The organism is Glaciecola punicea (assembly GCF_001756615.1).
GTDB lineage: Bacteria > Pseudomonadota > Gammaproteobacteria > Enterobacterales > Alteromonadaceae > Glaciecola > Glaciecola punicea.
Window position 1 is genome coordinate 57073 of sequence record NZ_LZXY01000004.1, and the last position, 57671, is coordinate 114743.

At 41.9% G+C, this 57671-nt stretch carries 54 protein-coding genes and 1 pseudogene (2 of these 55 only partly in view); 20 read left to right on the plus strand and 35 right to left on the minus strand.

Translation table 11 applies throughout. The features are described from left to right. Positions 1-323, plus strand: partial view of an inosine/xanthosine triphosphatase gene (gene yjjX, locus BAE46_RS06300; RefSeq protein WP_006004447.1) — the 3' portion only. Its footprint begins 226 nt before the window's first position; the window shows 323 of its 549 coding nt (coding positions 227-549); its start codon lies off the left edge, out of view; it ends in the stop codon at positions 321-323. Positions 324-342: 19 nt separating this feature from the next. Here the strand turns inward: yjjX and BAE46_RS06305 are convergent, their stop codons facing one another. From BAE46_RS06305 to gspC, 12 genes are all read right to left on the minus strand, one after another. Beyond that, a complete protein-coding gene (locus BAE46_RS06305; protein ID WP_070112016.1) occupies positions 343-1107 on the minus strand; it encodes a type II secretion system protein N in 765 nt (254 codons plus the stop codon). A gap of 1 nt (position 1108) precedes the next feature. Then, positions 1109-1585, minus strand: coding sequence for a type II secretion system protein M (locus BAE46_RS06310; protein WP_070112018.1), 477 nt, complete (start codon positions 1583-1585; stop codon positions 1109-1111). Between the two features lie 2 nt (positions 1586-1587). Further along, complete coding sequence (gspL, locus tag BAE46_RS06315; RefSeq protein WP_070112020.1) at positions 1588-2769, minus strand: type II secretion system protein GspL; 1182 nt, start codon at positions 2767-2769, stop codon at positions 1588-1590. Further along, positions 2770-3861 (minus strand): type II secretion system minor pseudopilin GspK, encoded by a 1092-nt coding sequence (gene gspK / locus BAE46_RS06320; RefSeq protein WP_070112021.1) that lies wholly within the window; start codon positions 3859-3861, stop codon positions 2770-2772. Continuing rightward, the gene (gspJ, locus tag BAE46_RS06325) at positions 3858-4520 is read right to left on the minus strand and encodes a type II secretion system minor pseudopilin GspJ (protein WP_083256815.1); all 663 of its coding nucleotides are present in this window, start codon (positions 4518-4520) and stop codon (positions 3858-3860) included. The genes gspK and gspJ overlap by 4 nt, the downstream gene beginning before the upstream one ends. Further along, on the minus strand, positions 4520-4927 hold the full coding sequence (gspI, locus tag BAE46_RS06330) for a type II secretion system minor pseudopilin GspI (RefSeq protein ID WP_238528943.1): 408 nt from the start codon (positions 4925-4927) through the stop codon (positions 4520-4522). The genes gspJ and gspI overlap by 1 nt, the downstream gene beginning before the upstream one ends. Next, positions 4917-5552 (minus strand): type II secretion system minor pseudopilin GspH, encoded by a 636-nt coding sequence (gspH, locus tag BAE46_RS06335; protein WP_070112022.1) that lies wholly within the window; start codon positions 5550-5552, stop codon positions 4917-4919. The genes gspI and gspH overlap by 11 nt, the downstream gene beginning before the upstream one ends. A 123-nt stretch (positions 5553-5675) precedes the next feature. After that, entirely contained in the window at positions 5676-6125 is a 450-nt protein-coding gene (gene gspG, locus BAE46_RS06340; protein ID WP_006004459.1) for a type II secretion system major pseudopilin GspG, read from the minus strand. Positions 6126-6128: 3 nt separating this feature from the next. Further along, positions 6129-7349, minus strand: coding sequence for a type II secretion system inner membrane protein GspF (gene gspF, locus BAE46_RS06345; RefSeq protein WP_006004460.1), 1221 nt, complete (start codon positions 7347-7349; stop codon positions 6129-6131). Beyond that, positions 7349-8836, minus strand: a complete 1488-nt coding sequence (gene gspE, locus BAE46_RS06350) for a type II secretion system ATPase GspE (protein WP_081483907.1) — start codon at positions 8834-8836, stop codon at positions 7349-7351. Before gspE ends, gspF begins: the two co-directional genes overlap by 1 nt. A gap of 89 nt (positions 8837-8925) precedes the next feature. Continuing rightward, the gene (gene gspD, locus BAE46_RS06355) at positions 8926-10980 is read right to left on the minus strand and encodes a type II secretion system secretin GspD (protein ID WP_006004462.1); all 2055 of its coding nucleotides are present in this window, start codon (positions 10978-10980) and stop codon (positions 8926-8928) included. 12 nt (positions 10981-10992) lie between these two features. Then, a complete protein-coding gene (gene gspC / locus BAE46_RS06360; RefSeq protein ID WP_070112023.1) occupies positions 10993-11949 on the minus strand; it encodes a type II secretion system protein GspC in 957 nt (318 codons plus the stop codon). Between the two features lie 351 nt (positions 11950-12300). On the opposite strand from gspC, the gene hslR reads away from it, so the two are divergent. Both hslR and hslO read left to right on the plus strand, forming a co-directional pair. Continuing rightward, a complete protein-coding gene (gene hslR, locus BAE46_RS06365) occupies positions 12301-12726 on the plus strand; it encodes a ribosome-associated heat shock protein Hsp15 (RefSeq protein WP_006004464.1) in 426 nt (141 codons plus the stop codon). Between the two features lie 11 nt (positions 12727-12737). After that, complete coding sequence (gene hslO / locus BAE46_RS06370; RefSeq protein WP_070112025.1) at positions 12738-13619, plus strand: Hsp33 family molecular chaperone HslO; 882 nt, start codon at positions 12738-12740, stop codon at positions 13617-13619. Between the two features lie 16 nt (positions 13620-13635). On the opposite strand, the gene envZ is transcribed toward hslO, so the two are convergent. From envZ to BAE46_RS06385, 3 genes are all read right to left on the minus strand, one after another. Continuing rightward, positions 13636-14931: a two-component system sensor histidine kinase EnvZ gene (gene envZ / locus BAE46_RS06375; RefSeq protein WP_040520461.1), complete on the minus strand. Its 1296-nt coding sequence runs from the start codon at positions 14929-14931 to the stop codon at positions 13636-13638. A 10-nt stretch (positions 14932-14941) separates the two neighbouring features. Continuing rightward, the gene (gene ompR, locus BAE46_RS06380; protein WP_006004467.1) at positions 14942-15667 is read right to left on the minus strand and encodes an osmolarity response regulator transcription factor OmpR; all 726 of its coding nucleotides are present in this window, start codon (positions 15665-15667) and stop codon (positions 14942-14944) included. 93 nt (positions 15668-15760) lie between these two features. Beyond that, complete coding sequence (locus BAE46_RS06385) at positions 15761-16666, minus strand: phosphoribulokinase (protein WP_006004468.1); 906 nt, start codon at positions 16664-16666, stop codon at positions 15761-15763. Positions 16667-16887: 221 nt separating this feature from the next. Between BAE46_RS06385 and BAE46_RS06390 the strand changes: the two genes are divergently transcribed. Beyond that, positions 16888-17910 (plus strand): transposase, encoded by a 1023-nt coding sequence (locus tag BAE46_RS06390; protein ID WP_141567233.1) that lies wholly within the window; start codon positions 16888-16890, stop codon positions 17908-17910. Here the strand turns inward: BAE46_RS06390 and purD are convergent. The 13 genes from purD to BAE46_RS06450 form a co-directional block, all read right to left on the minus strand. Beyond that, positions 17849-19132, minus strand: coding sequence for a phosphoribosylamine--glycine ligase (gene purD / locus BAE46_RS06395; RefSeq protein WP_070112029.1), 1284 nt, complete (start codon positions 19130-19132; stop codon positions 17849-17851). The genes BAE46_RS06390 and purD overlap by 62 nt on opposite strands. An 89-nt stretch (positions 19133-19221) precedes the next feature. Next, the gene (gene purH, locus BAE46_RS06400; protein ID WP_070112031.1) at positions 19222-20823 is read right to left on the minus strand and encodes a bifunctional phosphoribosylaminoimidazolecarboxamide formyltransferase/IMP cyclohydrolase; all 1602 of its coding nucleotides are present in this window, start codon (positions 20821-20823) and stop codon (positions 19222-19224) included. 162 nt (positions 20824-20985) lie between these two features. Further along, positions 20986-21279 carry a DNA-binding transcriptional regulator Fis gene (gene fis / locus BAE46_RS06405; protein WP_006004472.1) on the minus strand — a complete coding sequence of 98 codons (294 nt, stop codon included), beginning with the start codon at positions 21277-21279 and terminating at the stop codon, positions 20986-20988. A 34-nt stretch (positions 21280-21313) separates the two neighbouring features. Then, entirely contained in the window at positions 21314-22312 is a 999-nt protein-coding gene (dusB, locus tag BAE46_RS06410; RefSeq protein WP_006004473.1) for a tRNA dihydrouridine synthase DusB, read from the minus strand. Positions 22313-22449: 137 nt separating this feature from the next. Further along, entirely contained in the window at positions 22450-23334 is an 885-nt protein-coding gene (gene prmA / locus BAE46_RS06415) for a 50S ribosomal protein L11 methyltransferase (RefSeq protein ID WP_006004474.1), read from the minus strand. Between the two features lie 17 nt (positions 23335-23351). Further along, positions 23352-24860 carry a S10 family peptidase gene (locus BAE46_RS06420; RefSeq protein ID WP_070112033.1) on the minus strand — a complete coding sequence of 503 codons (1509 nt, stop codon included), beginning with the start codon at positions 24858-24860 and terminating at the stop codon, positions 23352-23354. Between the two features lie 17 nt (positions 24861-24877). Next, on the minus strand, positions 24878-25063 hold the full coding sequence (locus BAE46_RS06425) for a DUF6435 family protein (RefSeq protein WP_006004477.1): 186 nt from the start codon (positions 25061-25063) through the stop codon (positions 24878-24880). A gap of 9 nt (positions 25064-25072) precedes the next feature. Then, positions 25073-25450, minus strand: a complete 378-nt coding sequence (locus BAE46_RS06430) for a hypothetical protein (protein WP_006004479.1) — start codon at positions 25448-25450, stop codon at positions 25073-25075. A 265-nt stretch (positions 25451-25715) separates the two neighbouring features. After that, positions 25716-27062 (minus strand): acetyl-CoA carboxylase biotin carboxylase subunit, encoded by a 1347-nt coding sequence (accC, locus tag BAE46_RS06435; protein WP_006004480.1) that lies wholly within the window; start codon positions 27060-27062, stop codon positions 25716-25718. Positions 27063-27073: 11 nt separating this feature from the next. Continuing rightward, the gene (gene accB / locus BAE46_RS06440) at positions 27074-27514 is read right to left on the minus strand and encodes an acetyl-CoA carboxylase biotin carboxyl carrier protein (protein WP_006004482.1); all 441 of its coding nucleotides are present in this window, start codon (positions 27512-27514) and stop codon (positions 27074-27076) included. A 30-nt stretch (positions 27515-27544) separates the two neighbouring features. Next, positions 27545-27982, minus strand: coding sequence for a type II 3-dehydroquinate dehydratase (gene aroQ / locus BAE46_RS06445; protein ID WP_006004483.1), 438 nt, complete (start codon positions 27980-27982; stop codon positions 27545-27547). Positions 27983-28302: 320 nt separating this feature from the next. Continuing rightward, positions 28303-28470 carry a hypothetical protein gene (locus BAE46_RS14770; protein WP_171901011.1) on the minus strand — a complete coding sequence of 56 codons (168 nt, stop codon included), beginning with the start codon at positions 28468-28470 and terminating at the stop codon, positions 28303-28305. A gap of 224 nt (positions 28471-28694) precedes the next feature. After that, complete coding sequence (locus tag BAE46_RS06450; RefSeq protein WP_070112035.1) at positions 28695-31013, minus strand: protein-disulfide reductase DsbD; 2319 nt, start codon at positions 31011-31013, stop codon at positions 28695-28697. A gap of 293 nt (positions 31014-31306) precedes the next feature. Here BAE46_RS06450 and BAE46_RS06455 point away from each other — a divergent pair, with 293 nt between their 5' ends. From BAE46_RS06455 to groL, 3 genes are all read left to right on the plus strand, one after another. Continuing rightward, a complete protein-coding gene (locus tag BAE46_RS06455) occupies positions 31307-31810 on the plus strand; it encodes an FxsA family protein (RefSeq protein ID WP_006004490.1) in 504 nt (167 codons plus the stop codon). A 192-nt stretch (positions 31811-32002) separates the two neighbouring features. Beyond that, positions 32003-32293 (plus strand): co-chaperone GroES, encoded by a 291-nt coding sequence (locus BAE46_RS06460; protein ID WP_006004492.1) that lies wholly within the window; start codon positions 32003-32005, stop codon positions 32291-32293. 85 nt (positions 32294-32378) lie between these two features. Beyond that, positions 32379-34022: a chaperonin GroEL gene (groL, locus tag BAE46_RS06465; RefSeq protein ID WP_006004494.1), complete on the plus strand. Its 1644-nt coding sequence runs from the start codon at positions 32379-32381 to the stop codon at positions 34020-34022. Positions 34023-34159: 137 nt separating this feature from the next. Here groL and BAE46_RS06470 read toward each other — a convergent pair whose 3' ends face one another. Further along, complete coding sequence (locus BAE46_RS06470; RefSeq protein ID WP_141729321.1) at positions 34160-34909, minus strand: DUF4143 domain-containing protein; 750 nt, start codon at positions 34907-34909, stop codon at positions 34160-34162. 363 nt (positions 34910-35272) lie between these two features. On the opposite strand from BAE46_RS06470, the gene BAE46_RS15090 reads away from it, so the two are divergent. The 10 genes and pseudogenes from BAE46_RS15090 to BAE46_RS06515 all read left to right on the plus strand — a co-directional run bounded on the left by BAE46_RS15090 (position 35273) and on the right by BAE46_RS06515 (position 43532). After that, positions 35273-35404, plus strand: coding sequence for a hypothetical protein (locus tag BAE46_RS15090; RefSeq protein WP_280513152.1), 132 nt, complete (start codon positions 35273-35275; stop codon positions 35402-35404). Between the two features lie 561 nt (positions 35405-35965). Beyond that, a pseudogene (locus BAE46_RS06475) lies at positions 35966-36414 on the plus strand (transposase); the annotation flags it as partial. A gap of 422 nt (positions 36415-36836) precedes the next feature. Next, positions 36837-37319: a Fe-S cluster assembly transcriptional regulator IscR gene (iscR, locus tag BAE46_RS06480; protein ID WP_006005697.1), complete on the plus strand. Its 483-nt coding sequence runs from the start codon at positions 36837-36839 to the stop codon at positions 37317-37319. A 171-nt stretch (positions 37320-37490) separates the two neighbouring features. Beyond that, complete coding sequence (gene sufB, locus BAE46_RS06485; RefSeq protein ID WP_006005694.1) at positions 37491-38927, plus strand: Fe-S cluster assembly protein SufB; 1437 nt, start codon at positions 37491-37493, stop codon at positions 38925-38927. A gap of 1 nt (position 38928) precedes the next feature. Further along, complete coding sequence (gene sufC, locus BAE46_RS06490; protein WP_006005692.1) at positions 38929-39690, plus strand: Fe-S cluster assembly ATPase SufC; 762 nt, start codon at positions 38929-38931, stop codon at positions 39688-39690. Then, on the plus strand, positions 39687-40946 hold the full coding sequence (gene sufD / locus BAE46_RS06495; RefSeq protein WP_070112039.1) for a Fe-S cluster assembly protein SufD: 1260 nt from the start codon (positions 39687-39689) through the stop codon (positions 40944-40946). The genes sufC and sufD overlap by 4 nt, the downstream gene beginning before the upstream one ends. After that, the gene (locus BAE46_RS06500; RefSeq protein ID WP_006005688.1) at positions 40943-42160 is read left to right on the plus strand and encodes an aminotransferase class V-fold PLP-dependent enzyme; all 1218 of its coding nucleotides are present in this window, start codon (positions 40943-40945) and stop codon (positions 42158-42160) included. Before sufD ends, BAE46_RS06500 begins: the two co-directional genes overlap by 4 nt. An 8-nt stretch (positions 42161-42168) precedes the next feature. After that, the gene (locus BAE46_RS06505; protein WP_006005685.1) at positions 42169-42525 is read left to right on the plus strand and encodes a HesB/IscA family protein; all 357 of its coding nucleotides are present in this window, start codon (positions 42169-42171) and stop codon (positions 42523-42525) included. Between the two features lie 26 nt (positions 42526-42551). Continuing rightward, a complete protein-coding gene (sufT, locus tag BAE46_RS06510) occupies positions 42552-43085 on the plus strand; it encodes a putative Fe-S cluster assembly protein SufT (RefSeq protein WP_070112041.1) in 534 nt (177 codons plus the stop codon). Between the two features lie 39 nt (positions 43086-43124). After that, the gene (locus BAE46_RS06515; RefSeq protein ID WP_070112043.1) at positions 43125-43532 is read left to right on the plus strand and encodes a SufE family protein; all 408 of its coding nucleotides are present in this window, start codon (positions 43125-43127) and stop codon (positions 43530-43532) included. A gap of 185 nt (positions 43533-43717) precedes the next feature. On the opposite strand, the gene BAE46_RS06525 is transcribed toward BAE46_RS06515, so the two are convergent. From BAE46_RS06525 to BAE46_RS06540, 4 genes are all read right to left on the minus strand, one after another. Beyond that, the gene (locus BAE46_RS06525; RefSeq protein ID WP_006005677.1) at positions 43718-44563 is read right to left on the minus strand and encodes a hypothetical protein; all 846 of its coding nucleotides are present in this window, start codon (positions 44561-44563) and stop codon (positions 43718-43720) included. Next, positions 44563-45708, minus strand: a complete 1146-nt coding sequence (locus BAE46_RS06530; RefSeq protein WP_006005675.1) for an ester cyclase — start codon at positions 45706-45708, stop codon at positions 44563-44565. Before BAE46_RS06530 ends, BAE46_RS06525 begins: the two co-directional genes overlap by 1 nt. Before the next feature lie 65 nt (positions 45709-45773). Then, positions 45774-46727, minus strand: coding sequence for a nuclear transport factor 2 family protein (locus tag BAE46_RS06535; RefSeq protein WP_006005673.1), 954 nt, complete (start codon positions 46725-46727; stop codon positions 45774-45776). A gap of 7 nt (positions 46728-46734) precedes the next feature. Then, the gene (locus BAE46_RS06540) at positions 46735-48345 is read right to left on the minus strand and encodes a sodium:solute symporter family transporter (protein WP_006005671.1); all 1611 of its coding nucleotides are present in this window, start codon (positions 48343-48345) and stop codon (positions 46735-46737) included. 298 nt (positions 48346-48643) lie between these two features. On the opposite strand from BAE46_RS06540, the gene BAE46_RS06550 reads away from it, so the two are divergent. Then, positions 48644-49666, plus strand: coding sequence for an ester cyclase (locus tag BAE46_RS06550; RefSeq protein WP_006005668.1), 1023 nt, complete (start codon positions 48644-48646; stop codon positions 49664-49666). Between the two features lie 368 nt (positions 49667-50034). On the opposite strand, the gene BAE46_RS06555 is transcribed toward BAE46_RS06550, so the two are convergent. Beyond that, complete coding sequence (locus BAE46_RS06555; RefSeq protein WP_070112047.1) at positions 50035-52455, minus strand: TonB-dependent receptor; 2421 nt, start codon at positions 52453-52455, stop codon at positions 50035-50037. A 589-nt stretch (positions 52456-53044) separates the two neighbouring features. Here BAE46_RS06555 and BAE46_RS06565 point away from each other — a divergent pair. Together BAE46_RS06565 and BAE46_RS06570 are read left to right on the plus strand one after the other, a co-directional pair. After that, on the plus strand, positions 53045-55450 hold the full coding sequence (locus BAE46_RS06565) for a TonB-dependent receptor (RefSeq protein ID WP_070112051.1): 2406 nt from the start codon (positions 53045-53047) through the stop codon (positions 55448-55450). Between the two features lie 110 nt (positions 55451-55560). After that, entirely contained in the window at positions 55561-57411 is a 1851-nt protein-coding gene (locus BAE46_RS06570; protein WP_070112054.1) for a tetratricopeptide repeat-containing sulfotransferase family protein, read from the plus strand. A gap of 31 nt (positions 57412-57442) precedes the next feature. Here BAE46_RS06570 and BAE46_RS06575 read toward each other — a convergent pair whose 3' ends face one another. Then, positions 57443-57671, minus strand: the final stretch of a protein-coding gene (locus BAE46_RS06575) for an alpha/beta hydrolase family protein (RefSeq protein ID WP_070112056.1). It continues 1154 nt past the right edge of the window; 229 of the gene's 1383 nt are visible here — the last part of the coding sequence; the start codon falls outside the window, past its right edge; its stop codon occupies positions 57443-57445.

The window sequence follows — 57671 nt, forward strand, 5'->3', positions numbered from 1 at the left end:
ACTATTACATCGCTTTTGAAGGCGGCGTTGATGTATTCTCTGATGGCCCCAAAACATTCGCGGTAATTTGTATCTCAAACGGCAAAGATAGAGTGTTTGGACAGTCTGCAACCCTTCCTTTACCTATGCGTGTATATGAAAACCTGCAAAATGGAATTGAATTAGGGTGTGCAATGGACGAGCTTTTCAATACAGTGAATATCAAACAAAAGGGGGGCGCCATTGGCCAGCTAACAGACGGTTTAGAAACCAGAATGAGTATCTATAAATCGGCCACTATTCTTGCATTGAGCCGCTTTGTAAACGCTGATTTGTTTGAATGAGAGATATTTCTTTAAACAATTATCGCGATTTTATATCTAACGCGTAACGGCCTTGACCCAGTGACTCTCCAAAAAAACTAGCGCCTTGCCTGATGTCGTTAGGAAAGTCAGATGGGATAGAGAACGTACCAACGGCAGCGTAATTGCCATTTTGGTCAAAACTGATTTTAGCATCTAATGCTAAGCCGTTTTCGGGCGAAACGTCAAGCACGAAGGCGGGTGACTCACACGACAACAGTGCGTCAAAACTGCCTAAATCTAAAGGACTCCCTTCAATATTCACCCCAGCCTGTAACCAGCTTCCCTGTCCGTTTAGTTGCTGACAGCCTTCATTAAACTTAAAATTCGCAATATCTAGCCTGAATCTTCCTAAAGCCGTTACCGCTACAGGTAAATTTACCTGTGACAATAAAAGCTTCGCGGGTGCAAATATTCTGGCATTACTAAGATTTACCTGTGCCGGATTTAAGATGGAGAGATTGATATTCCCATCTATATAGATTTGTTCGCTGTTTCTAATTGCACCGCCTCTTATATCAAGGCTTGCTTGTAACCATAGCAAGGCCAAGGGCGATAAGTCCCATTTGATATTAGTGACGCGCAGACCTTCATAAGACAAGCTTTGGGATGTTCCTGAAAAAAGCGTTCCCGCTACCCCTGTAAACCTGAGCTGATTCTGGGTACTTTCTTGCACGTAACTGGTGACATAACGTGCGGGCATGTATACCAGTAATAGTATTAGGTAAGCAAGAAGTGCTAATATAATCCACTGCCAACGCTTCACTTTACGATTTTCCTAACTGTAAACGTCTAACCTGAACAAAACCTTGCTCGTCGACCTCTGACACATCGGACTGAAGAATAACAACGCCTCGCTTTTCAAGTACGTTAAGCCATCGTAAAAAGTCATTAAAGACGACTTGGTCTAAAGAAACAACTAACTCCTCCCCTTGGGGCTGCATTCGCGCCACAGGAATATTCGCACTTCGGGTAGTTTGATTTACCACTTGGGTTAAAGAACCGTTAAATGAGGTTTTATTCGATGACTGGCGTAAAACAATGGCGCGACCTGATTGTTCATTAACCCAAGTAAGCAGTTGCTTTTCGCTATTTAATGCAAGGCCTTGAGTTTCCAATGCGCTGGTCAAAGGAGACCAGATAGCAAAATAGAAAATGCCAATAATGGCCACCGCAGCCGCCACTATAACCAACTTCTGTTCACGCGCAGAGATGCTAACAAACCACGCTTTCAGCTTATCCATTATTAACCCCTCACTGTGATAACGCCAATTACTTCATCGCCACGATTATTAATAGCACCTTGATCTACTTCGAAGCCGAGATTTTGAGCGTGTCTTCTAAATTTCTCTAAGTCTTCGAAGTTTTGTGCTACCGATTGCATACGAATTTCAGAGCGTCTGCTGTCATACTTCAGCGTCTGCGGTTTCACGCCAGAGTTTTCAAAAGCACTGCTCAACCTAGATAACATGGCCAGCATGCTCAAATTTCCACCGCCTTGTTCCAATGCTTTTATTTCTCGGGTAAGCACAATTTTCACATTTGTGACTTTTCCTAAATCTGGGAAACCTTGCTCAATACTTGTGGTGATGGCTTGTCGTACTTGAGCGCGTTCTCGTTTTACTTCGTTAAGCTGGGCAGTTTTGAACACTAGATTGGCGCATAGCGCAACGACTGCAAGTGCTGCGGCAAACTTCCACTTTTCCCAGCTAGGGTTAGATTTGCGTCTTACCGCATATTCACCTTGGAACAAATTTAAATCGGATATTAATGCGCCTTTAAGCAGCAAATGCATAGGTAAGCTGTCAAAATTAAAGGCTGTTTGGCTTGATTCTGTGAGTCCTTCAACTTCGCTATAGCAAGTTATGCGCGTTTCTTTGGCGCTTGCTTGTTCTAAGACTAATGGCAATAACCACTGGCTTTCACCTTGTAAGCATTGACCGTCGGCTAATTTTACGATCAAGTTACCTTCTATTTCTAACAGACTAATACCGTCATTTTGGGGTAAGCAATAGGCATCGGGCAAAATATGAAGGCAAAATAAATTAGCATCTCCAAGCATCTGCATCCACTGCTTGAGTTTTTCTTTAGCAACAACTGCCACTTGTTGGGTATTTTCTATTCTAGGTCCCAGTGCAAAAAATAGCTGTTCTACATTAACGCATATTTCATCTTCCAGCATGAATGGTATTGCAGAAATTGCTTTACGAGACGCATTTTTTGGCAATTCAACTTGTCTAAAAACGATATCGCTCGAGGGCGCTAGGGCATAAACCTGCGCGTGGTTGGCCCTGTCTGCTAGCGAGCCAAGTGCACTGGCGTCATTGAGTTTCCCTGAGGCAATTATTTCTTGTTCCTGTTCGCTGTACAGTAACCAGTGAATAGGGTCACTGGTATGTGAACCTAATCGAATTATTAAATGCTGCATCTAAAATCCGCCTCCAAACTCTCTGCTAATAATGGTTATTTCGCCGCTATCTACTTTAAAAATAGTCGATAATGTAAACTGTGAGCCTTGGAACTTGGCTGTAACATTTAGTCGAAAATACTGGGTTGTCACCTTGAACCAACTCTTTTGTTGCTTGCTTAACGAGAGTGCCTGCACTTCAGACAGATTTAAGAATGCTTCATCGCTTTGGAAGCCCTCTGGTGGGCGACTTCCTATAATATCGGCGCCGATATTCGAATTCTGTCCTAAAAGGGCGCTCAACACAACCGCGTTCTCTTTGGTAATAGTATTCACATTTACCGCTAGCTTGGATTCAGGCAGTACACAAATGGCTTTGCGTAAATCTTGGAAGCCGCCCATAGCCAGTAATTGGTCAATGCCGTTAATTAATCTTATTTCTGAAGCGTGTCCTAATGGACTATTTGCGGCTAAGTAAGGGTTTACTAATGACTCATAGTCAGCGTCTTCAGCGCCATAGTTATTGGGTATGCTGTCCTTGTCTATCCAATCTATTAGGGAATCTCGAATTGTTTCAACGACTAGACTGTCGTTAATATAACTTTCTAATAAAAGTTGAAATGATTTTTGAGACGGGCTTGGACCTATTTTAGCAGTAGTTGGATTTGCTGAATTTGTCGCAGTACTTGGATTTGCTGAATTTGTCGCAGTACTTGAATTCATTGAGTTGGTTGAGTTTGCCGTATTAGCGCTCTCACTTGAATTAATTGCGTTAAGATTAAAGCACGCCTGCATGTCGATTAACTGCGCTTTTATTGATCCGCCCTCAACTGGATATTCGAAAGTTTCAGCCCAGGGCTGGCTTAAATTGGTATTTTCGGGGGTGAGCGTATTCAAGGTTATCAACGATTTTTTAGCAAACTGCTCAGCACCAAGCGCATACCAGTAGGCCTGGTTATTGGCTTTTAAATTAAGGGTTCTGGCCACGTTTAGCTGCAGTCGGCTGCTCATTTCTACCGCAATGACCGTAATAATAGCCACAATGAGTAGCACCACGATAAGTGCAACGCCCTTTTGCTTATGACAAGAAGGTGTATTTAATGCCTTTTTCATACTTTTATCTGAAACTCTCTTCGTATTATGCCAAAAGAGTCAATCGTCATAATTACCGCTATGGCGATAGGAAGCTCGGTACTGGGGATGGTCTCAGACCACTCTAGCTCAGTTTGAACGGTTGATAGGATCTCAATTTTAAAATCACTCACATTGTCTAAAAGCACCCGTATATTTGGTTCAGTGCCCAATACCGCATCAACATAGTTTGTATGAAGCCGTTCTAAACGATTTTCTTGAAGCCTGTAGGCTACGTTTTGCAAGGTGCTGCGTTTGAGCCGTAACTGAGGATTTCGCCAGCCCCCGCGCACGAAACCGATACCATAAGCATCACTTTCAAATTCAAACTCACCGCCTGTTATGATCAGATCATTTTCAAGGCCTTGAGTGCGCGGGGTGCGCGCTTGTATTTGTAAAAAGTCGCGTTCAATAATAAGCATTGCGCGCTGTAGTTGCTCAAATTTTGCTTCTCGTTGTGCTGATATTTCATTTGATCGCATGACTGTCGTTAGCAAGGAGTTTGCGCCTAATGCTAATAGCGAAAATATCGCGATGGCGATAACAATTTCTAGTAAAGTAAAACCTCTATGATTTTTATACGTAAAGTAAAAATCTGGACAGTCTAGATTGTTATTTATGGCAGTTTGAGGCGTTTTCATTATTCGGTTTGATTTGTCATGAAAGTTGTCACGGACGTAATAGGGTTCTTAAGTTCTTCATCTAAACCAACTGTAATCGTTACTTGATACAAAGCATCATCAGCTGTCTTCACTACCACTCTTTGCCAATACCAGCGTTTGCCTAACATTTCCTGTTCGCCTTTTGTTTGCTTATCTAAAGGCCATTTAATCGTTGTTTCTAAACTGCTTTTGGTAAGTTCATTGTTGGCTACCCATGTTGCAAATGTCACCCGCTCTAATACTGTAATTGCGCTCAAATTTTCATAAACCGCTTTCATAACCGCACCACCAGCCATAGCAAAAATAGCAACAGCAACCATAACCTCCACTAAAGTAAAGCCCTTTGTTTTTTTTGCGCTTTTTATAACTCTGCGCTTATACATCATCAGGCTTAATCATTTTCAAGGGAACAGTGTCGCGTCCTTCTAAAACAAACTCAAAAGGCTCTTGGTTTATCTCTTGTGACTCATACCTAATTTGCAGTTCGAAAGGGCTTATTTCGCCGCTCGATAAAATAAATACCTGGGGTGGCGGAGGTGTTCTGTCCTCTTCGTTGCCGATCACTACGCCATCATTACTGACACTTAGCTCGTCGTCGAAAATGCGATTGTTAAATAACGAGTCATCCTCCTCCCACATAAAGCCGTCTAGCGTGATTCCTAGCGTTACGCCTTGTGTGAAAAATACTTTATCGAAATGTTTTTGATTGTCTAGCGCAACCCACATTTCATCATCGTCTAATTTGACGAATTGGTAAGACTGTTCGTCGCCATCAATTCGTAATCCTAGCTCTAATTGATTAATTAGCGCATAGTCACTGGCCATATTAAAAACGACTTGCAGTCGCTTCACTTCTTTTTCAATATCCTTTTCTACATTCTCGGTAAAAACAGTGTATCTAACACTGGCTAAAATCAGTCCTATTAAAGCGAGCACAATAATAATTTCAAGCAATGTAAACCCTGCTTGCTGTGAACGCCTTGATTTGAGTTTATTTAAGTCAAAAAACATAAGTCCTTGATTTTATTTATTTATTTGTTTGTATGCTTTTATAAACGCAAAGATTAGCATCTAGACGGTCTAGATATTTAAAAAAGTTATCGTCTGGACAGTCTAGAAGATAACTTCATGTAGTTATTTTAAATATTCGTTTAGGTTCCAAGTCGCAATGTCATCCTCTGATCCTTCTAATCCATCGGGCCCAAAACTATAAATATCATATTGACCTACTTCACCTGGGTAGAGCAGTACGTAGGCATTGCCCCAAGGATCTTCGGGCAGTCGCTTAATAATCCCACCTTCGGGATAACTACGAGGAATTGGGTCGATAGTTGGAATGTTTACCAAGGCGTCAAGGCCCTGTTCAGTAGTGGGTATAGTGTTCGTTTGCAAACGATATAGTTCAAGAGAGCCCTCTAAAGCTTGAATGTCGATCGCGGCTTTTTTTATCTTAGCTGAGTCTCGCTGATTAAATATTTGCGGTGCAACAACCGCCGCCATGGTGGCGATAATAAAGATGACCACCATCACTTCAATGAGGGTAAAACCTTGTATATTACTCTTCATATTGCTTTTCACAATCATGTATTACACTCCAGCTAAATTGTTTAATTCTAATATTGGCAAGATAATCGCCATCACAATAAACAGTACTATGCCTGCCATAGAAATTATCAATACAGGTTCAAATACTTTAAGTGACATATTTATTGTGTTTTCAAACTCTCTTTCTTGATTCTCGGCTGCGCGCGCTAACATTTGAGTTAATTCGCCAGACCGTTCACCAGACGCTATCATATGCATCATCATAGGCGGAAATACTTTGGTCTGCGCTAAAGCTGCTCTAAGGCTACTGCCTTCTTTAACTCGCTCCGCGGCTATGCGCACAAGGTTTTGCAAATGTCTATTTTCAAGCACGTTTCCACCAATTATCATTGACTCCAGTAATGGAACACTGCTAGAGGTCAATATACTTAATGTTCGAGCAAATCTAGCCGTATTAGTTCCCCTAGTAAGCTTGCCAACAAACGGTAATGTTAATAAATGTTTATGCCAGCGCTCCTGAAGGAGAGAATTTCTAAGCATTTTGGCAATGGCAAATATTAATATACCCAGCGCAATAGCGGCGTAAACACCATAGTTTTGCACGCCCTCACTAATCGCAATTAACACTTTGGTCACGGTTGGCAGCTCTTGCTCCATATTGTCAAACTGTCCAATTATTTGAGGTACTACGGTGGTCAGCAGCATTATAACGACACCAAGTGCAACCACTGTCATTAGGATAGGATACACGAGCGCTTGTGTAATTTGGCTCTGTGTTTGATAACGTCTTTCGGCATAATCTGCAAGGCGAGTTAATACAGCATCTAAATGGCCTGATTTTTCGCCTGCCGCCACCATCGATCTAAATAGCTTGTCGAAAGCTTTTGGAAACTCACCCAACGCTTTAGCTAAACTATGGCCTTCAATTACTTTACTGCGAACCGCCATCATCATGTTTTTGGTGCGCGACTTCTCAGATTGTTCAGCCACCGCTAATAGTGCTTCTTCAATGGGCAGTGAAGCTTCAATAAGCGTTGAAAGCTGCCTAGTGAGAAGGGCGAGTTCTGGTGTAGATATACTAGGGCTAAAAAATGCTTTTACGCTTTTTTCACTGGCTTTTTGCTCTTCAACTTGGGCGACTTCAAGTGGAATAAAAGATTGTTCGCGCAGTTGCTGCCGTGCTTGGCGAGGGTTGTCAGCTACTAAAACACCACTCTTATTTTTGCCTGCTGCATCTAGTGCTTTATATGCGTATGCTGGCATTACTCTTCTCTGGTCACTCTTAAGACCTCTTCTAACGAAGTAACACCTTGTAATACTTTGTCGCAGCCATCTTGTCTAATAGAAGGGGTGGTAGTGCGAATATATTTTTCAATGGCTTGTTCACCGCGGCCTTCGTGCATCATTTCACGTATTGTATCATTAACTATAAGCTGTTCATGTATCCCTGTTCTGCCTCTGTAGCCTGTGTGATTGCAGCTAATACAGCCTACAGGGTTGTAAATAGTGACCTCATTTGAGGTGTTCAAAATTTCCTGTTCTCCTTTGCTTGCCATATGCGGCGCTTTACATTCCTTGCATAGGGTCCTTACCAGGCGTTGGGAAAGTACGGAAACTAAGCTGGAGGAGAGCAAAAAAGGCTCTATACCCATATCTTCCAGCCGAGTAATTGCGCCTGCGGCGGTGTTGGTGTGCAAGGTTGAAAGGACCAAATGACCGGTCAAACTTGCTTGCACAGCAATTTGCGCAGTTTCTAAATCGCGTATTTCACCGACCATTACCACATCAGGGTCTTGACGTAATATTGCCCGCAGACCACGTGCAAATGTCATGTCCACTTTAGGATTCACTTGAGTTTGCCCTATACCCTCTAAGTCAAACTCGATGGGATCTTCGACGGTAAGAATATTACGATCTTTTGAGTTAATTTCACTTAAACCAGCGTACAAGGTGGTACTTTTACCGGAACCGGTGGGCCCCGTAATTAGGATGATGCCGTGTGGTTTACGAATAAGCTCAGAGAAAAAGGTTCTATTGACAAGGGTCATCCCTAGGTCTTGCAAATTTAAGCGTGCATTGTTTTTATCAAGCAAACGTAAGACTACCCGTTCGCCATGGCTCGACGGCATGGTCGACACTCTGACGTCAACCCCGCGACCGCCAATCCTAAGGCTTATGCGGCCGTCTTGAGGGACTCGCTTTTCAGCAATGTCCATTTTCGACATAACTTTAATACGCGATACCAGCATTGAAGACATCTTGCGATTTGGTCTGAGAATTTCGCGCAGCACACCATCTACTCTAAACCTGACTACCAATTGATTCTCAAATGTTTCAATATGAATGTCAGACGCGCCTTCCTTAATGGCTTCTCCTAGCATCGCGTTTATAAGTTTAATTATAGGAGCATCATCTTCGTTATCGAGTAAATCTTCTGTATCGGGTAAGTCTTCAGCTAGTGCAAATAAATCGCTTTTGTTACCTAAGTCTTCCATTAACTGCTTTGCTTCTGATGAGTCGCGTTGAAATGAATCTGTTAGTAAGGTTTCAAAATCACCTTGAGTGGTTTTTTTTAATACAAAAGTTTGACCGCTGTAGCGACGTACCTCAGCAAATGCTGACATGGGTGTTTCAGGCGTATAGTAGAGATCGTGCGGCTCAACATCTACATCCAACAGCAAATGAAAGCGTTTAGCGAAGCTAAAGGGTAGCTTCCCAGAGCCTTGCGGGCTCATTTCGTCAATTGCCATGTCGGCTATAACTTCTTCAGCTACAGAGTCCGCTAATCCGTCTAAGCCTTTGATGTCAGTGGATTGTGTATGCGCTAACTCACTAGCCATTAATCAATATCCTGCTTGTTTTTTTCAGTCAAATATTCTTCAAACGATGGGGGCAGGATCAGTTTATCATCCCATGCGGGTAAACTAGGGCCTTCTTTAAACGGCATTAGTGGAATACCCTGAGACTGCCTATTTAGCTGCTGCGCCCGAATAAAATTGTATTTTCTATGGCTGATATCGTTCATTGTAATGCCATCGCGCACAATGGTGGGCTTTATAAATACCATGAGATTACGCTTTCGAGTACTCGTGCTGGAGGTTTTGAATAGGTGGCCAATGATTGGTATATCCCCTAGTATAGGCACCTTTGATACACTTTCCTGCACATCTTCATCTATTAAGCCGCCCAATACAATAGTGCCGCCGTCATTTACGATTACGGTGGTTTTAATTTGTCGTTTGTTGATAGAAATATCAACAGAGGTAGCGCCACTTACACTCGAAACTTCTTGTTCAATGGTCAATTGTACCGCGTCGCCTTCGTTTATTTGGGGAGTTACTTTTAGTTTAATGCCTATTTCTTGTCGTTCTACCGTTTGAAAAGGATTGGAATTATTGGAGCCTGTAGAGGTGCCAGTAATAATTGGGACTTCTTGGCCAACAATGAAGAACGCTTCTTCATTATCTAAGGTGGTTAAATGTGGTGTGGCTAGAATATTGGAGTTTGTGTCGGTGCTGACAGCCTGGACAACTGCGCCCCAGCCGTTTTCAACGATTCCAGCAATTAGGCCATTGGCGCCGCCTAATAATTGAGCAAGTGGTGTTAGGTTACCTTCGATTGTGCGAGATGTCGGAACGTCGCCAATTTCAGGCAATAGTGTGGTGCCACTCACTGTGCGATCTTCAGCCTGACGTAAGGCAACTCCCAATGAACCTACTCCAATAACACCGTTGGTAAACTGCGTGCCTCCACCTTCCTCTGAAACAAGCTGCACGCCAAGGGTTACACCATCGCCTTCAAATACTTCTACTATTATTGCTTCAACCTGAACTTGAGCTCTGCGTACATCTAACTGGCGAATGACCTCCTCTAATGACCGCATCATGTCTGGCTCTGCGGTGATGACTAAAGAGTTGCTATCTTCATGCGAGTCGATACTCACATTGCGGCTGCCGCCACGGCTCCTACGCTGCTGTTGTTGAGCGCCTTGAGCTTCTGATTGAATACTGTCACTAACGCCTTGAAGTACTGTTACTAGATCTTCTGCTTTCGAATAGTTTAGAAAAATAACGCGCGTGTTGCCGCTCGTTTCAAGCTCTTCATCCATTCTTTGGATCAAGTTGATTAAACGCTGGCGTGCTTTTGCATCGCCGCTCACTATGATGCTGTTGGTTCTGTCATCGGCCACTACTCTTGGTGTTGACTTGCCACCGGCAGCTTGGTTATTTTGGGAATTGTTAACACTGTCTATAATGCGCACCATCTCTGAGGCTGAGGCAAAGCGCAATTTAATGACTTCAACGTCTTCATCGCCGGCTCTGTCGACCCTCTCGATGATCTCTACTAATCTATTTACAACTGCTGCGCGGCCAGTGATCATCATTACGTTTGAAGGGTCGTGGGCAACAACATTGCCGCCGCCCGTTTGATCATTTAGCTGCCTTAGAATAGGCGCCAACTCTCTTACGGGTACGTTGTACACGGGAATAACGCGCGTGATCATTTCGTCGCCGTTAAACTCAGTGGCCTCAACTACCGGGATGTTGGATGACTTTGCATCTTTAGATCGTACCACTTTTAGAATGCCGTTTGGCATTTCTACAACGGCAAAATCGTAGACTTGTAATACGTTTAAGAAAAATTGGTAATACTGATCTTCACTTAATAAATCGTAGCTGCGAACGCTAATTTTGCCTCTTACGTTAGGGTCAACAATAATAGTACGCTTTAAATTTTTCCCAACAATATTAATGAATTCAGTGATCTCCGTATTCTTAAAGTTAGGTTGATATTCAGCACTGCTGACAAAAAAGCTATTGCTTAACAATGTGCCCGCTATTAGAAGGCTGAATGCTAAGTGTTTAACTTTTTTTCCTGGCTTTATAAGTATCATAAAACTGCTACCTTATTCGTTGCCCGATGCATCGGAAATATCTAGATTAAGAGAGACGTACTCATTGCCGCGCAGTACTTCTAATTGCAAAGATTCTGCTTGTTGTAATTCTGTGATTGCCTCTTTCGATTGTTGTAAATCGCTTAAATCTAAACCATTAAGTTGCACAACAATGTCACCATTTTGCAAACCTACCGAATTAAACAAAGTGGGTTGCAATCCAGGGGTCACTTTAAAGCCGATAAACACGCCGTTAACTCTGTGCGGTGACAATGAGATCATATCAGTAAAACTGGCTGGTTCTTGTGCTAATTTTTGTCGAGCATCACGCAGCGCTTGCGCCTGATTACGTATATTTTGATTTTGTGCAATTGGCTTACTGGGCGAATTCATGAATGGTTGAGTGTTTGCTGAGGTAACGAAGGTCTCATCAGCTCTCTTCTTATTGGCTTCGTCAAAGTCAATACCGTCTAGCATGAGTGTTTCACGAGTAACTCTATTTTTGATAATGACCCTGTCTACATAAATTTTGTCAAGCGTTACGTTAGTTCCTTCAATTCTATCGCCCACGCCGTAAGTACTTTGATTGTTTCTATACTCTATAATGGCAGCACTACGGTTTGGGTCGTTGGAAGAAACTACGCCAGATAATATCAAATTCAACTGAGTTTGAGGTACATCACTTACTTTATCTAGCGTAGCAACGGGTGCTGGTTTATCGGTGTTACCAAATAAATTTTGATTGATTATGTTGCTAATATTATTGGAGGCACGTGAACTGCTATCATCCGTTATCTGGGGCGCCTGTAGTTGTGCTAACTTACTTTGAGGTTCTGGTAGCATCGACCAAGTTATTTTCGCTGCAAAAGCCAGCAAATAGATGCTTAGTATCACTATCAATACTAGGATTAGTTTGCCTTCGTTGCGTTGATAAGTTTCTTTTGCGTTTACTACTGTAAAAACACTCATGGTTAATTTACTAAAGTCATCTTAAATTCGCTAATCATTAATCATAGCTAGTACGAGTTAAAGCTACAATAGCAAAGATTAAAACTCTCAAAAAAAACTCATTACTGCGCTGCAATTATCTCGGATAGTCAATTTTTTTGTGGAGAGTCACGTTTTTTGTATAGTGCCAACTATTAAGCTCTAAAAGCTAATTTTTAGACTGTCCAGAAGTTATTTTCCAGACTGTCCAGATTTTATACTTATCCATTAATTTTGCTTTAGTTTTAGCGTTTTTCTATTTTTCAGTAGAGCCTTAAGTTATAATCTAGACTGTCCAGAAAAGGGCTGTTACTCAATTTGAGGAGTTTTTGAATGGCTGGTAAGTCACAAAAAAACAAGCAAGCTAATGCGTCTGATGTTGTATTAAAGGTTCGATTAGACAAATGGTTATGGGCTGCTCGATTTTGCAAAACTAGGGCAATCGCCCGAGATTTGGTGCAAGCAGGTAAAGTTCAGTACAATGAGCAGCGCACGAAAGCCAGCCGATTGGTTGAGGTGGGCGCAAAAATTAAGATACCTTCTGGTTACGACCAGAAAATTATAACTGTCGAGAGTATTAACGATAAAAGACAAAGCGCCATTCTCGCTCAGGCACTTTACAGTGAGACTTCCCAGAGTATTATACAGCGTGAAAAAAACGCGCAGGCAAGAGAGTTAAGTGCTTTTCACAGTCCCAAACCTGATTCCCGTCCAGATAAAAAGCAGCGACGAGAAATCATAAAATTCAAGCATCAGTGAGTAGGTAGTATATGGCAGACGTTCTAGACAGATTTCTTTTTGAGAATAGATCAATACGAGGCGAAATAGTGTCGTTAGAAGAAAGTTTTCAATCTATTTTAGCATCCGCAGATTACCCAGGATTTGTGCAAACACTGATTGGTGAATTGTTGGTCACGGCAAGCTTACTTGCGGCAACCCTCAAATTTGAGGGTGAAATTGCCTTGCAGATTCAGGGGGAAGGTCCCATAAAATATATTATTGTTAATGGCACGCATGAACAGAAGCTTCGGGGTGTAGCGAGGTGGGACGAAACAATTGTCCAGCACCCCAAATCATTCTCAGAGTGCTTTAAAAAAGGTATTTTAGTCATTACCCTTACGCCTAAGGACGGTCAACGTTATCAGGGTATGGTAGCGCTTGATAAATCAAGCCTAGCGGATTGCGTAGAGGACTATTTCTTGCAGTCTGAACAACTCTTAACAAAAGTGTTTCTAACTAGTCAATTGGGCGTGAACCCCAAAGCAGCAGGACTACTTATTCAAATTGTGCCCACCTCTAGTGAGTCGAGTAACGTAGAAGAAAACCCAGATTTTGAGCATGTTGTGCATTTAGCAAACACGGTGACTAGCGAAGAAATACTTACACTTCAACACTCTCAAATGATACACAGGCTTTATCATGATGAAGTCATTAGAATTTTTGAGCCTCAAAAAGTCCAGTTTTCTTGTGATTGCTCTCGAGACAGAAGTGCAGGTGCGCTTAGAAGTATGCCTATAGACGAACTTTTAGAGATTATCGTTGAAGATGGTAACATCAAAATGGACTGTCAATTCTGCCACAGCGTATATATATTCGACGAAATTGATGTTAAGAACATACATAGCCAAAACTTGGGTTCTGGTAGGGCCTAAGAGTAGATTAAACACTTTAGTGAGAGACGGGCAGCAAGAAACTTGCGTTTAGGCCACCGTCGGGATGATTAGTAAACTGAATTTTGCCGCCATGGCTCTCGATAATTCTTTTAACAATGGCCAAGCCAAGGCCGGATCCGCTTGTTCCTCGGGCTTGATCTCCTTGAGCGAAAGGCGTAAACATTTGCTCCATCTGGGTCTGATCAATCCCCTTTCCAAAATCCCTCACGCAGCATAAGATATTTCTGTTTTTATCAACCATTGCCGTTGAAATGGTGATGGTATCGCTACCATATTTTAAAGCATTTTCGATTAGGTTTTCAATTACGCGCTTAATACCTACCGTGCGTAGTTTTGTAGCAGTGACTTTGGCCAACTTTAGTTCAATCATATGCGTTGAGATAATGGTTCTGCTATCAACTAACTCATGAATTAATTCGTTTATGTTAGCAAATACCGCCGTTTCTTGCTGGTCCTGTTTTGCATAGTCAATAAATTGATTAATAATTGCGTTCAAATCTTCTATATCGTGCTCTATGCCGTCTTTAACCCACGCTTGTTCATCTGGCAGCATTTCGCTTGCAAGCCTAATCCGGGTCAGGGGAGTTCGTAGGTCATGTGATATACCAGCTGTCATGAGGACGCGGTCGTTCTCAAGCTGTTTAATACCCCGCGACATCTTATTAAAAGCCTCTGTAACGGCTATTATTTCGCTACTACCAACGAGCGCAAGAGGGGCCGGGAAATGTCCTTTTTCAACTTGTGTGGCACCCTTTTGAAGTGCTTGCAAAGGTCGATTTAAACGCTGAACGAACAACCATCCTCCTGTAACGCTTAATGCGCCAATAACAAAAAAATACATGGTTAGCGGTGACAGTGAATTTTCATTCGGTCCGGTAAGGGGTATCGAAATCCATATGTCGCGGTCTTGCGGTGGCTTTATCCACACCATATAGTTCTTCCCTGTTTTGACCCTTATTTCGGTGTCTTTGCCGAGTTGCTGCGTGATTTGCTTTGACATAAAGTCGTAGTAAGCAGCATTGCCTAAGCCTGCGTGCATAGCTGAAATCTCATCGTGAAAACGAATTCCCGTGGTACTTGTTAGTTTTTCAATTTGCGCTGGGCTTAATGATTCGATATCAAGGATAAAAAAAGTGTTTATTTGATTTGAAATCAGCTTATTAATTTGTTTGTAACTTGGGCTGATAAAATAGTGTGTTACTGATAAATAAGAGACGAGCTGATTGATAAATAACAAGGCAGCAATGAGCAGAGCCGTTTGACCAAACGTGCTTTTTGGAAGGATGCTTATAAATTTTTGCCTAAGGCCTAGATTGACCATCAGGCACAAATACGTAACCCAGTCCCCAGACAGTCTGGATATATCGGGGATTGGTCGCATCACTTTCTACCATCCTACGAAGCCTTGATACCTGCACATCGATGCTTCGTTCAAGTGCGCTATAGTCTCGGCCTCTGGCGAGATTCATTAGTTTATCACGCGATAAGGGCTCTCTAGGGTGTGTGACTAACGATTTAAGTACAGCAAACTCTCCGCTAGTCAACGTTATTGGTTTTCCTTCTTGACGCATTTCTCGTGTTGCTAAGTTAAGTGTGAATGGACCAAATTCGACAGTTTGTTCAGATCGTGAGGGTGCACCCGGTGCTTCAGTAACTTTCCTACGCAGTACCGCTTTAGCTCGGGCTAATAATTCTCTGGGATTAAACGGCTTTGGCAAATAATCGTCTGCGCCCATTTCTAGGCCAATGATTCTATCAACTTCATCTCCTTTGGCGGTTAGCATAATGATGGGGATTGGGTTTTTTTGTTGACGAAGTCTGCGGCAAATAGACAGTCCATCTTCATTTGGTAACATTAAATCCAACACCATCAAGTGAAAATTTTCTCGTGCAAGTAGCCTATCCATTTGTTCGCCATTAGCAGCGCCTCTTACCTGATAACCTTGTTCACTTAAGTATCTTTCAAGTAATGAGCGAAGGCGCATGTCGTCATCCACGACTAAAATTTTTGGGGTTTCGCGTGTCATATAGGGCATATCCTTAAACTAATTTCTTTGAATATAGCGAATAGAAGTACGTAAGCCAATTATTCTTATGTTTCTAAGTGTGTCGAAGTCGACTTACTTATTGTCTGCTACCCAATCTACTTGATAATCAGCCCGCCGCTTTTTATCCATAAGCTCGGAAATTAAAGGGGTTAATATAAGCTCCATGGCTAAGCCCATTTTACCGCCAGGGACAACTAAGGTGTTGATGCGAGACATAAAAGAGCCATCAATCATCTTTAGCAAATAAGGGAAGTCAACCTTTGTCATGTCGCGTCTAAATCGAACAACCACAAAGCTTTCATCTTGCGACGGGATTTCTCGCGCACTGAAGGGGTTAGAAGTGTCCACGGTGGGCACTCTTTGAAAATTGATATGGGTGCGAGAAAATTGCGGAGTGATAAAATGAAAATAGTCGTCTAAGCTTCTGACTATACTGCTCATTACCGCGTCTCTTGAATGTCCACGGTCGGAGGTGTCACGAACAATTTTTTGAATCCACTCCAAATTTACGATTGGCACCATACCAACTAATAAATCGACAAATGAAGCGACATCGCAGTCGTTGGTTTTTACACCTCCATGTAAGCCCTCATAAAACAGTAAATCAGTTTTATCTGGCAGCTCTTGCCAAGGTGTAAATGTGCCTGGCATTTGGTTAAAGGGAACGGCTTCATCGAATGTATGTAAGTACTGCCGATACTGGCCTTGGCCTTCGCGCTCATATGATTTAAACAGTTGTTCGAGTAATTCAAAATCGTTAGCCTTAGGACCAAAGTAGCTTATATGCCGTCCCTGTTCCTGCGCTTTTCTTATTTCAACTTCCATCTCAGGACGCGTAAATCGATGAAAGCTATCTCCGCCTACTGAAGCCGCATTTATGTTCAAATTACGGAAAATATGCCTAATCGCATTAGTAGTCGTAGTTGTCCCTGCACCAGAGGAACCTGTTATTGCTATAATTGGATGTTTAACTGACATATTGGACTTCTTTGTTTTGTATACCCTACTTATAGGGAAGCTAAAGGTTTGCGTCAAGCCCTTTAAGCTTTATTGGTAAATTCTAGACTGTCCAAACTTGTTTTTTCTAGACTGTCCAGAAGAGTTTTTATGCTGTTACTCTGGGCGAAAAGGCACATGTTGCGGAAAAACTAGACTACTGAACAGTAACAATACATCGGGTAAACGATTAGTCTTTTTGCATGACAATTGCACGCAAATACCTAATCAATTATGCAACAACATGCTTCTATCACTGCATTACAAGATGCGTGCGCCAAGGCTTCTTATTAAATTCACTTGAAATTAACGAAGGGCATTCTAATTATAGGAATGAATGGATCCAACGTCGATTGCTGTTCTTGTCTGATGTGTTTGCCATCGACCTGCTTTCCTTTGCGATAATGGATAACCATACTCACCTTGTGTTATTCGTAAATCTTGAATTATCGCAGCAATGGAGTAACGCGGAGGTGCTACAAAGATGGTCTAAAATTGGGAAATTATCCGTATTGTGTCAGTCATATTTACAGCGTGACTGGGGCGCTAAACTAAATGACGTTGAATTGACCGTAGTAATGAATGAAATTGATGAGTATCGGCGAAAGTTGACGGATATCAGTACTTTCATGAGCAGGTTTAATTGCTATGTAGCCAAAAGAGCCAATAAAGAAGATAAAATAAAAGGGCACTTTTGGGAAGCCAGGTTCAAAAGCCAAGCCCTACTTGACGCAAATGCAGTTTTATCATGTATGCAATATGTAGATTTAAATCCAATAAGAGCAAGAAAGTCGAAATCCCTTTTTGATTCGCACTTTACTAGTATTAAGTATCGCTTAGACAAGGCGGTCAACTGCGCCCAGACGCAAATGATACCATTACGAAAAACCTGTTCTTGCATGGTTTGTAGAGGATGTTTAAATATGTCTTTACAAGATTACATTGATAGATTGGAAAGTTTGATTGCTGATGTTAGTAAACATGAAGATTTTGCTGAACTAGATGACAACTGCAAAGACGGAGAAAACTGGGCTAATCGTTCCTTGGACTTCGAAAAGGCCTTTGAAATGAGTGCTGGAGAAAGTCAGCTTGTCGATATGTTTACTAAACAAGCTAGACTACTTTCAGGTCTACGAGAAGCGCAAACTAGCGCATTATGCGAAACTATTCTCTCTCGATTGCGCGATTACCAATATCGCTCCGAAAAAAAGAACCCTTACAGCTGATCTTTCTAATTTGTTTATAAGCCTGCGTTTGCGCTTCTTTAACCGTGTCACCTAGGCTGGTAACGCATAGAATTCGTCCGCCATTTGTTGACACAATACCTCTCATAAAGACGGTGCCAGCTTGAAACACTTTCGTATCTGTAGCGCGAAAGATATAATCTAAGCCAACGATGGGAATATTTTTTTCATAGCTGTCAGGATAACCACCAGAGGCTAACACCACACCAAGCGCAGCTTGAGTTGTGAAGTTTATCTCAGCTTTATCCAAATTACCTTCGCAGGCTAGCAAACAAAGCTCAACTAAATCTGACTCTAAACGCATCATAATTGGCTGGGTCTCAGGGTCTCCGAATCGGCAGTTAAATTCAATTACTTTTGGGCGACCTTGGGCGGTAATCATCAATCCAACGTAAAGTATGCCCTTGTAGGGATTCCCCTGTTCTATCATTCCATTTATGGTTGGGTAAACTATTTTATCCATAACTTTTTGATGAATTTCTGGCGTCACCACCGGTGCGGGAGAGTAAGCGCCCATGCCACCTGTGTTAGGACCAGTATCATTATTAAATGCCCTTTTATGATCTTGGCTGGTCGCAAAAGGAAGTGCATTTTTACCATCAACCATTACGATAAAACTAGCCTCTTCACCCGTTAAAAAGTCCTCGATCACTACGCGTCTACCTGCACCGTCGAGCGAGCCGCAGTCCATCATTTGAAAAACTGTCTCGCGAGCTTCTTTTTTAGTATTCGCTATTATTACTCCTTTGCCAGCGGCTAAGCCGTCTGCTTTTATGACAATTGGCATGCGTTTAGAATTTATGTAATCTATTGCTTCATCTATGTCATCAAAGGTTCTATGTTTAGCAGTTGGGATTTTATACTTGGCTAAAAAGTCCTTACTAAATGATTTAGAGCCCTCCAACTGGGCTGCTTTTTGGCTTGGACCAAAGATCTTAAGCCCATTTTGCTCGAATAGGTCAGTTATACCCATTACAAGAGGTTTTTCTGGACCAACAATGGTAAGTGAAATTTCTTCTTTCAAGGCAAATGCTAACAAACCATCCAAATCGTCTATTGCTAAATTTATTAGCTCAACTTTTTCTTCGTCCGCTATACCCGGGTTTCCTGGAGAAACAAATATTTGGTCTACAAGAGAAGATTGGGCGACTTTGTAAGCTATTGCATGTTCTCTGCCGCCGCCGCCGATGATTAAAATTTTCATATTTATCTTTCTACCTATTACAGTTGGACGATTAAGAGTTACCCTATCCATAACTTTGCCATTGTTGTTGCTAAACAGTCTAGATGTTGCTAATGCTTAAAATGACGCATGCCGGTAAAGACCATCGCAATACCGTGTTCATTCGCCGCTGCTATCACTTCATTGTCTCGCATTGAACCACCAGGCTGTATAACAGCCTTAATTCCTGCGGCAGCGGCGGCGTCTATGCCGTCTCTAAATGGGAAAAATGCGTCAGATGCCATTACGCAGCCTTCTACCGTTAATCCCTCATCTTGCGCTTTTATGCCAGCTATCTTAGCTGAATAAACTCGGCTCATTTGACCAGCGCCAACCCCAATTGTCATAGTGTCTTTACTATAAACGATAGCGTTAGATTTTACATATTTAGCCACTTTCCAAGCAAATAATAAATCGCTTATTTGTGAATCACTTGGGGCTACGTCGGTCACCACTGTCAAATCATCAATGTCGACCATACCAAAGTCGCGTTCTTGTACAAGTAAGCCTCCATTTACTCTTTTAAAGTCAAACTCATCAGTTAACTGACCTTGCCAATCACCGCACTCTAGTAAGCGAATATTCGCTTTTTTCGCAATTACTTTACATGCGGCATCGCTTATTGATGGTGCGATGATGACTTCTACAAATTGGCTTTCAATTATGGCAGTGGCGGTTACTTCGTCCAACTCTCGATTAAACGCTATTATGCCGCCAAATGCCGAGGTTGGGTCTGTTTTAAAAGCTTTGGAATAGGCCTCTAATATACTCTCCCCTAGTGCAGCACCGCATGGATTTGCATGTTTCACAATCACACATGCCGGCTCTTCAAACTCTTTTACACATTCTAAAGCCGCATCTGTGTCTGCTATGTTGTTGAATGAAAGCTCTTTGCCTTGCAGTTGTTTTGCTGTGGCAACTGAGGATTCTTGAATATTGTGCTCTACATAAAAAGCAGCATTTTGATGGCTATTTTCACCATATCTTAAGTCTTGCTTTTTGACCATTTGTAAATTGAGTGTTCTTCCAAAAGAACTGCGTTTATGTGTGCAACTATCGTGGCAAGTATGTGCTGCATCTTCAATCATTGTACCGAGGTAGTTTGCTACCATACCATCGTATCTTGCAGTGTGCTCGAATGCTTTTACGGCTAATGAGTATCTAGTTGCATAGCTTATTCCAGAAGGGTCTAAGTTTAACTCATCCAAAATTGTTAAATAGTCATTAGGTTCTACAACAATAGTAACGTCTTTAAAATTCTTGGCCGAGGCTCTAACCATCGCTGGGCCGCCAATGTCGATATTTTCAATGGCATCTTCAAAGCTGCAATCGGGGTTTGACACTGTCTCAGCAAATGGATACAGATTAACCACAACTAAATCAATGGCTTGAATTTCATGTTTCTGCATTACGTTCGCATCTATGTCTCTTCTACCAAGAATTCCACCATGGATCTTGGGATGTAGTGTTTTAACGCGCCCATCCATTATTTCAGGGTGGCCAGTATGTTCACTAACGTCTTTAACAGTCAAGCCTTCTTGGCGCAGAAGCGATGCAGTTCCACCGGTTGATAAAATTTCAATATCCATGCTCGCAAGTGACTTAGCGAACTCAACAATCCCCGTTTTATCAGAAACACTAATTAGCGCCCTAGTAATAGTAGTATTTTGCATTGGTTACTCGATAGTATGTGTAATTTTTTAAAAGTCTGGACAGTCTGGATTTTAATAATCAACTCAGCCGAGTAAGTTCTAAAAGTAAAAAGCTGGACAGTCTAGATTTTAGTTTTCCAAAAAAAAGAGCGTTATCATACGCTCTTTTTTTAAAATACGAAGTTAGCCTAATCCGTATTGCTTTAGCTTTTTACGGAGTGTTCCTCTGTTTATACCCATAAGGTTGGCAGCACGGGTTTGATTGCCCCTAGTATACGTCATTACTTCTTCTAGAAGAGGTGCTTCTATTTCCGCTAACACCAATTCATATAAGTTGTCGATGTCTTGATTATTAAGTTCTTTTAGATACTTGTTTACAGCTTGTTTCACAGAAGAGCGCAATGGCTTTTGGGCATTTGCCTGTGATGGCGTCGTCACTGTTGTTGTAAAGGGTGAGGTAAGGTTTTGATCGAACATATATTTGAGAGCTCTCTTTGGTTATTCCATGTAACTAAGCTGCGTTGCAAGGATTGTAGTTAACTTGCTTTGACAACAATGAAAAAAATTCTTCTAGTGCCTCTATCTGGAGAACACCTTCGTCTATTTTATTGAATCTGCGACGAAATTCCTTTTCAGGATCGTACGAGTCCAGATACCATCCAACATGTTTGCGCGCTATCCGAACGCCCATATTAAGACCATATAGGTCATAGATATCGTGAACGTGCCGTATGGATATCACCGCCATCTCTTGTGGTGATGGCTTTTCTAGCTGAATTCCTTGTGATAAAAAATGCTCTATTTGCCTAAAAATCCACGGATTTCCTTGTGCAGCCCTGCCAATCATTATCCCGTCAGCACCGGTGTAATGTAAAACTTCCTTTGCTTGTAAAGCGTTTTTAATATCCCCATTGGCGATGACCGGAATGCTCACATTTGCCTTTATTGCCTTTATGGTGTCGTACTCTGCATGGCCTTTGAACATGCATGTTCTCGTTCTGCCGTGTACTGCAATAGACACAATACCTTTATCTTGCGCTATTTTAGCGATGTGTATTCCGTTTCGATTATCTACGTCCCAACCGGTTCTAATTTTCAGGGTGACCGGTACATCAACGGACTTAACCACTGCATCCAAAATGTTAGCTACTAACTCAGGTTGTTGCAATAACGCCGAACCCGCTAGTTTCTTATTTACTTTTTTTGCAGGGCAACCCATATTGATATCAATAATTTGAGCACCCCTTTCGACATTAAATTGCGCCGCTTCTGCCATCAAAGAAGGCTCACTGCCGGCAATTTGAATAGAACGAATGCCCGACTCACCCTCATGGTTCATACGATTTAGTGATTTTGCTGTTTTCCAAACCTTTGGATTTGAAGACAGCATTTCTGAAACCACTAAGCCTGCCCCCATTTCTGAGCATAAACGCCTAAAGGGTCTGTCAGTTACACCCGCCATAGGAGCCAATATTAAATTGTTTTTTAATGTGTAGGGTCCTATTCGCATACCACAACCTTTATATTGGATTCATGATCTAATGGAGCGTAGAAACGAACGCCATCCCGAGCGGGGCAGTATAGTACTTATTTTTGCTTTATTTGTGAAGGTTAATATTTAAACAAAATATTATTTTTCAGCTTGACTTACTGCTTTTTTTTCAAGGCACTAAGCCTGACCCACTCGCCTTCAAGTGTGGCAGGGTCAAAAATAAATTGGTTTTCATAGACTTGAACAACTGACTCGTATTGTTCTTGTAATATACCTGACATAACGAGCATGCCCGCATTTTTACAATAATTTGAAATTGTGTCAGATAATTCCTTAAGCGGCGCCGATAAAATATTGGCAATAACTATATCGGCTTCTAAATTGGGTTGGTTTTGTGGAAGATATAATGACAACCTGTCTTCAACGCTATTTCTTTGAGCGTTATCTTTGCTAGCTATTAAGGCTTGAGGGTCAATATCTATGCCAATAACTTCTTTAGCGCCTAATTTTAAGGCCGCAATTGCTAATATTCCAGAGCCACACCCGAAATCAACCAGCACTTTATCGACTAAATCGACGCTGTCTAGCCATTCTAAGCATAATCTTGTGGTGGGGTGTGTGCCTGTTCCAAATGCAAGTCCTGGATCGAGTTTAATGTTAACGGCGTTAATATCGGGTATGTCATGCCAACTAGGGCATATCCATAGCCGCTTACCGAACTTCATAGGATGAAAATCTTTCATCCATTCTCTTTCCCAATTTTTATCTTCAAGCTGATCTACCGCAATCTCATTAGTATCAATAAAGCGATACTGCTTAAGAATAGCGCTTATTACTGGTTTTAAATCTTCCTGTGCATCATATAAAGCGATAACTTGCGTGTCAGGCCACAGCAATATCTGACCAGGTTTGGGCTCATACATTGGAGTGTCTTTTGCATCAACAAACGTTACCGCCTGCGCATTTAATTCCGTGAAAAAGTCAGCTAAAGCCTCAGCATGATCGGCCTCAACATTGATTTTTATTTGCTGCCAAGCCATATCAGAACACCTAAAGATTAATTCGTGTAAATGGATAGAAACGCGCGCATATCGTCAGCAAGCTTCTTCAAAGAGGGGTGATGAATATACATCATGTGACCTGATTCATAATACTTCATTGTAATACGTTGTGTATCAAACCCGCTTCTATTAAATGAATATTCAGTTGCAAAGAAAGGGGTGGCTAGATCGTAATAACCATTTGCAACAAATATTCTAAAAGAAGGGTTTTGGCGCTGTGCTCTGGATAAAAAATGTCCTGTGTTCAAATATCCTTGGCTGCGAGCACTTCCTTCATATAGCCAGTCCCAGTTTGAAAATACCTCGCCTGATAGGATATTGTAACGCTGCTGTCTTAGAATATTTAAATCGCTAGCAAGATAGGTCTGCATTGCTACGGTATACGCACCGTCTATTGCGTAACTAGATGGATCGGTGTCAAAACGGGCTTCCACATTACTAGCGTCAACGCCTAAGTAGCGACTGTCTAGTCGGCCTACGCTGAGGCCCCTGTCGCGCAGAAGCTCTTTCATAAACAACATTTCATCTATTCTTAAGTTTGTTTGCTCCAGATACTTCTTACTGAGGCCCGTGTACTCGTGCAGTCTATCAACTACATTTGTAAACGCTTCCTTTGAAACATTCTGGCCAAGAATGAGCGCTGAAGCATATTCGGTCATGGCGAAGGTTCTGACTTCTTCTATAAAGGTAGGTAGATCCGCATAGTTTTCTTTATTCGGCAGTGCGTTATGATACCAAGCCGTGGCGGCATAAGTTGGCAAAAATGTGATGAAAGGTAAGTCGTTACCCGTATTGAAGTCTCCTGCTTGAAAATCGACAATACTTGAAATTAAGAATACGCCGTTAAGGTCTATACTTCCCCACCCCTCTTGGAGTTCCTTTACCATTACCGCTGCGCGCGTTGTACCATAGCTTTCGCCGGCTAGATATTTGGGTGAATTCCAGCGCTGATACTTAGTGATAAATTGGCGAACAAAATCTGACATTATTTCAGCGTCTTGGCGCACGCCCCAGAAGTCTTTACCTTCATACTCACCAAGGGCTGTTGAATAACCTGTTCCCACAGGGTCAATAAACACCATGTCAGCGATGTCGAGTAAGGTTAACGCATTTTCTTTTAGTGTGTACGGTGGCGCAGGTACCGCTTGCGCGTCGCTGGGGATTTGGACTATTTTGGGCCCAAAAACTCCAAGATGTAACCAAACGCTCGATGAGCCGGGGCCGCCATTAAAAACAAATATTAAGGGACGTTCCGATGTATTTTTAACATCGCTTCTAAAATAGGCAGTGCTAAATATAGAGGCTTTTGGTTTTCCTTTACTATCTTTTAGTGCGGTGTCGCCAGCTACTGCAATGTAGTTTAGCTTTCCATTTTTCCCACGAATACTATGTTTTGTTTCAACCAAATCAAATGGAAGTATGCCTACCTCATCTGATTTTGCTATAAGTGAAGTAGTAACCAGTGTTACAAATAAAAAGCTAATTAAAATTTTTTTTACCATCATGACGACCCGTAACCTTTTTATTTATTTGCTTCGTTTGCCTTCTTAATCGTGTCGATTTGTTTTGACAATTCCTCAGCCTGCGATGTTATTTGTGCATACAATCTCATATCACCTTTACGCTGTGCATCGACTCCTTTTTGAAGTAGTTGATCATGCTGGCGCTGTAGTTTTTTTGTGGGGTCAGACTTAAATAATCCAAACATTGTAATACCTTATAGTTTTAGTAGAGATTCTATATACGACTTAAACTCAGTCTTGATTACTTTTATATTGGAAGACGCATTAATAGCGGCTGTCTTCTCGATAACTTGCAGGAATTCACTCAACTCTTCTTGTTGAGAATCAGTTAGCTTACTGACCAATATCTTTGCTTGTTGAGCACTTAAATCGAGATTGCGTTTATTTGCCGCCTTTCTGTTGTATTTTTGCCACTCAGCGTTGTAACTACTCATCAAGCGCTCTGGAAAATGCTGTAGATCGTATACGTCTGAGTGCAAGTTAACGATATCATTTTTTTCATCAAATATGTATCTGTAAGTAAAAACTGTATAAATATCAGTGATTTTAGTCTGTTTACTTTTTAGTGTCATAAGCTATCTTTATTTGTATTTGATAAGTGTGGACAGTCTAGATTTAAACTTATTAAAGCTGGAAAAGGTTTTAAAAAAATCCAAGTTAGTTCCAAAGCTTCATTCTAGACTGTCCAGAATGAAGAGTTATGCTTTAGACTGTCCAAACTAAATGCTGTCTATGGTTGACCACCAGACAGTCTAGCGTGAGTCGTCTAACGTGACTCCAGTGCGAAAGAACCATGACTTTTGGGCACAAAAGAGCCAGCTTTAGCTGGCTTCGGGTTTATTTCTCTTTCTCGAGTTTTCGTTCCAAATAATGGATGTTGGTGCCGCCGTTAAAGAAGTTTTCGTCTTTCATAATTCGCTTTTGTAGCGATACGTTAGTCTTAATGCCGTCTATCACGAGTTCATTTAAGGCGTGGCGCATTCTGGCTATAGCCTCATCACGACTCTCACCAAAGGTAATTAATTTGCCAATCATAGAGTCATAATAAGGCGGTACAGTATAGCCTGAGTAAATATGTGACTCCCAGCGTACCCCTAATCCACCGGGTGCATGAAACGTGGTTATTTTGCCTGGACTGGGAATAAATGTCTCAGAGTCTTCTGCGTTTATACGACACTCTATGGCATGGCCACGCACTTTTATTTGCGACTGCTCTATCGACAATGGCTGCCCTGCGGCAATGCGCAGCTGCTCTTTAATAAGATCAACGCCGGTGACCATTTCGGTAACGGGATGCTCTACCTGAATTCGGGTATTCATTTCGATAAAAAAGAACTCGCCGTTTTCATATAAAAACTCAAAAGTACCTGCACCGCGATAGTTTATTTCAAGACAGGCGCGTCGGCAGCGCTCACCAATTTTTTCGCGCATTGAATCTGAAATGCCTGGAGCAGGGGCCTCTTCAACCACTTTTTGATGGCGCCTTTGCATAGAGCAGTCACGCTCGCCTAAGTGAATTGCATTGCCTTGACCGTCGGCTAAGATCTGAATTTCAATATGGCGGGGATTCTCTAAAAATTTCTCCATATATACCACGTCATTATTAAACGCGGCTCCAGCTTCTGCTTTGGTTGTGCGAATGGCTTCGTCTAACTCGGCTTCGCTGCGCACAACACGCATGCCGCGTCCACCGCCACCGCCTGCTGACTTTACAATCATGGGGTAGCCAATGCGTTTCGCAATGGCTTTATTTTTCTCAATATCGTCGCCTAAAGGCCCGTCTGAACCCGGCACGCATGGCACACCTGCTTTTCGCATAGACGCTATAGCGGATACTTTGTCGCCCATAAGGCTGATCGTTTCAGCTCGTGGTCCAATAAACACGAATCCGCTTTTTTCCACGGCTTCAGCAAACTCAGCATTTTCTGATAAAAATCCATAGCCTGGATGAATAGCAATTGAGTTAGTCACCTCGGCCGCAGCAATTAACCGTGGAATATTTAAGTAGCTTTCTTTTGCAGGCGCACTGCCAATGCAAATGGATTCATCAGCTAACAGCACGTGCTTTAAGCTTCTATCCGCGGTGGAATGAGCCGCAACGGTTTTTATGCCGAGTTCTTTGCAGGCGCGAAGTATACGCAGCGCTATTTCTCCACGGTTCGCTATTAATACTTTATCCAACATAGTGGCGCCCTTTATTCAATAACGAAAAGTGGTTGGTCAAATTCGACCGATTCTTGATTTCCAACTAATATTTCTTTGACCACCCCGTTTTTGTCACACTCTATTTGGTTCATCATTTTCATGGCTTCGATGATGCATAAAGTATCGCCCACGCTCACCGCTTGACCTATTTCAACGAAGGCTTTTGCTTCTGGAGAAGAAGAGCGATAAAACGTACCTACCATAGGCGATTTTAATACATGACCGGTTGTAACTGGTGTCACTTCTGCGGCCACGGGAGCTAAGGGCGCTGCGGGAGGAGGTGCCATGTGAGAAGGATAAGCAAAAGGTGCTTGGCTAGCACTGCTGCCTCTATGAATACGCACTGACTCCTCGCCCTCAGTGATCTCTAACTCAGAAATGCCTGATTCTTCGACTAGCTCAATGAGCTTTTTAATTTTTCTTATGTCCATCACTATGCCTTTTAATGTAATCGTCGTTTGTTAGGAATGTTGTAATTGTTTTATCAGTGCGTCAAGCGCATATTCGTAACCATTTGCGCCTAAGCCCACTATGGTGCCTATGGCGATGTCTGAAAAATAAGAATGATGCCGAAATGCTTCACGTTTGTGAACGTTTGACAAATGTACTTCAATAAATGGAATGTTTACGCTTAATAAAGCGTCACGCAGGGCAACGCTGGTATGGGTAAACGCAGCAGGGTTGATAATAATGCCATTGACATCTGCCGCGCTTGCGTGAATTTTGTCTATCAGCACATGTTCTGAATTTGACTGCACACAAACAAGCTGAACATCCTTTGCTTGCGCGGCAGTGGACAGTGTTCTTTCAATGTCAGCAAGCGTTCTAGAGCCATAAACATCAGGTTCGCGCTTCCCCAGCATATTCAAATTTGGCCCATTTAATAACAATATTTGCATGTACGTTCTTACTTGTTGTGGTCATTGCATGTCAACTGACTGGCAAGACAAGGTTTGGGTAGTAATGTTATTATCAATCTCATTTGCACTTGTTAAAATTAATCTAGCTAAAGTAGCACACTTGCCAGCATGTTTTCAGCAAAATACTGGTCTAATCAGCGACGTTAGCTGATATTGAGCGTTTTTGTGAGCCCATTTTGACATGCGCGGACATGATTTTTCAATCGCAAACTAAAATAGCCACTATTATTTTAGCGTGTGCGGCACCGAAAATTTGATATTGACAGGGTAAAACCAGTGCAATACGCAAGCTTTCGTTTTTACATCAACAGGCTAGTGCGCACGCGTCGCGCACTAGCCGCACTAACTGCAATAGATGACCAAGCATTATTATTGATTGACAAACGCTTAGTGTAATGAAGATGATAGGCAGTGGCAGGGCAGATTTTCGCAAAAAGACGGTCGTCTTCGATAATAGAAATGTGCATGGCTTGTCTCCTATCTAATATCGAATAGACGAGCAAGATTAGCTGAAACAAGCGGTTTCTCAACGCTGGTTTATTATATCCTCCGGTGCGTTGATTTTTTTGCGCCCGCTATAAGAGTGCTGGCACTAAGTGCCACCAAGCTTGCTAACGTAACTGAAATCATCTAGCGCGTAGATTATTTCGTTTACTTAACTATGAAGTTATCGTAAGCATTGCCTAAAAGTTTAGCTTTTAGGCAATGTATTTTTTGCGTGGTCTGCAAAGACGTCAGCTTTCATAAAGCCAGTTACTCTTGCGCGCTCAAGTTCAATACCTTGTTGATTAAAAAACATGATGGTGGGCAGGCCTACTATGCCAAATTGCTCTTGAAATTCGAAGTTACTCGGGGTGTTGTCGGTTAAATCTAGCTGCATCCAAACAGCCTGTGAGAGGGCATCAACTACTTGGGGTGCAGGGAATGTATACGTTTCAAACTCTTTACAGGCAACGCACCAGTCAGCATACAAGTCTAGCATAACGGGCTTGCCTTGTTCATTTGCTTCATTCAGTTTTTGTCTAAAGTCGGCTAAATCACGCACCACCATAAATTCTGGATGTTCAAATGCGTTGCTGCCAGTGCCTTGGGCACCCGAACCTGCGTTATTGCTAATGATGGTGGGGATCAAATCAACTTTTTGCAGCGCTTGAATGCTGAAAATAATCACAAATACCAAACCACCTAAGCTAATTGTAGTGCGTAGACCCTTGGCAAAACTCATTTGCGTATTTTGATTTACTGTATACCAGTAGGCAAAAAGCCCTAAGCCTAATGCAGCCCATAATAAATCGGTCCAATCTGCCACAATAAAGCGTTCAACAAACAAGATCGCCACAGTGAGCATCATAAAGCCAAACGTGACTTTTATAACGTTCATCCATGCGCCTGCTTTGGGCAATAATTTACCGCCGGTTATACCAAATAATATCAGCGGAATGCCCATGCCTATGCTAAGGGCGTACAGTGAGAAAAACCCAAAGGCCAAGCTATCGCTTTGGGCCACCACGATTAATACGGCCGTTAAGGGGGCTGTGGTGCAAGGCGAGGCTACGAGTCCCGCCACTATGCCCATTACGAAAACGCCAAAGAAGTTACCCTGTTTTTGCTCATCGCTAAGGCTATTAAGCTTATTTTGCCACTTTGAAGGCATCTGAATTTCGTATAAGCCAAACATAGCCAAAGCAAGCACCACAAACAGCACAATAAAAATGACTAAGAGCACAGGATGCTGCAAGGCGGCTTGAAAGCGCACGCCAGCCGAGGCCACAATAAGCCCAATGATTGAGTAGGTAATTGCCATACCTTGCACAAATACAAAACTAAGGGCGAAGGCATGCGAGGTTTTAAGCTGTTTTTTCCCCTTGCCTAGTACAATGCTCGATAAAATAGGGTACATCGGATAAACGCAGGGCGTGAACGCAAGGCCTAAACCAAGTAGGGTGAGTAAGCCTAAGCTTATAAAGATACTCTGATCTGAAAGCAGTTTTTCGGCTAACGTAAACTGCTCAGACACGGGCGCAGAATTATCCACTAGTGGCATTCTTTGAGGTGCAATTACGCCAATATTATTAGCATCAAGTGTTACGCTTATGGACTGATAGCAGATATTTTCATTAGCACAGCCGGCAAAAAACAAATCAACCATTGGCGGTGCTTGTGACTGTGAGTCGGTACTAATAATGGGAAAAGTGACGCTGACCTTGTCATAAAATACATCGGTGATGCCGGTGGGCGTTAAGGCTTGTTTAACGTAGCCTGTTTTACTTTTCTCTCCTGGGGTAGAAAGCCCTTCATTATCAGACTTTTCATTGTCAAGCTCTTCATTGTCAAGGAATAGCGGTTCACCAAATTCATGAATAAATGACTCGATACTGATACTGTCTTTACGTAAAAAATAACCTGGGGCAGTACTTAAATCAAACACCAGTTCGGTGCTAGTTGATTGCACTAAAGCAGCTGTAAAAGCCTGTTCTGGCGACAGCAGTCCGGTACTAAAAGCGTCTAAAAACACCACTTTTGTGGTGGGTGGGTAACACAAACCTGCTTTTGCACAGCCTTGAAAGCGAATTTTTATAGAACCGTCTTGCTGTGCCTTTATTATAGGGTAGACCATTTGCATGTCGTCAAAGAAAACGTCAGACAAGCCAAAAAATTCATCTTCTATTTGTTCATGCGCAGGATAAAGGGGCTCACCTACAAGGGCGTTTTTGCCTGCCGCTTTGAACTGCCTCTTATATAAGTAGTAGCCATCGGCAATGGTCCATTTAACAATAAGTTTGCCGTTTTGTTGTTCAAAATCAAAGCCAAAGGCCTCGTCAACTTTGAGAAAAGTAGGGGAGTCGCTAAAAATAGATTCAGGCGTGGTTTGCGCGCTAGTGAAACCCGATACGCCTAAAGTACTAAGCATTAGTGCAAATATGAACGCCAGCATAATGCCAGCGCGTTGACAAAATGCCATGTGTGGCTTGAGTGCTAAGATATAATGGCTTTGAGCGAGTTTTTGCACGCCTATTCCTTTTAAAAACGATTGGTAGTATTGTAATAGTAGTGTGGATAACACTTGATTACTGTTACGTTTTGGTCGTGTTAGGTAGCGCTGTGTCTGGGTCGCCGTTGTTTTATTACCAGTGCTATATAGGTGAATATAGATGCATAAATACTATGAAAGATGCCAAGCGGCTAGCATATCATACTCAATTGACGCCGGGTTAGATTGAAATATTTATAGGTGTCCCAATTTATGTGTGTAGGAGGCAGGCACTTCACCTTTTTACACAGTATGTTACACAAGGAGCATTAATGCTTATATTGTTCACTTTATTCGTGGTTTTGCCTATTGCTGAAATAATACTGCTCATTAATGTATCTGGCAGTATTGGCGGCTTGAACACATTCTTAATCGTTATCGTTACCGCTGCATTTGGCGCTTATTTCGTGCGTCAACAAGGGTTTTCCTTACTGCAGCAAATTCAAACAAAACTACGCGCCGGCGAAGCACCAAGTACCGAAATGGCTGAAGCAGCATTGTTGTTAGTTGCCGGTGTGTTGCTAATTACCCCTGGGTTTATTACCGATATACTTGGGTTTTTATTTACATTGCCGTTTAGTCGCGCCCCTATCGCCGAGTTTTTAATGCGAAAAATACCCATCATGCAGGCAGGTGGTGCGCATTTCAGTCAAAGCGGTTTCAATACCCGTCCTACCGGCAGGCCATTTAATGAGGGCAAAACCGATGACGGCGATATTATTGACGGCGAGTTCACCGACAAGACCCAAAGTGATGATAAAAATCGTTTAAATTAATTATTTTTCATTGTCTGCCCTTGAGATCGCCTTCCTAAGCCCCACCTCCTTTTTACAATAGACAATGACATTATTTAAATCGTTTTTTTTATTTGCCGTTCGCAAAAAGAAAATGGCTAGAATAAGGCCATAATGCTTTGTTCTATCGTTATATAAACAACTTTTTTAGTAACAATTCTGGAGATTTGAAAAATGGCAATTCGTCCCTTACACGACCGCGTAATAATCAAGCGCGAAGAAGTAGAAAGCAAGTCAGCTGGTGGCATCGTATTAACAGGCTCTGCCGCCGAAAAGTCAACGCGCGGTAAAGTTATTGCGGTAGGCAAAGGTCGTATCTTAGACAACGGTAACCTGCAACCTTTGGATGTAAAAGTAGGCGACAGCGTAATTTTCAGCGAAGGCTACGGCGTTAAAACTGAAAAGTTAGACGGTGAAGAAGTACTAATATTAAGTGAAAACGACATTTTAGCGATTGTTGAATAAACCCTATTCAGCATATCAGCGTTACGTACATATTTGATTTTAAGCCCTGTTGGGCTTACCACATAAGTTTAGAGGAATAATTATCATGGCAGCTAAAGAAGTTCATTTTGGCAACGACGCCCGCACTAAAATGCTAAGAGGCGTAAACGTATTAGCAAATGCAGTAAAAGTAACTTTAGGTCCTAAAGGCCGTCACGTAGTGCTAGACAAGTCTTTTGGCGCGCCTACCATTACCAAAGACGGTGTATCGGTAGCTAAAGAAATCGAATTAGCAGACAAATTCGAAAACATGGGCGCCCAAATGGTCAAAGAAGTGGCTTCTAAAGCAAACGACGAAGCCGGTGACGGAACCACTACTGCAACTGTGTTAGCTCAGTCAATCGTAGCGGAAGGCCTCAAGCTCGTAGCTGCAGGCATGAACCCAATGGATCTTAAGCGCGGTATCGACAAAGCCGTTATTGCTGCTGTTGAAGAGCTTAAAGCACTTTCAACTGATTGCGCCGACAGCAAGTCTATTGCACAAGTAGGTACAATTTCTGCAAACTCTGACACTATTGTGGGCGAAATTATTGCCGAAGCGATGGAAAAAGTGGGTAAAGAAGGCGTTATTACCGTTGAAGAAGGTCAAGCACTTCAAAACGAACTAGAAGTGGTTGAAGGTATGCAGTTTGACCGCGGTTACTTATCTCCTTACTTCATCAACAGCCAAGAAAGCGGTTCAATTGAGCTAGAAAGTCCGTACATTTTGTTAGTTGATAAGAAAATATCTAACATTCGCGAATTGCTACCTACCTTAGAAGCAGTTGCGAAATCGTCTAAGCCATTATTGATTATTGCTGAAGACGTTGAAGGCGAAGCCTTAGCTACTTTAGTGGTAAACAACATGCGCGGTATTGTGAAAGTAGCAGCCGTTAAAGCGCCAGGCTTTGGCGACCGTCGTAAAGCAATGTTGCAAGACATCGCTATGCTAACGGGTGGCACTGTTATTTCTGAAGAAATTGGTTTAGAACTTGAAAAAGTGCAGCTTGAAGACTTAGGTACCGCTAAGCGTGTAGTTATTACTAAAGATAACACTACCTTAGTTGACGGCGCCGGTGAGCAAGACGCAATTCAAGGCCGTTGTAACCAAATTCGTGCCCAAATTGAAGAATCTTCTTCAGACTACGACAAAGAAAAGTTGCAGGAACGTTTGGCTAAGCTAGCTGGCGGTGTTGCCGTGATTAAGGTTGGTGCAGCCACTGAAGTTGAAATGAAAGAGAAGAAAGCGCGCGTTGAAGATGCACTTCATGCGACTCGCGCAGCTGTTGAAGAAGGTGTAGTACCTGGAGGTGGCGTTGCATTAGTAAGAGCCGCGTCTAAGCTACATGGCCTTACCGGTGAAAACGAAGACCAAACACAAGGCATAAAGTTATTGCTACGCGCAATGGAGTCTCCACTTCGTCAAATCGCATCTAACGCAGGTGCAGAAGCTTCGGTGGTGACTAACCAAGTGAAAAGTGGCACCGGAAACTACGGTTACAACGCGGCAAACGACACCTACGGCGACATGATAGAAATGGGTATTCTTGACCCTACTAAAGTGACTCGCTCTGCACTCCAGTTTGCAGCGTCAATTGCCAGCCTTATGATCACCACAGAGGCGATGATCGCTGATGCACCGACTGACGAATCAGCCGGTGGTGGTATGCCTGATATGGGCGGCATGGGTGGTATGGGCGGCATGATGTAATTGCATTAGATTGCATAAGCTTGCAATGTGAAAGCTCTAAAGCCCGCAGATTTTAAAATCTGCGGGCTTTTTTCGGTTTGCAATAAATTTCGTTGCTCACCTGTAGCGTTTGTTCAATTGTATCTGCCTGTAGACTTCTAATGGTTGATTGTCTTGGTTTTATAGAGCGTTCTGGCAAGATATATTGGCCATTGCTCCACCACTCGCTGAGCATTTACTTCTACTAAATTAGTACTCAGTTTATAAGCTTTTGGCAAATCAAAGCGGGTCACAAGCGCTGTTAAACTTTTAGCTTTAGTGTTTTTTCCACTTTTTACTTCCAGCGGTATTGGGCAGTCGCCTGCTCCTTGGAATAAAAACTCAACCTCACCTTCGCCTTTTTTGTATGCGTAAAACGCAGCGTTACTTGGCCTAATATGCGCACTTACTATTTCATTAAGTACAAACACCTCGGCAATAAAACCTTTGAAAGCAAATTCTTTGCTTATAATTTGTTTGTATTGAATATTTGCCATCGCATTAAGCAAGCCAATATCAGTGAGTGTTAACTTAAATAAGTTTTCCTGCCTATAAGATGCCAGTGGAAATTTACTATCTACGGTATCAATAAGTCCTATACGCTGTACTAAGTTGAGTTTTTCCAAAAACGAAATAGGTGAACTCACATCAGCATACGATGTGTTTCGATTGGGATTAAGTTGTTTAAACTGAAATTTAGGTATTGGCTTTTCATTTTGTGTTTGCGCCAACTGCACCGAAATATTTCTATAGATGCGTTCAACCATTAACGCTGACATCTTTTCCCCTTCAGAGAATTTACCGAAATCGTTTATATAATCTGTGACGAGCTGATTTTGGGTATCTCTTACATTTTGAAGTGTTTTCAAAATACTTTGATCACTGTTAATTCCCGCCGTCCATTCTTAAATAGCATCGGGCATTCCGCCCACAAATAGATAATCGTTTAATGCCTAATAAATGCCTTCATCAATTTATTAGGCGTTATTTTGGGAATGCTAGAGGGATGTTCGTTTAGTAATTGAGCTAATATACGTTCGCCACACGCTAAAAAAATTCTTGAAAAGTGAGAGGGTATATAGTGATCCGAAGGGTCTTGCTAACAGGGAATCGACCCAAAAGGCCGATATTAGAATCTAGTCCTTAGATCAGGTTCATTTATCCTGATTTCAATTTAGTCTTGTAGTTGCCAATAGGAAGTTGGTAACTACTTGAATCTAATGAATAATAGAATGAAAAACAATAGAGCACTCGGAATCAAAGAACTTTCGGTAAGCGAAATCGAACAAGTTAGTGGTGGAAGCCAAACAATAACCGTCGCTACCGGTTGGGCCGGCACGGTTACTGGCGGCTTTGCTTGTTAGTCCGTCAACTATTTTGTTACTGAAGACTAACAGCCTAAAAGAGATAAACGTACATGAACAAAAACCAAATAATTGCTGTGTCATTGGTTATGGGTTTAACAGTATCTTTTACTGCATTGGTTATTGTGCCAATGCTTTTTTTTGATATCTATAATGTAGAAAAAACTTTTATGCGTACGCAGCACCTAGTTTAGCGTCTGTAGCATCTATCTTGATATTTAAGATGATGAAGCGCTGTTTGGCATATTATTATCTTAAAAAAGACGATGCATGTCACCACAGCCAATAAAGCAAGCGCCCGTGACACCACGCGCATTCGCTTGTTACTTCTCAGTTGTTTATGAGTCGTTTTCAATAGGAGAACTACGATTATTGCTGATCCGAGAAGTTTCCTTTCTACAAGTGATTCGTAATTGCCTATCGTTTCTATTATATCCAACACTCAAAGTTACGCGAGTAAAATCACACGACAGCCAGACACCATATAACGCGTTCGAGCCACTTACTCTAAAAAGCGATATTTGACATTTTAATGATATAAAAGAACAGCATGTGATCCATATCAGGGGCGAATATCAAACGTTACTTGAGTTATATTGCGATGTCGTTGATTTTTGCAAAATATTTATCCCCCAGTGGCAAAAGCAATTACTCGAAGATGGCACTCAGAAGCGTCAGCGAAATGGCCGGATAACAACGAGTGAAATTATGACAATTATGGTGGAGTTTCACATGTCACACTACCGTGCCTTCAAAAATTATTATCTTGGATATGTATCTGTCATGTACAAGAAAGAATTCCCTAATTTACTCAGCTACACCCGGTTTCTTGCAGTAATGGCCAGAGTAATTGTGCCCATGTGTGCATACTTTACTTCACTTCACTTAAGGGAAAGCCTACAGGCATCGAATTCATTGATTCTACGTGCATAAAAGTGTGCCACAATATTCGTATTTCAAGGCATAAACTCTTCGACGGTATTGCTCAACGAGGAAAAGGCACTACGGGCTAGTTCTACCGTTTCAAAATCGGGTTATTGTTATACGATGGTACTGAAACGATGCCGTTAGGAGAAAATATTTGGGCGGCACCGCCTTCATCTCTATGGGGTCAATAAACCTTGGTGTATCTTAAGAAGACACGTCAGTGATCTTGCTCACCTAACTGCGGCGAGGGGAAAACAACATTAGTGAAGCAGATAGCTGCCGAAGAGCCGTTAAAATACTTAGCGATGGACGACCAACTCACACTGCTGTCGGCTAAAGATCCTCCTATAGCTATGATACAAAAATTAGTTCGTGTTTAATTTAAGTAGATGAGTCAGCAGTCATATCAATTATATTTACAAGTACTTGACCAAATTAGTAGGGTAAATACTTGACCATTTTGGTCGGGTATGGCAATATCACTGTTTTAAAAGCTAGGAAAATTATGAAGCTTACTTCAAAAGGTCGCTATGCGGTAACTGCTATGCTTGACGTAGCGCTACATTCAAAACATGGTCCTGTTTCACTAGCCGATATTTCTCAACGCCAAGACATATCTTTGTCTTATTTAGAACAGTTGTTTGCAAAGTTAAGGCGTTCTCAATTAGTCGGCAGTGTGCGTGGCCCCGGTGGCGGCTATGTGTTGACTAAAGAGCCAAGCCTTTTATCAGTTGGTGAAATTATAGGTGCGGTCAATGAAAATATCGATGCAACTAAATGCAGTGGTAAAGCGAACTGTTCAGGCGGCCAGCGTTGCTTAACGCATCACTTATGGGAGAGCCTAAGTGATCGTATTAGTGATTTTTTAAATGGTATTTCGCTCCACGAACTAATGCAACAACGTGATGTAAAAGAAGTAGTCGGGCGTCAAAACTGCTTTAAAACAACATCTAAAGAAACAAATATTGATGTGATTAACTCAGTATAATACTGGCGAATTACATTTATCGTAAATAATCAATAACAGCTAAAATCATCACTATTCGTGAGCGTATGAATCTTACAACTCAGTTACCGTAACAAACAGTAAAATGAAAGTGAAAAATAGGCAGTAATAGATAGCATATAATTTTAATCTAAGTAAAAGTGGGATCAAAATATGAGTGAACAGATCGAACAAGCATTGGACCGAAAGTACGAAGCCGGTTTTTATTCTCAAATTGAATCAGATACCTTCGAAACTGGTTTAGACGAGTCCGTCATTCGCCGCATCTCCGAAATGAAAAAAGAGCCGCAGTGGATGCTCGATTGGCGCTTAAAAGCTTATAAAACGTGGCTTAAAATGGATGAGCCTGACTGGGCTCACGTAAAGTATCCTAAAATAGATTTTCAAGCAATATCGTATTATTCTGCACCTAAAAGCATGGCTGATAAGCCTCAATCGCTTGACGAAGTTGACCCAGAGTTATTGCGTACCTATGAAAAATTAGGCATTCCCTTACACGAGCAAGAAATGTTAGCAGGCGTGGCAGTAGACATTGTTTTTGATTCGGTATCGGTAATTACTACGTTTAGAGCAAAGCTAGAAGAGTCTGGGGTTATTTTTTGTTCTATTTCAGAAGCGTTGCATAGGTTTCCTGACTTAGTGAAAAAATATCTTGGCTCAGTAGTGCCGCGCGCCGACAATTATTTTGCCGCATTAAACAGTGCAGTATTTACGGACGGCTCTTTTGTTTACATTCCTAAAGGGGTCAGATGCCCGATGGAATTGTCTACGTATTTTCGAATTAATGAAATGAACACGGGACAATTTGAGCGCACACTTATCATTGCTGAAGAGGGAAGCCACGTAAGCTATCTTGAAGGTTGTACTGCGCCTCAGCGTGATGAAAATCAGTTGCATGCTGCTGTTGTTGAATTAGTGGCACTTGATGATGCAGTCATTAAGTACTCTACGGTCCAAAACTGGTATCCAGGCGATGAAAATGGCAAAGGGGGTATATTTAATTTTGTGACCAAGCGCGGTATTTGTCATACCAATGCAAAAATATCATGGACGCAGGTTGAAACTGGCTCAGCGGTTACCTGGAAATACCCTAGTTGTATATTAAAAGGTGATAACAGTGTAGGGGAGTTTTATTCAGTAGCGCTTACCCGAGGTTATCAACAGGCTGACACCGGCACAAAAATGATACATTTAGGCAAGAACACACGTTCAACCATCATCGCAAAAGGGATATCAGCCGGAAACAGCAACAATACCTATCGCGGCTTGGTTAAAATGGGGCCAAAAGCAGACGGTGCGCGCAATTTTACCGAGTGTGATTCTTTGTTGATTGGAAACAAATGCGGTGCGCATACCTTTCCTTACATAGAAAGCCGCAATCCTAGCGCCATTGTCGAACACGAGGCAACGACCTCGAAAGTCAGTGACGAGCAATTGTTTTTATGCCGCCAGCGTGGATTAAATCCCGAAAAGGCCGTGTCGATGATTGTGAACGGATTTTGTAAAGAAGTATTCAAAGAGCTGCCGATGGAGTTTGCTGTCGAGGCAGGTAAATTGCTTGAAATTAGCTTAGAAGGGTCAGTTGGGTAATATGTTAAAAATTAATAATTTGCATGCAAGTGTAGAAGATAAAGTCATTTTGACGGGTTTGAATCTAGAAGTGAAGCCTGGTGAAGTTCATGCGATTATGGGACCAAACGGTGCTGGCAAAAGCACCTTAGGTTATGTATTGTCTGGACGCGATGGATACGAAGTTCAACAGGGTGATGTTAGCTTTAAAGGCGAAGATCTTTTTGAAATGGACATTGAAGAGCGTGCCAGTAATGGTTTGTTTTTAGCTTTTCAGTATCCGGTAGAAATTCCTGGCGTAAGCAATATGGAGTTTATGAAAGAGTCTGTTAATGCAACTCGCGAGCAACGTGGTGAAGAGCGGCTGTCGGCGACTGAATTTTTGAAGAAAGCCAAAGAAGCCTGCAACCAGGTCCAACTTCCTTTAGATTTCCTAAAGCGCGGCGTAAATGAAGGCTTTTCAGGCGGCGAAAAGAAGCGTAATGAAATCATGCAGATGATTTTGCTGCAACCTTCACTTTGTATTTTAGATGAATCTGATTCTGGTTTAGACGTCGATGCATTGCAAGTTGTCGCAAATGGCGTAAATAGCCAGCGCGATAGCACGCGTAGCTTTATTATTATCACGCACTATCAACGCCTACTAGACTACATCAAGCCTGATTTTGTGCATATTTTAGCAGACGGCAAAATTGTTAAAACTGGTGATGCATCACTTGCCCTTAGGATCGAAAAAGAAGGTTATGCTTTCTTAGGTAAAGAATATGAAGGAGCAAGCGCATGAGTCAATGGCTAACTCAGGTCATTGATGATGCAAAACGTGTCGACGATTTTTTGGCTCCTATGCGTCAGCAAGCCCTGTCTAAACTCCAAACGCAAGGTTGGCCGCATGCGCGCAGCGAAGAGTGGCGTCTTACACCACTAACTTCAATAAAAGAGCGTACGGTTGAGGCGAGTTCCGTTGCTGTCAATTACATTGTGCCGCAAATTAAAGGCCTAAACCCTATCGACTTGGTGTTTGTTGATGGTGTACTTGTGACTAATTTAAACGATATAAGGTTGCCGACTGGTTTAAGTGTTTATGCACTTAGTGATGCGCCAAGCGCCGCACAAACAAAAATCACGGCGCTATTTGGTCATGTTAAGCCTACTCGTCATGTATTCGGGTTAGTTAACGACGCCATTTGCCAGCAGGGTATTTATATTGAAGTTGACGAAAACTGCAGTATTGATACCCCACTACGTATCGTGAACCTTGCGACTAAAGACTGTGATGCACACACTCGTGCTTTAGTTAATTTGGGTAAAAACAGTCAGCTTAAAGTCATTGAGCATGGCAGCGGAAGCGCCGCTAGCTTTACGACCGCATTTGCTGAATATGCGATTGGTCAAGAAGCAAGACTTGAGCACTATAGGTTTGCTTTTTTTACTGGCGCAGCAAAACAGGTGGGCGGCAGTCATTTTAGTTTGCAAGACAAGGCTAATTTGAACAGCACACTTGTAGCTTATGGCAGTGAGCTGTCGCGATTAGACGTTGATATTATTCACGCTGGTGAGCACGCTAATGCCAAGATGAATGCTATTTATTTATTGGCTGAAGGTGAGTTCTTTGATTTGCATTCGACCATTGAGCACGCAATGCCAAATGGTACGACTGAAGAAAATGCAAGAGGTATTATTGGGGATCGCGCGCGTGCAGTGTTTAGTGGCCGCATTCATATTCACCGAGATGCTCAAAAGACCTTAGCTGAACTCAATAACCGGAATTTGCTGCTGTCGCGAAGAGCAATGATTAACACTAAACCAGAACTTGAGATTTATGCTGATGACGTTAAGTGCGCGCATGGCGCTACCGTTGCAGAAATAGAAGAACAGGCGCTGTACTATTTATTAAGTCGCGGAATTAAGCGCTCAAAAGCTTTGGTTATGCTGAATTTTGGCTTTATCCAAGAGTTGGTAAACGACATAGATAATGAGAATATTCGCACGTGGCTTTCACCAATGCTAAGTGAGCGTTTTGCCAGTATGGAGGTTAAATGAGTTTTGATGTAGCTGCTATTCGAGCGCAATTTCCACTATTACAGCGTGATGTTGGTGGTAAGCCTCTGGCTTATTTAGACAACGCTGCTACCACACAAAAGCCGCAGGCGGTGATTGATGCGCTTATTGATTTTTATACACAATGCAACGCAAACGTGCATCGTGGTGCGCACCATCTGTCTGATGAAGCGACGCGTCGGTATGAAAAATCGCGCGATATCATGGCACAGTTCCTTAATGCCCAGCATCGTGAAGAGGTCATTTGGACCAGTGGAACAACCGAGGCAATCAATTTGGTTGCCAATGGCGTTGGGCAATTATTCAAAGCAGGTGACGAGATTATTGTTACCGAACTTGAACACCACGCCAATTTAGTCACATGGCAGCAGGCGTGTAAACGCAGTGGCGCCACTTTAAAAATATGCCCTATTTTTGATACTGGCGAGTTAGATATAGATGCCTTTGATGCCTTATTGAGCGAAAATACACGATTAGTGGCGCTTCCTCACGTCTCAAATGCATTGGGTACAATTAATCCTATCGCGCATATATCGAAAAAAGCGAAGCAAAAAGGTGCATGGGTGCTGGTCGATGGCGCACAAGGCATAGCTCACGGTGACGTGGACGTGCAGGAAATTGGCTGTGATTTTTATGTGTTTTCAGGGCATAAATTGTTTGGCCCCACAGGAATAGGGGTGCTTTGGGGACGAAAAGAATTACTCGAAATATGGCCGGTGTGGCAAACCGGCGGCGAAATGATTAGTGATGTTAACTACCAAAATGCAACGTGGGGTGATTTACCTAATAGGCTTGAAGCAGGAACTCCTAACATTGCAGGCGTGATTGGTTTAGGCGCAGCGGTCACTTGGTTCTCAGCCCTCGATATGAAAGCAATGCAAGCTCATGAACAAGATTTATTAGAGTATGCAACAAATTGCGCCCATAAACTTGAAGGGATGCGTATAGTAGGAACCGCGCCTAATAAAATAGGCGTAATGAGCTTCCAATTAGATAATGCCCATCCAGCGGATATCGGGTTTATACTAGATAAACAAGGTGTGGCAATACGCACTGGCGACAACTGTGCACAACCTTTAATGAAAAGATTGGGTTTGCCGGGAACTGCACGCGCGTCTTTTTCTATTTATAATACTCGCAAAGATATTGACCAATTATTTGAGGCTTTAAAAAAAGCCAAACAAATGTTGGCTTAGGAGACACCATGACCGTTGAAACTTTTATACCTACTAAAAAAGTCATTTCGCTTACCGATAGCGCCATCCGCCATTTTGAAGGTAAGCAAAAAGCACAGCCACAGAAAATCATTCGGTTTTCTACCAAGCAAAGTGGCTGTAATGGCTACGCTTATGTTCTTGATCATGTTGATAAGGCACAAGAGAGCGACGAGCTGCTCAGATTTAGTGACTCTTTAGAAATAGCTATTGATGAAAAAGCCATAAAGTTGCTGCAAAACACCGAGATTGATTATGTGAAAGAAGGTGTAAATGGCATTATAAAATACAATAACCCGAATGCATTAAACGAATGCGGCTGCGGCGAAAGTTTTAACGTGGAGTAGCAAAGCATGTTTGGGAACAAAAAATAATGACCCAGAAAATGGTTGTCACAGAAAGTGACTGCAAAGCGCGCCTAGTGCCGGTAGGCACACCGGCGATTATTCCTGAGGGTGAGTTTGTGACTATTACGCAAGACCTTGGGGGTAACTACACGATTACATGGCGCGGTAATATGTATCGAATAGATGGTACCGACGCACATGCGATAGGCAGAAAGACCTTAGCGCTATCTTTTGACCCACGAAGTGATGGCAATATAGATAAAGACCAAGTTTGGGAGGCCCTTCAATCAGTATATGATCCAGAAATCCCTATTGATTTAGTGTCTCTGGGCCTTATTTATGATGTGAATATTGATAACGAAAACAGTTGCGTTAATATCGATATGACATTAACAGCGCCTGCTTGTGGCATGGGCCCTGTGCTAGTGGGTGATGTTGAGTATCGCGTAGCAATGGTACCAAATGTGGATAGCGTAGCCGTCAATTTAGTGTTTGATCCGCCGTGGTCTCGGGAAATGATGAGTGAAGAAGCCCAATTAGAAGCGGGCGTATTTTTTTAAAACGATTTCAAAGATTTTGTATAGACCCAAGGAATATAAATGCAGTTACCAACTAGCACCGAAATCGTCGAAGACTTAGCGTTTTTTGATGATTGGGAGCAGCGCTATCAATACATTATCGATTTAGGTAAGCAAATTCCCGGCTTGAGCGCAGAGGCAAAAACATCTGAAAAGCTCGTTAAAGGCTGCCAAAGCAACGTATGGTTAGACTACCATCTGCATGATGCAAAGTTCCAGTTTGATGTTGACAGCGATGCAGTGATTGTACAAGGCTTACTAGTGCTAGTACTTAGTGCATACCATAATAAATCGGCCCACGAGATCCTAGACTTTGATATGGACGCATATTTTAAAGCCTTAGACTTAGAGAGACATATTACGCCAACCAGAGGTAATGGCTTACGCGCGATAGTAGGTAAAATTCGACAAATAGCGAGTGTGGTATAAACAAGACTGGTATCTAAACTTTTCTAGAATAACTTATCCTGCTCATTTTGATTATGCCGTTACCATTATTGGCCATAAACAAGATTATTATCAAAACTTGAATGGGGTAAACGCCAAACTGCTTACCCCTTCTTCAAGCAACTGTTATGTGCAGTGCAAAGACTCTTTTTTATGTGGCACTAAGCTTATTCAAATAAAGTACTAAGTGGGAAGCTTTTGTTAAACGCTAACACGTCACAAAGCGTTGTTTCGTTTGTAATATGATTACTTTCAATTTTTAGTATGGAAATAAAAGGTAGTCTAATTTTATGACTACCTTCATCTCCATCTAGAAACCACTTAATTGCAACATGTTGGCCATCTATTGCAATGTCCTCTAGCTGAGCAAAGGTCCTGGTAAGTTTGCTTGTTTTTGATAATACATATTCAAATAATAGGTCTCTATTTAGGTGGGTCTTGTGACCGGACAAATTAATAATGGCATTCTCACTATAAATTTTGTCTATATTACTCAATTGGTTTTGACCCCAAAGTGCCCACCAAGCGTCGAGTATTTCAGCCTTTTCAATATGCTTACCAACTAACATTGACGGCCATGCAATATCGTTTTGCAAGTGGTCTTGCTGATCGTAATCAGATATCATTAGCGGGTCTGATGCGGGCAAGCTAGCGCTGACTTGTTTGCGTTCATGTTGACTAGCAGTAGCCAATTGAACAGTATCAACGATTGCCTTTACTGATTTAATCATTAGATGATTGGTTTCTAGCCAAAACACGTAATTGATGGTGACTTTGTTATTTATTGGCTCGAAGGTCAGATGAATAATACAGTGATTGCCTTGCTCAATTGTATGATGATCTACTACAGTGCACTTTCCGGCAAAGCTTAACCAATGTGATAGAACAGTGTTTAGTTTTTCTGAACCGTAGAGTGTTGCGTTGTGTTGCGACCAATAAGCACTATGTAATAGCTTAGAGTTTAGGCCAGCTAAATCGCCTTTAGTAAATGCGTTAATAATTGAATCTAGCATTATTTTGCCCCGCTATTATCGTTTGTGCTATTAAAGTCTCTTATAAGATTCGCATAAGCAGCGACTTCATCAAATACCGTCCACTCTTGAGCAATCTTTCCGCTGACTAAGCGCAAATGCGATGCCGCCAATATAAAAAAGTTTTGTCCACAGTATGCAGACAGTTTTTTGTCCTTTGAAGAAAATGTGCCGGTTAAAGACCACCTTATTGCAATATCAACAACATCTGTTTCTTGTTCGAAGGGAACAGCACATACGTGGTCGCAGGTAGCTTGTGCGTCTGGACAGGAAGCTAACCATTGGATAATAGTTCCTTTGATACCAGGAATACCCACTGCTTGCCGGCCACCTGGCCATTGTAATTTTGCATTTATGTGATAAAAGACATTGGCTTTGCCAAAGTTTTTTTGATTAAACAGGGTATCAAGCCATTTGCTGCTAAATTCAAGGACCGCTTTATCGACAGGTGTTTTGTACTGATGTTCACTTTGCTGCTGTGCTCTTACTCGGCATATTTCAGCTTGGCGCCACTCTTCAAATTTTGGATGTGTAGGAATTTTTGCGAAATGTTCGCTAGCATCCAGCACTTCAATTCCTAATTGTTTGACCAAAAAACTGTTATCGCGGACTAACCATTCATATACAATCTTGTTTTCAAAGCAGACGCAATCTGCAATCGTAGTTACACGTCCAGTTTTGTGTGTAGCTTCACCAAATTCTGATAGCCCTTTGTTGGTCATGATGCTCGTAATTCTGTGTGAAGAGTAATACCCCTGATCGGGTCCAAGGTCCCGCCAAATTACATTTTCACCAATGAGCGAACGGTCTGGAAAAGCGCTAATAGTTTGCAATGTTCCTGTGACTACGCTTGATACGGCATCCGCATAAGCGCCCAAAGTATGCACGGGGCAATATTCCGCATAATAATTGTTGCATAAACCCACATTTTTTTGTTCCCATATTCGATGTGTTATACGAATAATGTAGTCGACAATATCAATAAACTCATTATCAAAGCCTTCTAAAGTTTGGCTTTTGGGAGCGGTCGGGTTTAATAACGCAGGCAAATTTTTCCAATATAGTTGTGTCACGTTGCTTTGTGGCAAAGGCATAATATTGTTAGTTAGCGCTGTTTTGTGATTCATAATTTATTACTTTCTCTACAAAAATAGTCGTTTGCCTAAGTTAACTTAAGCTGAGGTAAAGCTGATTAGAGGCTTGATTTCATGTCAGCAAAAATATCTAGTCCCATTTGCTTGCATATATGAATAATATCAATTCCTACCCAATTTTCTTTTAACAACTCACCGTCGCGTCGCCATATATCAATTACTCTTAATTCAAGCGTTTTGTTGGTAGGTGGTAATCCTAACCAGCCACCTCCTGAGTGCGTACCGTGCATATGTGGCCAGCCGCCAGTTGCCACATAATTGCCTTTTTTAACAATGCAGGCTTTGTGGTCTACCACACGGTCAGGAAAACTAAATACAAAGGGCCCTTGGTGATGATCGCGAAAACTCTTAATACCCTTCGTTGTGCCAATGCCCGCTGGCCCGAACCAAATAAAGTCTTCATGCCAATAATTATCAAGTTTCATACTCAACAATGACTTTCCGTCGAACTTACCTAGCTCGTCAAGCATGTTTAAAACCAACTGCTGGGATTTATCCGCTTCAGATTTATTGACTTCAATAGGCGATAATCCGTCCATTGTGGTGGGCGGCATAATCAGCCCGCTATGGCCCATACTTTTGCGCAATGGAAAAACACCCACTTGCTGCATTACATCTAAAAAATCGAAAATAATGTAATACTCGGCAATTTTATGTTCCGTTATTTTGACTAGTTCGGTAAAACGTAAATATAAGAGTTTACCGGTGGCCGGAATACCTAGTAAATCCTTTACGAAAACACCGCTAAAATATCCCGTCGCAGCAATCCAACGAGCGCCTTCATAATCACTGTCAAACTCAATGAATGCTTTACGTTCTAAGTGTTCAAAAGAACTTGTAAATAGTGGCCAATAGTCTTTTTCGATGGCCTCTATGCCCACTATTTGATCGATAGGATAAGAAGCATTTAGCACAATATTGTCATCTACTATAGTGCTAAGCGATTTGCCTGTTTCTAAACTGCGATAAAAATTATCAATAATTGAGTTCATGTACACATTACACCATATATTGGAAAGACCATAGGAACACAATGGTCAAAATAAAGAACGCAAACAACCAGTAGTTGATACGATCAACTCTACCTGGCACGCGATACCAGCCATTTTCTTTTTCATCTAAACCTTCTCGAGCAAACTTCAATTGCTGACCTTTGACAGTGTATTCAGACAGTTCGGTTTGCTTCCCGTCAATAATTCGACTGGCAATTAAGGTCATTACTATATTTGCTGAAGCGCCGATCAGGCAATACCATGGCCAGGCGATATCGGTACCTAAAGCCACCGCAGCCACCACCACAAAACCGGCGAATGTGCCCACTAATAGTCCATTTTCGGTTGCTTGCTTAAAGAAAAAGCCTAAGGCAAACATGCCTAACTGAGCGCCTACAAAATAGGACCCTACTTTACTTAGCACTTCTAAAATTGAGCCTGAACTGTGTAAGTGGTACATAATGGCAGGGAAGATAATTAGTAGTGCCCAAAATAAGGTGAATAAGCGAGTAGCCTTTAGGTAGTGAGCATTGGTTTCGTTTTTCCTAAAGTATTTTTTATAAAAATCAAGAGTTGAAATAGTGGATAGTGAATTAAACGCAGAATCGAGACTCGACATAGACGCAGCCATTACTGCTGCAGCAATAATTCCCATTAAACCAGGCATGCCATAGTCAGCGGCGAATTGCAGGATAATCGTATTGTCATTTTCAAATGTGCGGCCTTCGTAATAGGTGTAAAACAAAACACCTAAGACGATAAAGAAGAAATAAATAAAGAAAGCAGCAAAACCCATTAACAAGTAGGATTTTTTAGCATCGCCTATATTTTTTGCGGCAAGAGTGCGCTGAACCATCATCTGATTCGTTCCATATACTGTGGTGTGGTAGAGCGACATAGCAATTATCCCGCTCCAAACCGTAGTGGTAGCAGTGAAATCCCAATCAAAATTTAATGGGTCTAGTTTGCCTTCAGCCTTTAATTGCGTAAGTGAGTCAATTACCGATACATCAGCTTCAGTTACAAGGGCATAAAAGATGATGCCGGCACCTGCAAATAAAATGATCGACTGAATCACATCGGTCCATATAACAGCGGTAATCCCGCCTAGCACGGTATAAATAAGGGCGATGATCGTCACTATGAATATTGCTGCTATTACGTCTATTCCGGTTATAAAACTGAGTACAACAGAGGTGGCATACAAAACAGCTGCAGACGACATGGTTTGTGAAACTAACCAAATTGAAGAAATTAGTGCCCTTGCGCGTTTACCAAAGCGTTTTTCTTGATACTCATAAATAGACGCTACACCGGCATTATAAAAGAATGGGAAAAAGAAGATGATCACGGCCATTATAACTAGCGGATAATTAAGGTGTATCGCAATAACACTTATGCCGTCATTGTATGCCCAAGCCGGCGCGCCTAAGAAAGTCAGGGCGCTTACATAAGTGGCGACAACTGAAATACCGATTGCCCACCAGGGGGTGTTTTTTTGTCCTATATAAAAGTCTTGGTCGGTTTTTATTTTCTTCCCGATTACCAAACCCAATAGTATATTAGCAACAACATATACAATGAGGATACTCCAATTGAGGGCGCCGAATTCGTTCATAGTAAGGCCTCTAGGTGTTTTTTTTAGAATTATTATTTATATACCACAGGCATCATATTATTAATTGACTTCGAAGTCATTAGTAAATAAACTTTTTGTGTTAAACAAGGCAATTAGCCATTGGTTCAATACGATGTCAAGAACAGCTTCTATATTAAATCCACAAAAATAAAATCTACAGTCTTACTATTTATTTTGCTTGGTTTGTATAATTGCAATACAGCAGAGCTTATAAATAGTAGAAGGGATTTTAGTCAAGCTATTCAAAACGACATCGCACTTATTAAAGAGGTATTTAATGCAAACTGACCTAATAGAAAAACAACTTTACGAATGTAAACAAAAAATCAAAAATCTCAGCCAAGTTCAGTACAATTTTGAGCCTGATAAGGTACAGCAGTGTTTGTTAGATTTGTTTGCTACAAAAGCTAAAGTGCAGTTGTGTTTTCCTTTTGAAGATTTAAATGGAGCGGATGGTTTGTTCGCCGACGCTATAATGCCATTGTATCAATCAATGCCGAATATAGAGAGGCGAGATACAATTATTGTGTCGGGGATTACCGAAAATGGAAAGATTTGGGTTGGGTGCTGTGGCTATTACTGCGGTACATTTGAAAAGTCCTGGTTAGATATTCCAGCGACAGGTCATATAGCATCTTTAAGGTTTCATGAATTTTACCAATTTGAAGATAATAAGGTAACTGAGTACCAAGGCATTTGGGATATTCCTGAACTTATGTTGCAAGCTAATGCATGGCCACTAGCTCCCAGTCTTGGTCGAGAGTGGCAAGTGCCGGCGCCAGCAAGCTCAGACGGGATTGAGCGATCACGTTATGATAATGCGCAAACTCAGCAGACTAAACAAATTGTTAACGACATGTGTGGTGCACTTGGCAATTATGCCAGCGGTGGTGTAGAAGCGATGCAGCTAAATAAGTACTGGCATCCAAAATGTTCATGGTATGGTCCTTCAGGGATCGGCACAGGTCGTGGCATTAGCGGTTTTCGAGATTGGCATCAAATCCCATTTTTAAATGGCCTGCCAGATCGGGTTGGGGATCCTAGTAAGGGTCACCTATTTGCAGACAACAATTACGCTGCCTTTACAGCATGGCCGGGTATGTATATGACGGTAAGTGGTTCTGGGTGGCTTGGTATTGCCCCTTGCAATAAAAAAATTACCATGCGCAGTTTAGATTTTTGGCGCGTTGAAGGCCAGCTCATTCGTGAAAATTGGGTGTTAGTTGATTTGCTATCGGTATACGACCAAATAGGCGTAGACGTATTTGCTAGAATGCGGGAATTTAACAAAGCACGGTAATGTTTAAAAAACGGACAAAATGTAGATTTTACTTCGATGTCTGTAAGATAATGGAAAGCTTACTTTTCAATCACTTAGCTTGAAGTGCCCCTCGAATGTTAGACAAAACTTTCGAGGGGTTTTTTATGAGAAAATCAAAACATAATCTTCTTTTTATAATTCATCCTCTCTAGGGAGGTTGTGGAAGAGTTTAAGTGACAATGAAACCGATGGTTTGAGGCCACACAGGGAAGTCAGGCCCATTAAAATTAAAAGGCCTTACTCTGTGTACTGTACCCAGAATAAAGCCTTGATAGCAACTTAGTTGAAGTGTCCACCTTAAAGGAGGCACTTCAATCCACGCTCTCTTTTTATTGCGATATTAGCGATTAGTAATGATATCTTAATTTCACACCGTAATTTCTAGGATGCAGATAACTGCCCTGTACTAAATTATTACCGCCAACATTCGTTCTAGCCAAGACCTCTTCGTCCTCAAGGTTTTCAGCAAACACTTCTAGTGAAAGGGTCTCATCAGTTGAGCGCCAAGTAATGCGCAGATCTGTCTTGGTATAGGAGTCTTGTAATTGACTTGCGTATGTTGATACGTCATCAGTATCATATTCCCCCGAATAGTAGAACTGTAAGTAAGGCGTTATTGTGCCTCTGTCGCCAAGATCAAACTCGTATCCTGCACCAAAGCTTAAGGTCATCTCTGGCGACCAAGGTGGGGTAACACCGTCCAGCACAAGTAGTCCGTTATTTACCTCAGCTTTTAGCGAGCCATCATTTAATTGGAAGGGGTTAGTCACACCAAAAGTGTCATATTCCGCATCCATCAAGGACAGTCCAGCATTGATAAACCAATTGTCTGCTGGCAACCAGTTAATTTCGGCTTCAAAACCAATAACGTCTGAAGACCCAGCATTTTCACTTACGGTTATTGCGGTAGACCCATCGCCCTCAGGGAATATCAAACGTTGGGTAACGAGGTCAGAAAACTCATTCATATAAAATGCAAAGTTCACCTGTAATGAGTTGTCTAAGAACCTGTTTTTCATGCCCACTTCCCATGCTTCTGACTCTTGCTGGTCAAATGAGCTCCCGTTACTGTTGAGACCTCCAGACAAAAACCCTGTAGAACCTGAGCCATACACCATGGAGTCGTCGTTTAGATCGTAATTAAAGCCGATTTTCCAAGTGACAATATCAAAGGTTTCTGACCCAGACCTGTTTTGTGACACCGTGTAATTAAATAAATCTATTGGACGTCCATTCAGACCAAACTCAGATACACCAGATAAGAAACTACCATCGCTAGCTTTTGATGTACCGAAAGAGGTAGTGGTGTCTTTTTCTTCCTCGTTATATCTAATTCCCGCAATTAACGTTAAGGCATCGGAAACGCTGTATTCCCCTTGGAAGAATAAACCCAAAGTGGTTACGTCAATTTCCTGAAAGTCGGTGTAGTCACTAAAGCTGCCATTTCCGAAGGGGTCAATTAACTCGGTACCATCAAACAAAGTAAAATCTCTACCTTGAGTATCGGTGAAGGTATCGAACGACGCGTTGGTTTGTGTTCTAAATTGGGAAAAACCAAAACCAATCTGGTCTTTTGAATAGTAAGCGCCGGTGGTCCAAAACAGATCACTCTCACTGTTGGAAGAAATCTGCAGTTCTTGCGTGACAGAATCAACCTCTTCGTCCCAATAATACACATAGCCAGGATTCGGGCTGAAGTCGCCATCGAAATCCAGCGCACTGCTAAAGTCTGTATAGGAAGAAATGGATTTCACGGTGATGCTGTTGAGGTCCCAGTTGAGCTCTAAGGTGATGTTATCCTCTTGGTTATCACGATTGTTTTCTACGTCATAGCTGACCTCGTTAGGCCGACCGAAGGCTGAATCTGTGCCGGCTGAGCCTGGTGCAGGGTTGCCAGAATCCAAAGATTGTCCACGAAAATCGGTTATTCCATCCTGATTAACCGGAGCAGGTAAACCTTCTGCTGAGAATATACCCGGCGTTGTGCCTTTTTGATTGATAGAAGTGAATCTCAAGGTTGCATCAAAGGTTTCGCTTGGTTCCCAATAAGAGCTAAAGCGGTAGTTAAAACTGTCTTCTTGTCCAAGATCGCCAGCTGGCCCAATGTTTTTGATATAACCATCGCTGCGAAGAGTCTGTACCGCTACTCTTACCGCTAATTCATCAGTAATTGGCTGATTAATGAAGGTCTCAGTGCTTTGGCGATTAAATCGTTCGTAGCCAAGTTTGACTCCCATGTCAAAACCACTAAGCGATGCTTTATTAGTGGTTAGATTGACTGCACCGGCAAAGGTATTTCGTCCATAAAGAGTACCCTGAGGACCTTTTAGTACTTCTATACGAGCAACGTCAAAATACGCTTGTGACTGCTGTGACGCTCTAGGTCGGTAAACACCGTCGGCAAAGAAGCCTGCGATCGAAGAGTTATCCGCAAAGGTATTGTTAGAGTTAGCACCACGAATCGCAATTTTTGCATCTGACCCCACGAATCCGAAGGCAACTCCAGGCGTGATTAATTCGATACGGCTGATATCATCGATGCCATATCGCTGTATAGCTGCAGCGTTTAAGGCGGTTACTGAAATGCCAACATCCTGAAGGCTTTGCACGCGCTTTTGCGCGGTGACTTCGATGACTTCAAGGCCTACCTGGTTGGTGGTTTCATTGGATTGTTCGTCTGACTCTTGAGCTACCGCCTGTTGGGCAAGCAGGGCGGTTAGTACAGCGGCACAAATTCGAGACCTTCTGTTATTTAAAATTACCATCATCTTTTTTCCTTTTTATTATTAAATGTAAGCATTGTGAAACTTTCAGACGCTCGCTGACGCTAGCAACAAGTATTAGTGCTACAACGCTTTGTCGGACTGTGTATTTATTAGGCAGTGATTGTAGACTTCGAAGTCAAAATATGTCAAGCGCAGATTCAAGAATTGTTAACGCTAGTTAATTAATCCCGTCAGCTGGCAGATGCATAAAGATTAAGTTGGTCAAGCGCAGTACCTTGAAATGGAAGCTTGAGTTTCAATGTCATCTTTTATGTCATGTTCAATCCAAGCAGGGTGATAAAGACATGTGCAAGGTACTATTGGTAATTGTGCTACCATTTTTAAAAAAGCAGGCAGATGAAAAGGTTGACTTCGAAGTCTTTAAATATTCTTTATTATTTGTAATACCTTAATATAAAACTGATAAAATACCCCAATTAACACATTTTATTCAATTTTTTAACATATTTCCTATTGATTTAATGTTGAATTCGAAGTACTTTAAAATCCACAGTCATTATCGATTAAGGTTGATACAGTATTTGGCTGCGCGGGAATACAGTCAAATAAGAATTGCTTTAGGACGGAACTTATGAAAATAAAACTTAGCACATTAACTAAAACAACAGTTGCTCTAGCAGTCGCAAATGCTTTGATTTTTTCAAATGCATACGCACAAATGAATACAGAAAAAGAAAGTGAAATTGAAGTGATACAGGTAAGTGCAACCAAACGACTTACTAACATACAACAAGTGCCGCTAGCGGTTACTGCTATTAGCGGTAGCGAATTGGTAGACATGCAAATTAACGATGTCATGTCATTAGAAAAGGCCATTCCTGGCGTGACCGTAACCAGTTTTGGGAACAACCCGCAAATAATCTTACGCGGTGCAGGCAGCGCAGGTACCACCGATATCGCCGTTCCTATTTATCATAACAATATGTACTTACCTACCACCGGGCAGGCTTTAGCAGGTTATTTGGATATTGAACGAATAGAGGCATTACGCGGACCGCAAGGCACTTTATTTGGTCGCAACACCTTTGGTGGCTTAATTAATGTTATTACTAAAAAGCCTGACACTGAAGAGTTCGCATTCGGTGGCGCGGTAACGCTGGGTGATTTTGGCCTGATTAAAACCGAAGGTTTTGTAAATGTTCCGGTAAGTGACAACGTTGCTTTTCGAATAACCGCAGCCGATGAAAAACGCGATGGTTTCGTTGAAAACATTAATAATCCAAATGGCGACATAAAAGATTCTGATTACACCTATGTCCGTGGACAATTGTTGTTCACCCCAAGCGATACCTTCTCTATCAATTTGACCGCGTCGCATTGGAAAGATACGGGTAACGGCAGCTTAAATTATGGTTACAAACCGGGCGGTATTCCCATTGATAGAGACGATACTACCCGCATTAATGCAGCTGACGGATTTCTAGACCCGCGCTTTGGTGTTTATGAAGGCTGTGCCGATGGCTCACCTGACAGACCTGGGGGAAGAACTGTCTCTGGCGGTAACGTGTGTAACGGCGACCCATTCGCGACCATTGTACCCGGCGCAAGAACCATCGATTATGATTATACCCCTAATCGAGAGCTTGAAGAGACAGCGTTTTATGTCAATATTGACTGGGAAGTGGCCGATCACAGTGTAATGGTTAATGCTGCGGTATTTGACTATCAGTCACTTAACCTGATGGATGCAGATCTGTCTGGTTTAGCTTCTTGGGTAGATGGAAACTACAGCACAAGTAAATCAGAGCAACTTGATGTGACGGTTTCATCGTTATTTGATGGTCCACTACAGTATACTGTTGGTGTATATTATTTTGATAGCCAAGACCCAGAGAACACCTCAGCTTATCTTTTTGGTAGCTTAGTAGAATCTTACTCGGGTTATGCAGGTGCAACGCCAGAAACGCCATCTTGGGCATATTGGAATAGCGAAGGTCGTGGTGGTACTAAATCAACCGCTCTATATGGACAGGCCACCTATGCATTAAGTGAAAAATTGAATCTTACGGCGGGCATTCGTTATACTGAAGATGACCGAGAATCTCAAAGCGCCGATCCACTAAGTTTTGGTGACACTGCGGCTCGTTTAGGACCAGCATTACCAACTCGTACCTACGGAAGCCGTGAAGTAAAGCGAGGAAAAGACGACAATACTGACTATCGTTTAGGCGCAGATTATCACATCAACGATGATCTCATGGTATATGCAACGTATGCGACTGCTTATATTGCTGGATCTACAGATGTTGCTACTCAAAAGCTGCTCGCACCACAAACTAACAAAGCATTTGAAATAGGCGTGAAATCAACCTTACTAGACGGCTCATTGCGCTTAAATGCGGCGGCTTATAGCGGTAAGTTTGAAGGATTAACAACCACTGCTTTTATTGAACAAGGCACTACGGGTGTTGCGGTAGCAACACAAGTCCCTGGTGGCTCAATCCTATCACGCGGGTTTGAAATCGAAGGTTTTTGGGATGTAACAGATGTCCTAGTTGTTGATTTTGGTGTGTCGATTGATCTATCAGAGTATGACAAGTTTATTGTGGATGCCGGCAATCTTGTTTGGAACGGTGTGGCCCCAATTGGCTCAGAAACAATTAGTAACGCTATTGTGTATGTTGTTGATGGCGAAGATACGCCTTACACACCAGATATGACCATTGGTGTGGGTGTGTCTTACTTTTTCGATTTGGGTGACATGGGTACTATAAAACCGCATGTTTTCGCTTACTATAACTCAGGTTATATCAGTAACCGCGCGCCGGTATTTTTTGCTGACCAAGACGCCTATACTAAGATAGACCTTTCAGTTAAATGGGATTCTGTTGACGGTGATTATTCTGTGCAAGCTTACGTTAATAATGCTTCTGACGAGCTTATTAAAACCTACACTGAGATCTTTAGCCGCGCGAGGGTTGCATACGACTACAATTCTCCGCGTAACGTTGGTGTAAGATTTGCGTATAACTTCTAAGCTTTAAAGTTGTGCGAAGCTAGTATATATTGGCCTACGTTGTGTAGGCTTTTTTTTGACTGAATTTCCAATATAGCAAAAATAAATAAGTAAAAAGCCAAAGGAACGCTGTGAACCAACAAATCGCTAATCAATTACAACAAGGGTTTCAGTTACTACAAAATGAGCGCTTGCTTGATGCTCAGCAAGTCTTTGAAGATATTTTAAAAGTTGATCCCTTAAATGAGCATGGCTTAAATCTGCTAGGTGTTGTGTTTATTCAATTGCAACAAGCAGACCAAGCCATTCTTATGCTAGAAAAAGCCCTTACCGTTAACAATCAAGACACACAAACATATAACAACTTAGGGCTTGCATATAAAGAGTTGTATCAATTCAAAAAAGCGCAAGAAGCATTTAATTCGTCTTTAACCCTAAATCCTGAACAAGCCCAAACGCTTAATAATTTGGGCAATGTATTAGCAGCACAAGACCAGCATAAGCTGGCAGCCCTATCATTTGATGAAGCCCTTAAGTTAGATGCTAATTATCCAGAATGTTTATCGAATTTTGCACAATCATTAAAAGAACTTGGCAATTTAGATATTGCCTTAAAAGCAATTGATCAGGCCAACCATTTAGTGCCCAATAATAGTTATTTTTTAAATGTGAGAGGTGAAATCCAACTCGCGAAAGTCGACTATGAGAATGCCCGACAAACGTTTGAAAAATCGATTACAATCGATAACTACATGCCCGCGTGTATCAATTTATCTACGGCACTAAAACAACTTGGCCACTATGTAAAAGCAAAAGAATGCCTGCAGGCTGCAATCAAGCAAGAGCCAAACAACAGTGAAGCGCATAATCATCTTGGCGTATTGCAAGAACAGCTAGGTGACTTTGATGCCGCCGCTACAAGTTTTAGAATGGCGCTTAAACATACGCCTAATCATGCTAGTTCATTTTACCAGTTGGCTAAACTTAAGCATCAAATGTTAACGCTTACAGAAGTCGACAAAATCGCTGAGCTGCTGGCTGATAACGCAACCCCAAGCATTTTTAGAGCGTCTTTACTGTTCGCATTAGGGGTATATTACGACAAGGAAAAGCAGTACACCTTAGCGATAAAAAACTATGCCAATGCGCAGCGTATAAAAGCAGAAAAATGTCCATATAATGCTAATTTAACAGAACAATATCGGGTATTGATGGAAACTGTAATGCCGGCACTCTCTGGTGACGTATGTATGGCGCAAGTGCATCCCATTTTCATTATTGGTATGCCGCGTTCAGGCACCAGTCTCGCTGAACAAATTCTAGCATCTCATTCGCAAGTTTTTGGCGCAGGTGAACTCTCTTATATAAATGATTTGCTTAAAAAAGCAGAGCAAATTACCAATTCACCTTATCCTCATTGCTTAACTAAACTTAGCCAAGTGCAACTTACCGAACTTGGTGGCCAGTACAAGCGAAGAATGCTTGAAACCTTTGGCGAACATGCCTACTTTACCGACAAAAATCCGCTCAATTATAATTTTGTAGGATTTATCAAAGCTATTTTGCCCGATGCTAAGTTTGTATATTGCCAGCGTGATGCTGCAGATAATTGCCTATCTATTTTTAAATTACCCTTTGATGATAGTCAAGGTTACGCGCATGATTTAAATGCCCTTGGGCATTACTACCGTGAGCATGAGCGCCTCATGGCATTGTGGACAGGATTATATAACGAAGATATCATCATACTCATATATGAAGCGGTGGTTGACAACCAACCAAAGGAAACAGCTCGATTACTCGACTGTTTAGGTCTTGATTATGAACAAGCAACAGAACGTTTTTATCAAACACATCGCATAGTAATGACTCCAAGCGCTGAACAAGTAAGGCAGCCTATTTATAAAACAAGTATTAATAGCTGGCAAAAATATGGTGACGCGGTGCAGCCATTATTGCAAGCTCTTAAACAATATCGCTAAGGCTAATCTTCTCATGTAAACGTTTCTATGGTTACTGAGAAAACCACTCGATATCACGCGCTATTAGTTGATCAATACCCGCTTGTGTATAGCCTTCAGAAAACCACTTATGCTCGCTGATGGTCAATGAGTGAGTGTTACCTCTGTATTCAAAGCCAGCTATTTTCGAATTCATTGTTGTTAATGAAACGACTAACTGCTGATTCCAAAAAGGTGGAGAATAGTAGTCACGGTCTGAATAATGCAGGGCTAAGGGTTCA

Bases quoted from the DNA above. Each gene is read 5' to 3' on its own strand.
- BAE46_RS06310 (WP_070112018.1), bottom strand. From the start codon at position 1,585: ATGGATAAGCTGAAAGCGTGGTTTGTTAGCATCTCTGCGCGTGAACAG.
- gspL (WP_070112020.1), bottom strand. From the start codon at position 2,769: ATGCAGCATTTAATAATTCGATTAGGTTCACATACCAGTGACCCTATT.
- gspK (WP_070112021.1), bottom strand. From the start codon at position 3,861: ATGAAAAAGGCATTAAATACACCTTCTTGTCATAAGCAAAAGGGCGTT.
- gspJ (WP_083256815.1), bottom strand. From the start codon at position 4,520: ATGAAAACGCCTCAAACTGCCATAAATAACAATCTAGACTGTCCAGAT.
- gspI (WP_238528943.1), bottom strand. From the start codon at position 4,927: ATGATGTATAAGCGCAGAGTTATAAAAAGCGCAAAAAAAACAAAGGGC.
- gspH (WP_070112022.1), bottom strand. From the start codon at position 5,552: ATGTTTTTTGACTTAAATAAACTCAAATCAAGGCGTTCACAGCAAGCA.
- gspG (WP_006004459.1), bottom strand. From the start codon at position 6,125: ATGATTGTGAAAAGCAATATGAAGAGTAATATACAAGGTTTTACCCTC.
- gspF (WP_006004460.1), bottom strand. From the start codon at position 7,349: ATGCCAGCATACGCATATAAAGCACTAGATGCAGCAGGCAAAAATAAG.
- gspE (WP_081483907.1), bottom strand. From the start codon at position 8,836: ATGGCAATTGACGAAATGAGCCCGCAAGGCTCTGGGAAGCTACCCTTT.
- gspD (WP_006004462.1), bottom strand. From the start codon at position 10,980: ATGATACTTATAAAGCCAGGAAAAAAAGTTAAACACTTAGCATTCAGC.
- gspC (WP_070112023.1), bottom strand. From the start codon at position 11,949: ATGAGTGTTTTTACAGTAGTAAACGCAAAAGAAACTTATCAACGCAAC.
- hslR (WP_006004464.1), top strand. From the start codon at position 12,301: ATGGCTGGTAAGTCACAAAAAAACAAGCAAGCTAATGCGTCTGATGTT.
- hslO (WP_070112025.1), top strand. From the start codon at position 12,738: ATGGCAGACGTTCTAGACAGATTTCTTTTTGAGAATAGATCAATACGA.
- ompR (WP_006004467.1), bottom strand. From the start codon at position 15,667: ATGACACGCGAAACCCCAAAAATTTTAGTCGTGGATGACGACATGCGC.
- BAE46_RS06385 (WP_006004468.1), bottom strand. From the start codon at position 16,666: ATGTCAGTTAAACATCCAATTATAGCAATAACAGGTTCCTCTGGTGCA.
- BAE46_RS06390 (WP_141567233.1), top strand. From the start codon at position 16,888: ATGACAATTGCACGCAAATACCTAATCAATTATGCAACAACATGCTTC.
- purD (WP_070112029.1), bottom strand. From the start codon at position 19,132: ATGAAAATTTTAATCATCGGCGGCGGCGGCAGAGAACATGCAATAGCT.
- purH (WP_070112031.1), bottom strand. From the start codon at position 20,823: ATGCAAAATACTACTATTACTAGGGCGCTAATTAGTGTTTCTGATAAA.
- fis (WP_006004472.1), bottom strand. From the start codon at position 21,279: ATGTTCGATCAAAACCTTACCTCACCCTTTACAACAACAGTGACGACG.
- dusB (WP_006004473.1), bottom strand. From the start codon at position 22,312: ATGCGAATAGGACCCTACACATTAAAAAACAATTTAATATTGGCTCCT.
- prmA (WP_006004474.1), bottom strand. From the start codon at position 23,334: ATGGCTTGGCAGCAAATAAAAATCAATGTTGAGGCCGATCATGCTGAG.
- BAE46_RS06420 (WP_070112033.1), bottom strand. From the start codon at position 24,860: ATGATGGTAAAAAAAATTTTAATTAGCTTTTTATTTGTAACACTGGTT.
- BAE46_RS06425 (WP_006004477.1), bottom strand. From the start codon at position 25,063: ATGTTTGGATTATTTAAGTCTGACCCCACAAAAAAACTACAGCGCCAG.
- BAE46_RS06430 (WP_006004479.1), bottom strand. From the start codon at position 25,450: ATGACACTAAAAAGTAAACAGACTAAAATCACTGATATTTATACAGTT.
- accC (WP_006004480.1), bottom strand. From the start codon at position 27,062: ATGTTGGATAAAGTATTAATAGCGAACCGTGGAGAAATAGCGCTGCGT.
- accB (WP_006004482.1), bottom strand. From the start codon at position 27,514: ATGGACATAAGAAAAATTAAAAAGCTCATTGAGCTAGTCGAAGAATCA.
- aroQ (WP_006004483.1), bottom strand. From the start codon at position 27,982: ATGCAAATATTGTTATTAAATGGGCCAAATTTGAATATGCTGGGGAAG.
- BAE46_RS14770 (WP_171901011.1), bottom strand. From the start codon at position 28,470: ATGCACATTTCTATTATCGAAGACGACCGTCTTTTTGCGAAAATCTGC.
- BAE46_RS06455 (WP_006004490.1), top strand. From the start codon at position 31,307: ATGCTTATATTGTTCACTTTATTCGTGGTTTTGCCTATTGCTGAAATA.
- BAE46_RS06460 (WP_006004492.1), top strand. From the start codon at position 32,003: ATGGCAATTCGTCCCTTACACGACCGCGTAATAATCAAGCGCGAAGAA.
- groL (WP_006004494.1), top strand. From the start codon at position 32,379: ATGGCAGCTAAAGAAGTTCATTTTGGCAACGACGCCCGCACTAAAATG.
- BAE46_RS15090 (WP_280513152.1), top strand. From the start codon at position 35,273: ATGAAAAACAATAGAGCACTCGGAATCAAAGAACTTTCGGTAAGCGAA.
- iscR (WP_006005697.1), top strand. From the start codon at position 36,837: ATGAAGCTTACTTCAAAAGGTCGCTATGCGGTAACTGCTATGCTTGAC.
- sufB (WP_006005694.1), top strand. From the start codon at position 37,491: ATGAGTGAACAGATCGAACAAGCATTGGACCGAAAGTACGAAGCCGGT.
- sufC (WP_006005692.1), top strand. From the start codon at position 38,929: ATGTTAAAAATTAATAATTTGCATGCAAGTGTAGAAGATAAAGTCATT.
- sufD (WP_070112039.1), top strand. From the start codon at position 39,687: ATGAGTCAATGGCTAACTCAGGTCATTGATGATGCAAAACGTGTCGAC.
- BAE46_RS06500 (WP_006005688.1), top strand. From the start codon at position 40,943: ATGAGTTTTGATGTAGCTGCTATTCGAGCGCAATTTCCACTATTACAG.
- BAE46_RS06505 (WP_006005685.1), top strand. From the start codon at position 42,169: ATGACCGTTGAAACTTTTATACCTACTAAAAAAGTCATTTCGCTTACC.
- sufT (WP_070112041.1), top strand. From the start codon at position 42,552: ATGACCCAGAAAATGGTTGTCACAGAAAGTGACTGCAAAGCGCGCCTA.
- BAE46_RS06515 (WP_070112043.1), top strand. From the start codon at position 43,125: ATGCAGTTACCAACTAGCACCGAAATCGTCGAAGACTTAGCGTTTTTT.
- BAE46_RS06525 (WP_006005677.1), bottom strand. From the start codon at position 44,563: ATGCTAGATTCAATTATTAACGCATTTACTAAAGGCGATTTAGCTGGC.
- BAE46_RS06530 (WP_006005675.1), bottom strand. From the start codon at position 45,708: ATGAATCACAAAACAGCGCTAACTAACAATATTATGCCTTTGCCACAA.
- BAE46_RS06535 (WP_006005673.1), bottom strand. From the start codon at position 46,727: ATGAACTCAATTATTGATAATTTTTATCGCAGTTTAGAAACAGGCAAA.
- BAE46_RS06540 (WP_006005671.1), bottom strand. From the start codon at position 48,345: ATGAACGAATTCGGCGCCCTCAATTGGAGTATCCTCATTGTATATGTT.
- BAE46_RS06550 (WP_006005668.1), top strand. From the start codon at position 48,644: ATGCAAACTGACCTAATAGAAAAACAACTTTACGAATGTAAACAAAAA.
- BAE46_RS06555 (WP_070112047.1), bottom strand. From the start codon at position 52,455: ATGATGGTAATTTTAAATAACAGAAGGTCTCGAATTTGTGCCGCTGTA.
- BAE46_RS06565 (WP_070112051.1), top strand. From the start codon at position 53,045: ATGAAAATAAAACTTAGCACATTAACTAAAACAACAGTTGCTCTAGCA.